The sequence below is a fragment of the Shewanella sp. BJSY2023SW001 genome (genome assembly GCF_047314685.1).
In the GTDB taxonomy this organism is placed as follows: domain Bacteria; phylum Pseudomonadota; class Gammaproteobacteria; order Enterobacterales; family Shewanellaceae; genus Shewanella; species Shewanella indica.
This window is the reverse complement of sequence record NZ_JBKORF010000018.1, coordinates 1-57,671: the sequence shown is the minus strand read 5'-3', so window position 1 is coordinate 57,671 and position 57,671 is coordinate 1. Positions and strand designations below refer to the sequence as shown.

Genomic DNA, 57,671 nt, shown 5'->3' with positions numbered 1-57,671 from the left:
CTTGGCTTTTTTCAGCATTGAGAAACCAAAGTCGATAAAGACCTGGTGCATGAAATCACTGTCCGGGGTTGCAAACTCGGTAAATTCGATACCGAGCAGTCCCAGTGGATTCTTTTCGCTTGCCATTTCTATGTCCTCTTCAATGATGTTGCTTGCGGCCATTCTCTGATGGCCTTGCTGGATATTCGGGTCCGGGCTCAGCGTTCGAGCCAGGAGCGGTTGTAATCAGTACTCATGCAGCTCTGCACATGGGTGGTTAACTGCAGCGGGGCAAAGGTATCCACCATAACGGCGTATTCATAGGTGTCTTTCTTGCCGATGGAGGCTTCGGTGCGCCCGGGCTGCGGCCCATGAGGCACGCCTTTTTGATGCAGAGTCAGGTAACCGGCTTCTATGCCGGTGCGGCTCATAAAGTCGCCATCCACATAGTAGAGCACCTCGTCGCTGTCGATATTGTTGTGGTAGTAAGGTGCCGGGATAGCCTTGGGATGGAAGTCGTAAGGTCTGGGAACAAAGTTGCAGATAACAAAGTTGTGGGCGGTAAACACCAGATGATCCGAGGGGGGCAGGTGAATCTTGCCTACCTTGGGCGCGTACTCTGTGATATTGAAGGCCCAGGGGTAGACAAAACCGTCCCAACCCACCAGATCAAAAGGATGCCATTCCAGCTGAGTCAGCTGATACTTGTCGCCAAACTTGCTGACCAGTGGGAATTCCCCTTGCTCGACCTTGGCCTCTGTCAGTTCGGGTACCCGGATATCCCGCTCGCAATAGGGGGCTGACTCCAGCAACTGGCCATAGTCATTGCGAAAGTGTTTGGGGATCTCCACCATGGAGAAGGACTCGATCACCAACAGGCGCACATTAGTGTAGTCCTTGAATTTCAACTGATAGGTGGTGCCGCGGGGGATCACCAGATAGTCCCATTTTTGCACCTTGAGCTTGCCGTATTCACTTAAGAGCTCGCCTTCACCCTCGTGGACAAATACCACCTCGTCGGCGTAGGCATTGCGGTAAAACAGCTCGGTATCCTCGGTGACTCTGGCGGTATAAATCGCCAGATCCTGATTGAAGAAAATCTTGTTGCGGGCACAGAAGAAGTGCCCCTGCCTGTCGGCCTGTTTGCTGTCCAGTTTATAGTTCTGTACCAGGGAGTCCTGCCACACTTCTCCATGACTGAGCTTAAAAGGCTCAACAGTTAACGCCTTGGTAGGCATATTGTGGTGGTACTTGTTGGAATAGATATTGGAAAAGCCATGGGTTGAAAACAGCTCTTCACGGTAGAGTTCACCGGATGGCTTCTCAAATGCGATATGGCGCTTGTTGGGAACCTGCCCCTGTTTTACATAAAATGGCATTTGACTCTTCCTTGGTGGCGCTTGCTGTTAACCTTCTTTGGGAACCTTCGGCGGCCACTGTTGTTATTCTTGTTCTCTTTGCGCTCTTGTCTGTCGGAATTGCCGGTCGCTGGCAGCGCAAATGAGCCGTTTTTGTGATCTATCTTTCAATTTAGTTGCGTGCTTGTACAAAAAAAAGAATAATTATTCGGCATACTCAATCTAAAAATTTGATTGTCTTGTTGGATTTACGGGAGTGTAAACCTTGCGTATCGATATCGACGCCTTCAATGTGCTTAAGGTGGTGGTGGAAGAGGGCAGTTTTGCCAAGGCGGCAGAGCGTCTGCACAAGGCGCAGTCGGCGGTGAGCTATCAGATAAAGAAACTGGAACAATATCTTGGCGTTAATCTGCTGGACCGTAATCAATACCGGGCCGAGCTGACTCACGAAGGGCGGGTTATTCTGGCCGAGGGACAACGCTTACTGGCGCATCTTGGCAACATAGAACATCTGGCCAGCCGTTTCAGTGAGGGTTGGGAGCCCAGGTTGGAGCTGGTGATAGACGGCGCCTTGCCGATGGAGCCTATCATGACTGCCCTCAAGCGCATGACAGAGCATAAGATCCCGACCAAAATCCAGCTTAATATGGAGTTTCTCGGTGGGGTACAACACAGGTTTGAGCGCGACAGCGCTGATCTTATGTTGGTGAAAGACTATCGCAGCGGCCCCAGTTACCACCCCAAGCCCCTGCCTGCCATCACCAGCGTGTTGGTGGCAGGTAAAGGCCACCCCTTGACTTCGCGCCGCGGCATAACCCTGTCTGAATTGCAGCAACATGTGGAGCTTACCATCGAAGACTCATCACCGGTCAAGAGCCAGCGCGATGAGCTGCAGTTTGGCGGCGACAAGGTCTTTTATCTTTCCGGTTTTATTATGAAAAAGAACGCCTTGCTCAAGGGGCTGGGTTTTGGTTGGATGCCGGATTTTCTGATAACCGAAGAGCTGGCTTATGGTGATTTAAGTGAGCTGGACTTTGTCGGCGGCAGCCGTTTTCGTTTTATTCCTCAGTTGGTGTCGACGCTGGAACGCCCCCTTGGCCGCGCAGGAAGGCTGTTTACCGAGCTTATTCTGGAGGAGTTTGAGCGCTTTCAAGGGGATAACGCCTGCGGTTTGGGTTGAAGCATTCTGTTACTTTTTACTCAAATTACATCCACCTCCTCACTTGCTGTTTTGACATTTTATGTCATAGACTGAGTGCCAGGTCATTCAGACCCTAAACCATTGAGGGGGAGTTTCAATGAGCAAGAACAGCCATGAAGTGGATTATGAGATCAAGGGCGAGAGCATGCAGCTGGTTGAGGTGGAGCTGGATCCAGGCGAAACCGTGATAGCCGAGGCCGGCGCCATGACTTACATGGAGGAAGGGATCAGTTTTGAAGCCCGGATGGGCGATGGCTCAGAGCCGGATTCGGGCTTTTTCGGCAAGTTGATGGGGGCCGGTAAACGTATGCTGACAGGTGAAAGCCTGTTTATGACCCATTTCAGCAATCAGGGCCAGGGCAAACGCCGGGTGTCGTTCGCCGCACCTTATCCAGGCACTATTCTGGCAATCGATCTCGATGAGGTCGGCGGTGAACTCATTTTGCAGAAAGACAGTTTCCTGGCCGCGGCTATGGGGACCCAGGTGACCATGAGATTCAATAAGCGCCTGGGAACCGGTTTCTTCGGCGGTGAAGGCTTTATTTTGCAGAGCCTCAAGGGTGATGGCATGGCCTTTATTCACGCAGGTGGCACCTTGATCCGTAAAGAGCTCAAGGGCGAAACCCTGAGAGTGGATACCGGCTGTCTGGTGGGCTTTACCAATGGCATCGATTACGACATAGAGAGAGCCGGCTCTCTCAAGTCCATGGTGTTTGGTGGTGAAGGTTTATTTTTGGCGACACTTTCAGGCCATGGCACAGTGTGGCTGCAGAGCTTGCCGTTTTCCCGTATGGCCGACAGGATCATTGCCCATGCGCCTTCTGCCGGTGGCAGTGACAGGGGCGAGGGCTCAGTGCTTGGCGGAATTGGCCGTATGCTGGATGGGCGCTGAGAAGCGCTATTGGCGAAACTACCGGCAAAGATAGCAGTAAAGATTAAGGTAAAGATAGCAGCGAAGAAAGGCAGTCAAGCGCTTAACCTATTTTGCCGACAAACAAAAAAGCCATGGTTTCCACCATGGCTTTTTGCTTTGGAACTCAGGGCTTTGATAACGGCATCAGTGTTCCAGGATCTCAATGATCCTGCGGGTCTTGTCGTGCAGCTTGAACAGCGTGCCTTCTATGTCGACCGTTATCAGGCCATCATTGCCCAGGGGCACAACCACTCGGCCGCGGGCATAGATATCATTATCAAGGATATCGCCCCTGTGATAGCGCTTTTGCCAACCCGGAGGCAAAGGTTCACCCCGGGCGGCTTTCTTTTGCAGTCCCGGGGGTAAATCTTTATGGTCTTTATCCTGCTTGGCCAAAACGGCCGGACTGGCCAGCAGGGCACCCAGGCTGATTGCTACCAAGGTTTTGGATAGTTTGTTTGTCATAGTTTCTCTCCTGCGAGTAGAAGAATACGTTGCCATTCCTGCTCTGTAACCGGTTGCACGCTCAGTCTGGCCCCTTTTTGTACCAGATACATATGTTCGAGCTGCGAGTCTGCCTTGATCTCTTTCAGGCTGACTGTTTTGGCAAACTGCCGTTCAAAGCCGATATCCAGCTGGAACCAGCGCGGTGACTCTGGACTGGACTTGGGATCAAAGTAGGGTGATTCTGGATCCCAGGCCGTGGTATCGGCTTTGGCCTTTCCGACGACTCTGGCTGTGCCCACCACGCCCGGCGTTTTGCAACTGGAATGATAGAACAAAATGGCGTCGCCGATTTGCAGTTCATCGCGAATAAAGTTGCGAGCCTGATAATTGCGGATCCCGCACCAGGGTTCCACCTTGACCCGCTGTAGATCGTCGATGCTGAATTCATCGGGTTCGGATTTCATCAACCAGTACTTCATGCTGGCACTCCTTGAGTGTTTTTACCAGAAAAGCTTACCAGCCTGTTAAGCACTTATTCAGCAAGGCAGGGGCAGACTGACCTCATTAGATTGGTAGATTATGCATTATTGTGATAATCGATGTAAAAGATTAGGAGTCGCCTATGGCCACACTTAGCCTGACAGCTTCAACTGCTGATTATCAAACTTATCGCCATGATTTTGCCCGCGGGGAACAGGATTACGACCCCGCGACAGTCCATAAATTTGTTGCCGAAATGAAGCGCCAAGGCATGTTGCTCAACGAGTTCAGTTGGGATGATTGGTATCAAAACAGCCATATGGTCGACAGGCCTGAATATATCGCCGATGCTTCCTTGTATGAATGCCGCTTGCTGCTCAGTGCCATGGCGCGCTTAGAGCGTTTCAGCCCGGGTGTCCTGCAGAACATGCGCCGCCAGGGGGTCATGTTGGCCTTACTGGAAAGAATGCAGCAATTGCAAAAGGCGGCCTGAGGATATTCGGTCGCTGTTACCGTGCATTTTGCGGCCATGATCCGTCATCGGCAGGCTTTTTATTCAGGGCTCCTTTGGGGGCCCTGATGGTTTTTGAGCCATTATTCTTTAGTCTAAAAGCCGGTTTCCTTGCTTGTTATTCCAATACGCCATTCGTTAGAGTCGTTATGAACCCTGCGCCCAGGCCGCAGTGAAAGCCGATCATTGCCGCTGTTTTTGATGCTTTTCAGACGCTGCCAATATGGCTTCACACTGTGAGGGGAGGGCCGCCGGCTCAGGGTGACAGACTCTTCCTATAACGATAAAACAACGCACGGAGGCTTAGATGTCTGCCAACAAGACAAGCAAGCAACTCAATGATTTACCTCTGTCACAGAGCCGTTATCTGGGGCACAGTAATACTCCCTTGATAGACAAGACCATAGGTCAGTATTTGCAGGATATCTGCAACCGCTATCCGGACAATACAGCTGTGGTGATGCATCATCAGCAACTGCGCTGGAGTTATGCGCGCTATCTTGAAGAGATAGATAAGTTGGCCACAGGCCTGTTGGCACTGGGTATCGGCCCCGGGGACAGGGTCGGGATCTGGTCGCCCAATAATATCGAGTGGTGTCTGACTCAGTTTGCCACCGCCAGAATTGGCGCCATCATGGTGTGCATCAACCCGGCTTATCGCCCGGAAGAGCTGGAATATGCACTTACTAATGTGGGCTGTAAGGCTCTGATCACTCACGATAAGTTCAAGTCCAGCGATTACCTGGCGATGCTGAATGAGTTGGCGCCGGAGCTCAGTGATGCCGAGCCCGGTAAGCTGGTGTCCAGTCGTCTGCCGGAACTGCGCTGCGTTATTCGCACCGGCAGTGACAAGACGCCGGGCATGCTGAATTTCCCCGAGGTATGTGCCATGGGCTCTGAGGCGGAATATGCCGATCTCAAAGGCATAGGTGAGCGTCTATCGGCCAATGATGCCATCAACATCCAGTTCACTTCAGGCACCACGGGTAACCCCAAAGGCGCCACGCTGACTCACCATAATATTCTCAACAACGGCATGCTGGTGGCCGATGCCATGGGCTTTGGCCCGGATGATAAGCTTTGTATTCCAGTGCCCCTGTACCACTGTTTTGGCATGGTGCTGGGGAATCTGGTGTGTCTGGCCAAAGGCGCCACGGCCGTATTCCCATCCGATGCCTTTGACCCTACGACTACCCTCAAGGTGGTCGAGCAGGAGCGCTGCACTGGACTGCACGGGGTACCAACCATGTTTATCGCCGAATTGGAGCTGGCCAATTTCCAGGATTATGACCTCAGCAGTTTGCGCACCGGGGTGATGGCCGGCGCCACCTGTCCTGAGGAGTTGATGAAACGGGTGCATAAGCTGATGCATATGACAGAAGTCGTTATCGCTTACGGCCAAACTGAATGCAGCCCGATCAATAATATGACAGAGGTGGAATCTTCATTTGAGAAACAAGTCACTACCGTTGGCCGGGCACTGCCCCATACCGAGGTGAAGATCATTGATGAATTCGGTGAGATTGTACCTATAGGGCAGCCGGGGGAAGTATGTAGCCGAGGTTATTGTGTGATGCAGGGTTACTGGAACGATCCGGCCAAAACCCAAGCCACCATAGATAAAGAAGGCTGGCTGCATTCGGGCGATCTCGGAGTGATGGACAGCGAAGGATATGTACAGATAGTCGGTCGCATCAAAGATATGATTATCCGGGGCGGTGAGAACATCTATCCACGGGAGATTGAAGAGAAACTCTACACCCATAGTGAAATTCAAGATGCTGCAGTATTCGGGGTACAGAGTGAAAAATACGGTGAAGAGGTGTGCGCCTGGATCAAGATACGTCCCGGCAGTACCGTCACTGAAGATGAAATCCGCCACTTCCTGACCGAGAAGGTGGCTTATTTCAAGGTGCCGCGTTATATCAAGTTTGTTGAACAATACCCTATGACGGTCACCGGCAAAATCCAGAAGTTCCGCATGCGTGAGCTGATGTATGAAGAGCTGCACCGGGATATCAACGCTTGAGTCATTTAAACCGCAACAGTAAAAGAGAAGCGCCGCATTGCGGCGCTTCTTTATGATCATGAATTACTTGCCGAATGGAATCGGTCTAGGGGTGTCTTTGTTGGATGGCGGCAGAATGGGCATTTCTACCTTGGGCTGTTCGCCGGTCAGCGACTTGAGGAAGGCCACCATCTCTTGGGTTTCTTTCTCGGTCAGTTTCTGACCCAACTGGATATCCGACATGGTGTTGACCGCCTCTTCCAGCTCCCAAACACTGCCGTCATGGAAGTAGGGGTAGGTGAGTTCAATGTTACGCAGTGTCGGCACCTTGAACACCATCTTGTCGGCTTCCTTACCCGTTACCGCCTTGCGGCCTTCGGCAGGGTTATCCGTGTGGAAAGGTTTGATAAGTCCCATCTTCATATACATGGTGCCACCGACCGCCGGACCATTATGGCAAGCGACACAGCCTTTGTCCTTGAACAGTTGATAACCGGCTTTGGCTTCGGCGCTGATGGCATTTTTGTCGCCTTCCAGATACTTGTCAAAGGGACTGTTGGGGGTCACCAGTGTCTTTTCAAAGGCGGCAATTGCATCTGTGATCCTGTCGATGTTGACCTCTTCAGAGCCGTAAACCTGCTTGAAGCGGGCGCGGTAAGCCGGCATGGAGGCAACGGTTTCGGACGCCAGTTCATGAGTAAATCCCATCTCCTTGGGGTTGGCTATTGGACCTGCGGCCTGTTCCTTGAGATCTTTGGCGCGGCCATCCCAGAACTGTGCCAGCATATAATCGGCGTTCAATACGGTAGGCGAGTTGATAGGGCCTTCTTGCCAGGCATGACCGATAGAGGTTGGCAGGGCATCTACCCCTCCCATGGAAAGATTGTGACATGAATTACAGGAGATAAACCCGGACTTTGATAATCTGGGTTCGAAGTAAAGCATTTTTCCGAGTTCGACTTTTTCCGGCTCGGTGATTTTCACCGGCTTGATAATTTCGATAGGCTCAGCCGCCTGAGCCGCAGTCATCCCGAGGGCTGCCGTTACAGCCATGACCAGTGCTTGATATCTCATTGCTATCACCTCTAATAGGCTTACTTTGTGTGTGGTTATTTGCCCATCATAGTGATAGAAGGAGAGCTTTGACAGCTGTTAATATCGATTGGCTCTATCGTTGATTTAGATAGGTTTTTTGTGATGATTACCGCGGTTTTAGCCTCCAATTTTAGCTATCTTACCCAAATCGAACTTTTTCACATTTTCATCTCTCGTCACACTTTGGTTTAAAGTGTGCGGTAAGCTGTATTTTTTGTGTCCGGCGCTGATTGAGACTGGTAGCTGCCAGACATCGACAAGCTATACTCTGTTAACTTCCGGAATGCTTATGGGGTTGGCCTTGGCATATGGAGTGGCATTATGGCAAAAACAGCTATTACCTTTTTCGGCCGTTCTGCGCTGCACGTCCTCTTGTTGTTGCTACTTTATAGTGGCAGCTCTTCTGTGCGCGCCGATACCCTGCAATTGAGCTCGCTTAATTGGCCCCCCTACACAGGTCAGATGTTGCAACAACAGGGAGCCTGTGTTGCCGTGGTCAAGGCGGCACTGGCCGCCATGGGCCATGACCTCAAAGTCAATTTCTACCCCTGGAGCCGGGCAGTGAAGTTGGCAGGCATGCCCGGATCTCCCTATCTTGGTTACTTTCCAGAGTATTATCACCAAAGTGATAAGTTTATCTTTTCCAAGCCATTAGGCTTTAGTCAATTGGCCTTGGTGGAGCAATCCCAGCGGCCAGTGAGCTGGCAACAGTTGCAGGACTTGCAGCGTTACAATCTCGGGGTGGTCAAGGATTATGTTAATACCGAAAGTCTGGATCGGGCCATGGACTCAGGCCGGCAACCCTTCGAGCTGGCCAATTCCGATGAACAAAACCTTCGCAAATTGGCGGCCGCCAGAATTGATGCCGTGGTGATCGATGCCAATGTCTATCGTTACCTGCTGCGGCAAAAGGGGATGGAAGATATGGAAGGCAAACTTAAACTGAATCGGCAATTGCTGGCCAGCAAGGGCTTGCTGGTAGCTTTTCGAAATTCCGAAGAGGGACAACGCTGGCGGGATATTTTCGACCAGGGGCTGGCCCGTATCGATGCCAAGAGCATATTGGAGCAACACCTAAAGTATCATTGAGTTGTCATCCAAAGCGGCTAAATTGAGCACTTTACCCCAGATGGACGTGTCTGTGACAGAAAGTGCCTATGAACTTGAACTGCTTGCCGAGCTGGAGCATAAATACCAGCAACACTTGAATGCCAGGTCTTTGGCCCAAGTCGGCTTTGCCGGGAAGACGCACGATGTGCGGGCGCTGGAGCTGGGGAACCCAAACGCCAGGGTGCCCACAGTGCTGTTCGTCGGCGGCGTTCACGGGATAGAGCGCATCGGCAGCCAGGTGATACTGGCGCTTCTTGGCAGCCTGTTGACCCGCTGCGGTTGGGATAAACATCTGCAGTTGATGTTAACTCAGATACGGCTGGCGTTTGTACCTGTGTTGAATCCCATCGGCCTTATCCGGGGAACTCGCGCCAATGGCAATGGGGTCGATTTGATGCGCAATGCTCCCATAGATGCCCGCGGCTCAGTGACTTTTATGGTCGGCGGTCAACGGCTTTCCCGCCATCTTCCCTGGTATCGGGGCCGCAGCAATCAGCTGGAAGCCGAGACCCGGGCGATTATTGACTACAGTAATGATCTTATGGCCCGCGGCAGCAGCTTGATTGTGCTCGATGCTCACTCAGGTTTTGGCCTGGTGGATCATATCTGGTTTCCCTTTGCCTGTAAGGACACGCCTTTTGCCCGCTTGGGGGAGGTGTATCATCTAAAGCAGTTGTTCGAAATGAGCTACCCCCATCATTGTCATTATCATATTGCGCCTCAAAGCCGCTTCTATCGCACCCACGGCGATATTTGGGATTATTTGGTCAGTTGTAACCCCCAAGTGCCTTTCCTTCCTTTAACGCTGGAAATGGGCTCCTGGGCCTGGGTTAAAAAGAATCCCAGGCAATTGCTGCGCTTCTCCGGTTATTTCAACCCTCAAAAGCAGCACAGGCTGCAGCGTATTTTACGGCGTCACTTTACCCTGATGCAGTTCTTGCTCGATGTGGGGTATGCTCAGGTACTGGAACAACTGCCTGAACTTCATCGACATCACCTGGACTATCAGGCACGAAACTTTTGGTATCCACAAGCGGCGGAGAAACCAAGTCATGACTGAGCAGCAAACCTGGGTGCTGATCCGTGGCCTGATGCGCGATAAACGTCATTGGCAAGCCTTTGCCGATAATCTGCTGGCGGCGGGGTTTCGGGTGGAGCTCATCGATCTGCCTGGAAATGGCGATAGGGTGGCGGATATCAGCCCCTGGGATATTCAGGATTATGCAGACTTTGTTGCAGATGAACTGCTGCGGCGCAAGGTGGCTAAATGCCGAATATTGGCTATTTCCATGGGCGCCATGGTGGCCATGGAAATAGCCGGGAAAAATGACGCTGAAGATGGCCGCCAAAAGGAGTTTCAGATTGAGGGGCTTTTATTGCTCAACAGCAGCGCCGCCGATCTTTCGCCTTGGTATCAGAGATTTCGGCTGCAAGCCCTGCTGCGAGCCTTGTGCTCCAGAGTCAAAGGTGAGGGCATTCAATGGCGCGAGGCGACGATTCTTGCGCTTACCAGTCTTGCCCATGCCAAAGATAAGTCTCTGTGCCGTCACTGGAGCCAACTGGCGCTTGAGGCCAAAACCACACTCGCCAATGGCCTGCGACAAATTGTTGCCTCGGCACGCTTTCGCTCCCCGGCTAACTTGCGGGTGCCGGCAGTCATTGTTTATGGCTGTGATGATCGCCTGGTTTCGCCCAAGTGCAGCGTTCGCCTGGCGGCCAAATATCGACAAAAGCCGATTCCTTTTTGCCGCTGCGGTCATGATGTGGCGTTGGATAGGCCTGAGTTATTGCTGGAGTTGGTGCAGCGTTTGAGTCGACAAACGCCTTAGACTTGCTTGGGGAAGTTTGAGCCCAGGTCAAAATCGAAGCAGATATCCGACCTGGGCTTTGTGGTTAATGGGAGGCGACCACTGTCTTGCCTATGGGCGTTAAAGAGAGCAAGGCCAGCTTCAGATGCTGAATGCCAAAAGGTATGCCTATGATAGTGACAAAGCAGGCCAGGGCGTGGGTCAGGTGGCCTATCGCCAGCCAAATTCCGAACAGCAGGAACCAGATGATGTTGCCGACCATACCCAGGGCGCCGGTGCCCAAGTCTTCGCGGCCAGAGAGCCTGTCGCGGCTGATATGCTCCTGACCGAAGGGCCAGAATGCCAGTTCACCTATGACAAAGCAGGCGCGGCCGAATGGGATACCTATGATACTGATAAAACAGAGTAAGCCGACAAACCACCAGGCCAGTCCCATGACAAAGCCGCCAAGAATAAACCAGGCAATATTAAAAATAAGACGCAAAATAGCCATTGAGTGCTCCTTTAAATGGCGGATCAAGCCACACAGTTTTGCTGTAAAGCTTGGGGATATTTCGATTATTAGCCAGAAGCATGCCATAATTATAACCTCTTGAATAATATTGGATATTTCCATTTGTGAGCCTGGGCGGATGGCGACGATTGGTGGTTTATACCAATAAGTGGCGATAATCATCATAGAGTGAAGTTGCAATGGATTAGCCACCAAGCCATCACTTAGTCGGCATAAAGCCAACTGGTGCCTGTGAGGATTTGTGGCCTGAACCCTGTCCTCCTTGGCGGCAAACACATACAATAGCTATCCCTTGCACACCTTAGCCTTGAAATATATCGCCAGTGCCATGTCTTTAGCCGATTTCAAACTGGATAAAACCCCGGTTCAAGCCTTTGAGTTTCGGGGACATCAGCTGTTTATCAAGCGCGATGATCTACTTCATCCCAGTTTCAGTGGGAATAAGGCGCGCAAGTTCCGTTATTTCCTCGACCATGACTTTCCCGGTATCAAGCGCCTGATAGGTTATGGTTCGGCCCAGGCCAACTCACTCTACTCTATGGCGGCGCTGGCCAAACTCAAAGGTTGGCAGCTGGACTTTTATGTGGATCACCTGCCGGACTGGTTGCAGCAGCGCCCCCTGGGTAACTATCGCGCCGCGTTGGAATTGGGCGCACGGGTGATTGCCGTAAAGAATACGCCCAAGGCCGAGTTGATGACCGGCATGACCCTGGAGAACTTTGTCAGGCAGCATATTGTACCTGAGTGCGAGCACAGCCTGTTCGTTCCCGAAGGGGGCCGCTGTAGTTATGCCGAATACGGCGTAGCTCAGTTGGGCGCCGAGATTTTACAGTGGCAGCAGCAACAGGCTGCCCATAACCCCAAGCTGTTTCTGCCATCGGGGACAGGTACAACGGCGCTGTTTCTACAGAAGTATTTTTGTGAGCAACAGGCTGATATTGAAGTGCTGACCTGCGCCGTGGTCGGCGGAGACAGTTACCTCAAGACCCAGTTGCTTGAGTTATCGCCCGATGAGGCATTGCATCCAACTATTGTTACACCTGAGCGTAAGTATCATTTTGGCAAGTGTTACCCCGAGTTTTACCAACTTTGGCAAGAGCTGGAGCAAAGCGGTATCCGCTTTGAGCTTTTGTACGATCCGCTCGGCTGGCAAGTGTTGCTCGACTTCTTGCAACGTGAGGGCGACTGCCAGGTACTGTATCTGCATCAGGGGGGGCTCCTTGGTAATGAGTCCATGCTTCCCAGATACAGGCGTAAATTCGGTTGAGTGGGAACCTTGACTTCAGATCAGCTGGTTGCGCTTGAGGATCTTATGAGTACGCTCTGCCAAACGTTGCAAGGATTTGAGATCGGCAAGCCCAGGCACCTCGTCATCGAGACGGGACTCCCAAAAGCATACCTCAGTGTCCAACATCTCCAACATTTTCTTGGAGCAACCCAGGCATTTCCCACCGCATAGGCTGGCTTCCGGCAAATTTAATGGAATACAACGCCGGATCTCGCCCAGCAATGAACGCATCGCTTCCGTGGTATTCGGTTTAATGGATCCGGGTTTAGTCGCGCTGCTTTTAGCGGCTGTGATGGATTGATTCAAGACAACACCGACAGATGAGTTTATTAAGCATCAGCTTAATTCAAGTGGAAGGCTTGGATAATGATCTGGCGCTTGATTTACTGTTTATCGCCATTTGGTCAGGCTGCTTCCCGGGATCACGGGAAAAGGCCTTGACCAAATGTGATGTTTACCCGATTGCTGCTGGATAACAGTCCAATCTGCCTGAGCGCTCGATACAGTGAGAGGATAGGGGTATCGAGTGGGTATTTCGACAGTCTTACTTATTGGCGCTCAGCAACCACTTCATAAACTTGAGGGTTTCTGTACGCTTTGAGAAGGTTTGCTTCTTCTTGCCTTTGCTGTCGGTAAAGGCGATTGAGTTTTTGTTGATGGAAATTGAATCTACAGGAAAACTTACTGCGATTTCATGTCCGTTTACTTTGTATGACATAGGCCACACTCCTTATTTCTGTTAGCGCCGGTATTGGCGTATATAATCTTAACTATAGAAAATCCTTAGCATTTATTGCGAAAGATGCGTTGGTTGACTATTGAATGTACCCAGTTTGTCACCCTTTATCAAGCCCCCCGATAGACTGAAGTGCATAAAGGCACTTCGGGTGTCAGTAGAACATCAGACCATCGCCGCAGCACAGAGTTCACCACAGCTGTGTGACATTTCAATTAAACTCAAGAATTATTAACTGAACGGACTTACTTAAGAGGCCTGGAGCGAGATGGGACGAGCTGAGGATACCTTAATAATTCAGCTTATTGTATAGATAATTTACTACAAGTCAAGCAGTATAAATATTGGGCCGACATATCCGGAACTACATGTTTCTGCTACTCTTTTTTCTGATGGTGCCAATGGTTCCCTGACGCACTTTGGCTTGAACACAACTTGAAGTGATTACACCGGATGGATTGGTACCTTACCTTATAGTGGCAAGGAGTGCGTTAATGAATAGAGTGTTGATTGGCATAGGATTATTTATTCTTTTGCTCTGGCCAGGGTTGTGCCCGGCGGTCGAACCTGAGCCGGAAACGTCAAGCGAGCAAAGTGCTGCTGGGGCTTATGAGTACCGCGATCCCTTGCTCCGGGATACCCCCAGAGGTGCCCTGCAGGGCTTTATGCATTATGCCCGAGAAGGGGATTATCAAACCGCGGCCGAGTATCTGGATCTGCGTTTTCTTCCCGCCGGTATGACTGCGGAGCAGGGGCCACTCTATGCCAAGCAGTTGCTGGCGATTATCGAGCGTAATCTCTGGCTCAATCCTCAGGAGCTTGATGATACCCCAGAGGGTAAAACCGACGACAAGCTGCCCGCTTACCGGGAGGGGTTTGCCCGTTTGGAAGCCGAAAACAAGGCCTATCAGCTTCTGTTGCAGCGGGTGCCGAGCTCTGAATACGGCAGTCTGTGGAAGGTTTCCAATGCCACGGTTGCCAAGCTCCCAAAACTTTACCAGGCCTTGGGCTATGGCCCTGTGGTGGAGTGGTTTATCGAGCACATTCCTGAAGGACGCCTGTTTACCCTGAATCTTTGGGAATGGGCCATGATGCTGGCCTATCTGGCGCTGGCATTCTTATTCGTGGTGCCTTTGACCTGGTTGCTGCAATGGCCACTTTCACGTTCATCACACCCGCTCAAGGCTGAATTGGGCGCCTTTATTCGCGGCCCACTCAGGTTCTTTGCCGCTGTGGCACTCGATAGGGCCATGCTTGCCAACAGTACCTTGAGCGCTGCGATGCAGGAGATAGTCAACACAGGCTTTTTCTTTATTCTGGCCACGGTTTGGTTGATATGGGCGCTGGTGGGGCTGGCACAGAGCAGTCTTAGGGAGCGCTGGATAGCCAAAGGCAACAAACAGGCGGCCTCCTTGTTGCGTCCTCTTGGGAATTTTTTGCGGGTGGCCCTGCTCAGCCTGGCGACCTTATTATGGCTCGAGCACCTGGGGTTTAATGCCGGCACTATACTGGCCGGGATGGGCATTGGCGGGCTGGCAATCGCCTTGGCCTCGAAGCAGTCGATAGAAAACCTTATTGGCACCATTACTCTCTATTCGGCGGCGCCTATCAAGGTTGGCAATATTGGCAATTTCGGCGGCGTTCGCGGCACAGTGGAGGAGATAGGCCTACGCTGTACCCGCATTAGAACTCTGGATCGCTCTGTCATTCATATGCCCAACGCCAAGTTGGCCGAAATGGAGATAGAGAATATTTCAGAGCGGGAGAAAATCCGTTTTAAGACAGATATCCGTCTCGATTACAGCACTGATGCCAAACAGTTGCAGGCGATCATCAATGATATCAAAGCCTTGCTAAAGCAGCATGAGAAGGTGGATGAGTCACCGATGCGGGTCACCTTCAAGGGCTTCGGCAACGCCGGACTCGAGTTGAATGTACTGGCCTATGTCGGCACCACCAGTTTACCTGTTTATCAGGAAGTCGCCGAGGAGTTGCAGCTGGGGATCATGGCGATTGTCGCCGAGCACGGCAGTAAGATGGTACCTGTATGGCCGGTTTCACCTTAATGCTACTCAGATTCCGTATTGATTCGGTTTGAAAATACCGCTCACGGTAAAGTGAACGGTATCAGCAGGGTCTTCAGTCCCGGATTCAAGCTCGCATCGCTTTTTCACCCCTGGCAAGGCCTACCACGCCGGAGCGGGACACTTCCACTACCTTGGTGACCTCGGTCAGCGCGGCAATAAAGGCGTCCAGTTTATCGCTGGTGCCCGCCATCTGTACTGTATAGAGATTGGCGGTTACATCGACAATTTGGCCGCGGAAGATATCGGCGGTGCGTTTTACCTCTGCCCGCAATGCGCCGCTGGCCTTGACCTTGACCAAGGCAAGCTCCCGTTCCACATGGGTGGACTCTGTGATGTTGGATACTTTGAGCACATCGATAAGCTTGTGCAGCTGCTTCTCTATCTGCTCCAGTATGCTCTCATCGGCCTCTACTGCGACTGTGAGCCGGGAAAGTGTCGGATCATCGGTGGGAGCCACCGTGAGGGTTTCAATGTTGTAGCCACGTTGGGAAAAGAGACCGACAACTCTTGACAGGGCGCCGGGCTGGTTTTCCATCAATACAGATATGATTCGACGTCTCATCAGCTTTTCTCCGTCTTGCTCAGCCACATTTCATTCATAGCGCCACCACGAATTTGCATCGGGTAGACGTGTTCGGTTTCATCGACACTGATATCCACAAACACCAGCCTGTCTTTCATGGTCAGGGCTTGTGCCAGTTTGCTCTCCAGCTCATCCACATGGTCGATATTGATCCCAACGTGGCCGTAGGCTTCGGCTATTTTGGCAAAATCAGGCACTGAGTCCATATAGGAATGGGAGTGGCGGCCGGAGTAGATCATGTCCTGCCACTGTTTCACCATCCCGAGGAAACGGTTGTTGAGATTGATGATTTTCACCGGCACATCATATTGCAGTGCGGTGGAAAGCTCTTGAATATTCATCTGAATCGAGCCGTCGCCGGTGACGCACACGACGGTTTCATCCGGCATCGCCATCTTGACCCCCATGGCGGCCGGCAAGCCGAATCCCATGGTGCCCAGGCCGCCTGAGTTGATCCAGCGCCGCGGCTTGTCGAAAGGATAATAGAGGGCGGCAAACATCTGGTGCTGGCCAACATCGGAGGCCACATAGGCATCACCGTTTGTCAGGCGATAGAGGGTTTCTATCACTTGCTGGGGCTTGATCCGTTCAGCATTGCGCTGATAGTCGAGGCAGTTGCGGCTGCGCCAGGAGGCAATTTGCTGCCACCAGTGTTGCAGCGCCTCGTCATCCTGAGGCGTTACCTTGTCTTCATCCAGTAATTGCAGCATCTCGTTCAGCACCTTATCGGCCGAGCCCACAATCGGAATATCCACCTTGATGGTCTTGGAGATGGATGAAGGGTCGATATCTATGTGCAGTATGGTGGCATCCGGGCAATATTTGGCGACATTATTGGTGGTTCTGTCATCGAACCTCACCCCAATACCGAAGATTAAATCTGAATTGTGCATGGCCATATTGGCTTCATACAGGCCGTGCATCCCCAGCATGCCCAGGTTGTTGTGATGAGATCCGGGAAAGGCGCCCAGCCCCATAAGCGTATTGACCACAGGCAGTTTCAGTCGTTCGGCCAGAGTCAACAGCTGCCGGTGGCAGCCGGAGATAATGGCGCCGCCGCCCACATACAGCACTGGTTTTTTGGCGGCCATCAAGGCCTGCAAACCCCGGCGGATCTGGCCCTTGTGACCCGAAAGCGTCGGGTTGTAGGAGCGCATCTTAATCTCTTCCGGGTATTGATACTCGTGCAGTATCGCCGGGTTGAGACTGTCTTTGGGGAGATCCACTACCACAGGGCCGGGGCGGCCGCTGGCCGCAATATAGAAGGCTTTCTTGATAATGGTGGGAATTTCGGTGGGGTCTGTCACCAAAAAGCTGTGTTTCACCACAGGGCGGGAGATCCCTATCATGTCGCACTCCTGAAAGGCGTCATTGCCGATCAGGTTACTGGGCACCTGGCCCGAAAGCACCACCAGAGGGACTGAATCCATATAGGCGGTGGCGATGCCGGTAATGGCATTGGTCGCTCCCGGGCCGGATGTCACCAATACCACGCCGACCTGGCCTGTGGCTCTGGCGTAACCATCGGCCATGTGCACGGCCGCCTGTTCATGGCGGACAAGAATATGTTCTATATCGGATTTTTGATGCAGGGCATCATAGATGTCGAGAACTGAGCCACCTGGGTAGCCGAATATATGTTTTACGCCTTCGTCAATTAACGAACGCACTATCATGCTGGCGCCTGAAAGCATCTCCATTTGGTACTCCTTGATAAGATACCGTTACGGTAAACAGTAACTTTTACAGCGACGGTTATCGCTCTAATCCAAGCCGGAAGGGTAGTTCCGGCCAGCTGTCGACCCGGCCCTGGGGGCTCACCTCCCTGTAGGGAAGGGGTCTCTGTCACCAATGGACAGAATTTCATCATATTGGAAAGAGAGAAGTTTTCAAGCCCCTGGAAGCGGCTTTTTTATGAGCATGAATAAATTTCATTTTTGCCGCCGAAAAGCGGCCTTGATTGCGGTAGGTTATTGCGAAAGTATAATTTGTTATATATTGAATTAATTATATTTTATTATTAATTGAGGATATTTTTAGACTTTAGTCTAAAGCGCTGCCGATTCTATGTGTATGACCCCAATCTTTGAAAAATTGTGGTTCTTGGGGGTGCGGAAAATCGACAAACGGCGTTTTGCGCTCAAGCGGTTTCAAACGCTTGAGCGTGATTTACCGCCAGCTTTATTTTAGGAGCCGGTACTGCGGCATTCGGGCAAAGGGCGGCGACTGACGGCGAACTGGCACAGACCCACCAGTAGCACAGAGGCCAGCATCAGCGCGGCAAAGGGCACGGCAGTCCCCGTGTAAAACAGCGCCAGCAGCGGTCCTGCCAGAGCACCAAAGCCAAACCTCAGGGTGCCGATAACCGCGGTGGCTGTGCCGGTTTCCTGCTGAAACTTCATCAGTACTATGGCGTCGGCGTTAACCGACATTACCCCCAGGCATCCCATCAGGGGGATCAGCATGGCCACAGTAAAGTGGTAACTCAAGTCGAGCAGGTTCACCAGTAACAGCCCGGCAGCAGCAATACTGCCGAGCATAGTGGCGGCAACCAACATGCGTCTTGAACCATAGCGACCAACAATGCGTGAGTTGATAATATTGGCCAGCATCAAAGCGCCTACGTTGGTACTGAATAGTATGGCAAACAGAGACTTATCCAAGTTAAATACCGACATATAGACAAACGGCGAGGCTGTCAGGTAGCAGAAAAAGGCGAATGAAGTCAGCACGCCGCTGCCAATATGCAGCTTGACCCCGGGCCGGGTAAAGACGGTGGCATAGGCGCCAAAGAATGACTTGCGGCTGCGCTCGGCGCCTTGCGTATCCGATGGCAAACGCAGTTTCAGCAATACCAGCATGAGCAGCAGCAGGGCATAGCAGGCTAGGATAAAGAAAATCAAATGCCATTCACCCAGCTCCAGAATTAAGCTGCCTATGGATGGAGCCAGCAGCGGCGCCAGCATCATTATTAGGCTGACATAGGACATGCCCTTGGCCGTATTGTCACCATAGACCTCCTTGATATAGCCGGGGATCACCACGGTAGCGGCGGCGCCGATAAACGCCTGGAAAAATCTGAGGCTTAAAAACATTTCTATCGTTTGCGACAGCGCCAACCCCAGGCTGACCAACATAAATCCCGATAGGCCAATGATCACCAAAGGACGACGGCCGAAGCGATCGGCCAAAGGCCCAAAGGTAAGCATACCCAGAGAATACCCGGCCAGATACAGGCTCAGAGACTGCTGTACTGTCGTGATATCGGAATGGAAACTCTCGGCTATGGTAGCCATGGCCGGCAGATACATGTCGATGGCCAAAGGCGTTATCGCCACGATGGCCGACAGCATGGGAATAAGCAAGGCCAGATGCAGCCCTTGGGGCGTGCGCCTGGTTATCTGGGGTTGGGTATCCAATTTAACCTCATTATATTGGCCAAAAAGCATTGGATGCTTGGTCAGGAATGTGACTCGTGCCACGAAAAGGGGCTGGGGGTTTATGTTAAGTCGTGGCGGCCAATAAGGGAAGGTGCAAATAAGTCCTCGTGGCACTCTGGCTTGCACAGCAATTGGCGTTCAAGGCATCTGACTGAAGGCATGCCGGGGCCTGTCGAAGTCGGATAACACAGAAAGCCGGTTGCTGTGAAAGCCCCGAAGGGCGTGGCTTACAGGTCTGCCTGCTGTGTTGTGCTTCTTGCAAAGGACTAGGGCCATTTGCTGCGAACCACGCCTTGCATCCAGGCCTGTAAGCCGACGCAGAGCACACATGGGACTTGTTCGCGCCTTCCTTAGCCAATCCCCCAGAGTCGTTTCTTTACATTACTGACAAAGGAAGATGGAAAAGTGAATAGTGAGAATATTTTATTTCGCCCTGGATGACTTCCTGGCATAAGCTCACTACATTATCCACTCAGGACAGAATGCGCTTAAATTGACGGAGTTGAGTGCTGAATATGCGAGTTAATTTTCCACAATGGAACACCAGGGAGTCGCTGACTCAATTACTTCCCGGGCTGGCAGGATTACTGCATTACCAAAAAGAATGGTTGCGGGATGATCTGCGCGCCGCCTTGTCGGTAACCGCGGTGGCCTTGCCTGTAGCTATCGCCTATGCCCAGCTTACCGGGGTCAGCGCCGTTGCCGGGCTATACTCCTGTATTTTACCTATGATGATTTATGCTTTGTTTGGTACATCGAGGCAACTGATAGTGGGGCCGGATGCCGCAACCTGCGCCGTGATAGCCGCTGTGGTGACGCCACTGGCCGCCGGCGATGCCAAGGTGCACTGGCAGTTGGTGATGACCATGACCCTGATGACGGGCGCCTGGTGCCTGCTGGCCAGTCGCTTTCGGCTCGGGGTGCTTGCCGAGTTTCTCTCGCGGCCGATTTTGATGGGGCTGCTCAACGGGGTGGCGATAACCATTATCGTCGGCCAGTTCTCGAAGATTTTTGGCTTTAGCTTCGACTCCCGCTATTTGCTGGAACGCCTGGCAGGCGGCGCCGAGTATCTGTCGCGCACTCACTGGCCAACATTGGGCATGAGTCTGGCCACCTTGCTGGTGTTCCTGCTGGTCAAGCGTCTGCGGCCGCAACTGCCTGCCTCCATGGTGGCGATTGCGGTGGCAGGATTATTGGTATGGCTGTTTGATTTGCAGCAGTATCAACTGGCGGTGGTCGGCACTATCGAAGGCGGTCTGCCGGAGTTTCAGGCGCCGGTATTTGATTTAGGGCTCAGCCGTGAGCTGGTGATGCCGGCGCTGAACCTTGCCATGGTGAGCTTCGTTTCCATGATGCTGACGGCACGCAGCTTTGCCGCCAAAAACGGCTACGATATAGATCCCGATAAAGAGTTTCGCGCGCTTGGGGTAGCCAATATCGCCTCGGCGCTGTCTCAGGGGTTTGCCATCAGCGGCGCTGATTCGCGCACCGCGGTCAATGATGCCAATGGCGGCAAGTCGCAGTTGGTTTCTGTGATAGCGGCGCTGCTGATAGCCCTGGTGGCCCTGTTCCTGACTGCGCCGCTGCAATATATCCCTTCGGCGGCGCTCGGGGTGGTTCTCGTTATCGCATCGCTCTCTTTGATTGATATCAAGGGGATCTGGAAGCTGAGAAAGCGTGACAACGGCGCCTTTACCCTGGCGTTGATCACCCTGTTGGCCGTGCTCTTTATCGGGGTGATCCCGGGGATCACCCTGGCGGTGCTGCTGGGCTTGTTCCAATTTATCCGGGTAGTGATGAAACCCTCTGAGCAGCTGCTTGGTGTCGATCGCAAAGGGGTGCTGCGCAGTATCGACCGCAGTGACAAGGCTACGGCGATCCCGGGGATCATGATCTACCGTTTCAACTCACCCTTGACCTATTTCAACGCCGGTTATTTCAAACGCCAGCTGCTGCTCAGGTTAAAAGAGCAGCCCGAGCCGGTGGACTGTGTGATAGTCGATGCTGTGGCTTGTTTCAGTCATCTGGATATCAGTGTGATGGCCATGATTGCCGATTTGGCGCACCTGTTGAAGCGCCGCGGCGTCAGTTTGGTACTGGCGGGCCGTAAACGTCAACTACTCAGCTGGTGTGAAGCCAGCGGTATAGATGTGGCGGAGGATGGTTTGATCATCAGGCCTGATTTGGCCTTGGCGGTGCGTATGCATCAAAACTATAAACAAGCGGTCGCTGAAGGCCAGGCACCCGAAGTGCGGCGTTTGGCCGGCGATGATACCAGCGCTCCCAGACCGTCACACCTGTAAAACCTGGCGGGATCCCGACAGCACGCAAACGCCTGCCCGGATTACTCGGCAGGCGCTAAAGCGGCTGTTGCTCGCCGCTTTCCAGCCACAATGGTTTGGGTTTCATGGCGCGGATAAACCAAGGGTGCTCGAGCCAGGCCTGCAGCCATTGATTAAGACAGGGCAGGGGGGCTGCATTGAACCTGGCTCTATCCACATGGGCAAATTGGCGCACAAAAGGGAAGATGGCGAGATCCGCTGCGCTCATACGCCCGAGCAACATGACCTGCTGTTGTTGCTCTTTTTGCCCCTGTAGCTTTTGCTGCCCGAGATGTTCTTGAGCCTCAGCCAGTCTCTGCTCCAGTGGCAGCAAGTACAGGAGCGCTTGCTCGAAATAGCTTTGCTGGCTGAACTCAGGGTAACGGTCAAAGTATTTGTATCTGTCCAGCAAGGGCTTGAATGCCCTGTCATTGGTCGCTATCAGGGTTGAGATAAGGTTTTCTTCCTCAGGATTTTGCGGCAGCAATGAGTGGGGATCGGCTTGTGCCAGTGCCCAGAAAAGGATATCCAGGCTCTCGTCCAGTACCCTTCCATCAGCGAGTTGCATCACAGGCACAGTGCCTTTGGGCGATAGTTCCAGCATCTGCTGCGGCTTATTTTTCAGCAGAATTTCCCGCACTACAACAGAGTAGTCGGCGGCAATTAAGCCCAGTCTGGCGCGCATGGCATAGGGGCAGCGGCGAAAGCTGTACAGAATAGTTTGACTGCTTACTTGAGTCACAAGAGTCCCTTGGAATTCAATGAAAACAGCCATTGTAGGAATCACTCGGGTGGCAGGCAAGGTTGCTGTTCATAACCGCATGTAAAGGATTAAACCGCTACTATATGGCGGCCTGCTGTAGGAATCGCCGAATAACCCTACTTTTGCTGTCTATTTGCGCCACTGTGATTGGGATAGAATGGCGCCCCCATTTTGGGAGGCAAATCACTTAAGAAAAGTTTCAGAAGGTGACGCCGTTATGCACTGGAAATTAGGTTCCAGCCAGCAGAAGTTGAGGTAATGATGTCCAAAATAGTTGTATGTGCTTTATATAAGTTTGTTTCCCTGCCGGATTATGAGGCTTTGCGTCAGCCGTTGCTCGAGACCATGGAAGACAATGGTATTCGCGGCACCTTGCTGCTGGCTGCCGAAGGCATTAATGGCACTGTGGCCGGCTCGGAAAACGGTATCAATACTCTGATGGCCTGGTTGGATGCCCAGAATGGCCTGGATAATATCGTCTCTAAGCGCTCATTTGATGATGAGATGCCGTTCTATCGCACCAAGGTCAAACTCAAGAAAGAGATAGTCACCATGGGGGTGGAAGGCATAGATCCCAGAGAAGTGGTCGGCACCTATGTCAAACCTCAAGACTGGAATGCGCTGATCTCCGATCCCGATGTGCTGCTGGTTGATACCCGCAATGACTATGAAGTGCAAATTGGTACCTTCAAGAATGCCGTCAATCCCGAGACCGAGACTTTCCGCGAGTTTCCCGAATATGTGAAGCAGCAGTTGGATCCGGCCAAGCACAAGAAAGTAGCCATGTTTTGCACCGGCGGGATCCGTTGTGAAAAGTCCACTGCCTACCTTAAGCAACAAGGCTTTGATGAGGTATATCACCTCGAAGGCGGGATCCTCAAATATCTGGAAGATGTGCCCGAAGAGCAGAGTCTGTGGCAGGGAGAGTGCTTTGTTTTCGATAACCGGGTTTCAGTGGATCACCAGCTGCAAAAAGGTCAGTACGATCAGTGTAATGCCTGCCGGATGCCGATAACCGAGGCCGATAAGCAGAGCCCGGCCTACGAGCAGGGGGTCAGCTGTCCCCATTGCATAGATAAGCTGGATGAAAAGCAGCGCCGGCGCTTTATCGAGCGTGAGCGACAGATGCAACTGGCCAAGCATCGCGGTGAGGCCCACATAGGCGCCGATGTCAAAGAAGTGATCCATAAGCGCCGCGAGCAAAAACAGCGTCAGAAAGAGCAGGCCAAGCAAACGTCCTGATAGCGCTAAGAAATCTAATCATCGAAGGAGCCCATTGGCTCCTTTTTTGATATGCAGATGATTTAGGTGCCTCCAGTCATTATGGTTTTTCGATACCGGAACAAACAGCAGCCTTTCCCCACTCAATACCCATTCAGGTTTCTTGGCCAAAAAAAACAGCTTTTTCTTTAATTTGTGCCGTCCAGACAAAGACCTTCACATAACTGCAATCTTGATTAACCAAATCTGTCATCTGGATCTTAGACAATCAGGCCGCTCTACCTTTACTTGCGACCAATTTACTTCAACCCAATACGGATGATGAAAGTGATGAAAAATAGATTAGCTGCGTTGATCTCTTGCAGCCTGGTAAGCATGGCGGCCAACAGCGCCGTGTTACCCAGTGTTCAAACTGACAGCCATTGGTATAAGGAAAGCGCTCAGCGCGTGTCAGACAAGGCTACATTAGAATCAAAAGCAAAAGCCAAAAATGTGATTTTGTTTGTCGGTGACGGCATGGGGATCTCCACTTTGACTGCCGCGCGTATCTTCCAAGGACAGCAGATAGCAGGTAACCAGGGCGGTGAAGAGAACTTCCTGAGTTTTGAGAAGTTTGATCATACCGCATTGATCAAGACCTATAACACCAACCAGCAAACACCGGACAGTGCCGGCACCATGACGGCCATTGCGACCGGGGTAAAGTCCAAAGCGGGGGTGATTTCGGTATCCGAACAGAGCCTTCGTGGCAACTGCCTGTCATCCAAAGGTAATGAGCTGGTGACTCTGGTGGATCTGGCCAATGCCAAAGGCTTATCTACCGGTGTGGTGAGCACTGCACGTATCACCCACGCCACCCCGGCAGCAACCTATGCCCATAGCCCGGAGCGCGACTGGGAATCTGACGCCAAGCTGCCTGCCGAAGCGGTAGCCAACGAGTGTAAAGATATCGCCTACCAGATGGTGATGCGCGATAAAGACAATGCCCTGTCAGTCGCCCTGGGCGGCGGTCGCCGCGCCTTTATTCCTGAAACCGTGACTGATGGCGAGAACAAGAAAGGGCAACGTAAGGATGGCCTGGACTTGACCAAGGCTTGGGTCGACAACCTGGACAACGCCGCCTATGTGTGGAACAGCACGGAGTTTGACGCCATAGATGCCGGCACCACAGATCACCTGCTGGGCTTGTTCAACTCCTCCCACATGGAATATGAAGCGGACCGCGCCGATGATGTGGGCGGTGAACCTTCATTGACCCAGATGACAGCGAAATCCATCGAGATTTTGCAGAAGAACGACAAGGGCTATCTGCTGATTGTCGAGTCGGGTCGTATCGACCATGGTCACCACGCCGGTAACGCCAAGCGCGCCCTGGCCGATGCGGTGGAACTCTCCAACGCCGTTAAGGCGGCGGTAGAAAACACCAACCCGGAAGAGACGCTCATTCTGGTCACCGCCGACCACAGCCACGTGTTCACCATCGCAGGTTATCCGAAGCGGGGTAACCCCATTCTTGGTCTGGTACACGGCGTAGACGGAAACCTTTCTACTGCCCTTGACGGTAAGCCATACACTACCTTGGGTTACACCAATGGCCCGGGCGCCGTTGTGGGGAACCGTGACGACCTAACCTCAGTGGACACTCAAGACAAAGACTTTATCCAACAAGCTCTTATTCCTATGGGAAGTGAAACCCACGCCGGTGAAGACATCAGTCTGCACGCCACAGGCCCCGGCGCCAATCTGGTGCAGGGTGTAATGGAGCAGAACGTGATTTTCCACATTATCAATCAAGCCCAAGAGCTTGGCGGTACTAAGTATTAATTGGGAGCAAGGAAATGAATAAGAAATTACTGGTACTGTCTTTGGCCGCGATTCTCGGCTTGGCGGCCTGTGGAAGTGACGGTGACAACGGCAAGGACGGCAACGCAGGCACTCCGGGCACAGATGGAAGCAACGGCAGTGACGGAAAAGACTGGACCGCCGTTAATCAATGGTATGTCGATGGTCAAAACCGCGTCACCAAGGCGTCCAATATGAGCAATAACACCCAGGCGGGTGCGGCGAAAAACATCATCTTGTTTGTCGGTGATGGCATGGGCGTTTCAACTGTGACAGCGGCGCGGATCCTCGATGGTCAGCTCAAGGGGCAAACCGGAGAGGAAAACTCACTTTCCTTTGAGACTCTGCCTTATCTTGGCCTGGCCAAGACTTATAATGTCGATGGTCAAACCCCGGATTCGGCCGGCACCATGACGGCCATGGTCACCGGGGTGAAGACGGACGTTGGCGTGATCTCACAGGCTGAAGGTGTTGAGCGCGGCGTTTGTTCTTCCACCAGGGGTCAAAACCTGGTGACTTCGCTGGAACTGGCCGCCATGGCGGGTATGGCTACAGGTGTGGTTTCGACCGCACGTATCACTCATGCTACCCCGGCTGCCACTTATGCCCATGTGCCGGATCGCGACTGGGAAGCGGACAGCAACTTGCCGGCCGAAGCCGTCAGCAACGGCTGTAAAGACATTGCCGCCCAGATGCTGGACTTCAATAACGGCAAAGGGATCAATGTGGTTATGGGCGGTGGTCGCCGCGCCTTTATTCCCAAAACCACTATCGATCCAGAAGGCAAAGCGGGTAAGCGTAACGATGGTCGCGATCTGACCGCCGAGTGGTTGTCTCAGTACTCCAATGCCAGTTACGTTACCGACCGCGACAGTTTCCTGGCGATGGATACCGGCACCACAGAGCATGCGCTGGGGCTGTTTAACTCCTCTCACATGGAATATGACTACGACAGAGTCGAGGCTGGCGTTACCGGCGAGCCTTCTCTGGCAGAGATGACGGCCAAGAGTATCGATATTCTGAAAAAGAACGACAAAGGCTTTGTCCTGATCGTTGAAGCCGGTCGTATCGACCATGCTCACCATGCCGGTAATGCGGCCCGCGCTCTGTACGACACCATAGCCTTGTCTGAGGCGGTACGTATCGCCATGGAGAAGACCTCGGCCAATGACACCTTGCTGATGGTTACTGCTGACCACAGCCATGTGTTCACCATCGCCGGCTATCCGACCCGAGGTAATCCTATCCTGGGTCTGGTGAAGAGTAACGACGCCAACGGTCAGCCGTCGGTCACCAACTCTACCGATGCCAACGGCATGCCTTATACCACTGTTGGTTATGCCAATGGTCTGGGCTTTGGCTCGCTGGCGACCGGTGGCGATGAGCGATACAACTATGCCGCCGAGCCTGGACGCGTGGATCTGAACTACATAGACACCCAGAGTGTGGGGTTCCATCAGGAAGCATTGGTGCCGCTGGCAAGTGAAACCCATGCCGGTGAAGATGTGGCCATCTTCGCTCGCGGCCCGGGTGCCAGTCTGGTTCAGGGTACGGTTGAGCAGAACCACATCTTCCATGTGATGAACTTTGCCGGTGATTTGGTTAAAAAGGCCGAGGCCGCCGCGGCGCAATAAAGTTTAGCGTTTCGCAGCCTGATGCCCCTGCTTATCCTTAGTTTCAGGCAGGGTGCCAGGCTGCTTCTTTGGTTTTAGTCTTTTGTTTTAGAGTCATATCAGTAGGTTTATTATGTCCCGTGTAACATTCAAGCCAGCGTTTCCCTTTTTTTCCCGCGTAGCGCTTCATATCGCTCCTCGCACAGCTCATTGCACAGCCCCTCGCGTTCTTTGTCGCCCACTCACGTTTTCACTCGCTTTGGGGCTCACAGCTTCGCTGGGGCAGTTTGCCATGGCCAATACCCAGTCTGCCAGCAACCAGCCAGGCAGCCAGGAGCACGCCCATGTCAAAGCGGGCGGCTCAATTGGCAATGATGCTAATGTTTGTGCCGCCAAACCCGGCCGTTTTCAAGCCAGCTATCAGATCACTGTTGGCAGTGGTGAGCAGGCCAGGCAGCAGCAACTGATCCTGACGCGCTTTGACGATACCATCATCTATCAACGCAGCCCTGTCAGCTATGAGGCTTGGCATAAAAATGGCGAGTATGTGCGTTATTTCCCCCAGGAGAAACGCTCTATCAGCTATCGCCGCGGCGATCTCTTGGCGCTGAACATTCGCACCGATCTCGATAGGCAGTTTCATCTGATATCGCCTGCAGCCTTGAGTCAATTTGAAAAGGGCCAAAGCCTGCAAGATAGCTGCTTCACCCGTCAGAGCTATTCCTTTAAGAGCAAGGGTCATGAAGAAAACCATAGTCACGCGAACAAAAGCGCCACCGAGCAGCAGTCTATGCAACTGAGCTGGATAAGCGAGTTGGAACTGCCGGCCGAGATGACCATCACTCAAGGTGAGCAGCGTATTGTTTATCGGCTCAGCAAACTGACGCCTGTGAGCCAGGAGAGTTTCAAGCGGCTTACCTCAGGTTTCCAGGATCTCGACTTTGCCGATGTGGGCGACAGTGAGTCTGACCCTTTTATTGCCAAGATGATCACCCAGGGCTTTATTCAACATGGCAGTTCAGGCTTCTACTCGGCAGATGGGCAGCAGCTTGAAGGTGGGCATCACAGCCACAGTCATTGATTAACCCCAGCCATTAATTAACCACAGTTACGGATATAAGAAGAGCCTAGTCACACATCGACATAACTTATCTGCAGCTCAAAGCCCAACTGGGCGAGCTGCTTTTGCTCCCGCTGCAAGTCTTTGGCAAACAGGCTGATACGTTGACGCGGTTCGGGCAGGCTTATCTGCATCCCTGTTGCCGTGGGTTTTACCCGGGTGATTTTCAAGCTGCGGGCGATACGGCCGAGATTCAGCAGTACGGCGAGCCGCAGCAGCGCCATTAGGCGGATGAGGCGTAATTTCTGAGCGGGCTCCAGTTGTGCCAGCGCCTCCAGGTTGGGTTTCTTGCGCTGGTTGCCAATCAGCAGTGCCAACAGCTGTTGCTGCTCTTGGCTGAAACCGGGCAGATCGCTATTGGCTATGATGTAGGCACCGTGTTTGTGGTGAGCGCGGGAGTTGATATGGATCCCTATCTCATGCAGTTTCACCGCATGTTCCAGCAGGGCGCGCCAGGACTCGAGTTGCCAACCGTCGGCCACGGCATCAAACAGCTGTTTGGCCGAAGTGGCCACCTTGGCGGCATGGTTCAAGTCCACATGATAGAGTTTGGCCATGCTTTGGACGGTGCGGCCGCTGACATCACCGAATTGGCTGATCCCGGCAAGTTCGTAAAGTACGCCTTCGCGCAGTGCCCCTTGCGCAAACTGCAACTCGGTGACCGGCAGCCTCTTGAAGAAACTGATCAAGATAGCCAGCCCAGCCGGTAGCAAAGGTGCACGTTTGCTGTCCACCTGCGGCAGTTCAATCTGATCCACATGACCCCAGCTGAGCAACTGCTGTTTTAACTGCTTGAGCCTGGGCAGAGTGATGGTTTCATCGTTGAAGAAGTGCTGCATCGCTTCGCAGATGGCCTTGACACTGCCTGAGCTGCCGAGAGTGAGGTCCCAATGGCCGCTGAAATATTCCTTGGCCAGCGAGGCAAACTGTTTATCGGCCGCTGCCTGGGCGGCGCGAAAGTTCTCCAACGTCAGCTTACCGTCGACAAAGTATTTCTGGTTATAACTGACGCAACCACAGCGCAGGCTGGAGAGTATCTGTGCCTGAGTCTTTTGGCCAAGCACCACTTCGGTGGAGCCTCCACCGATATCTATGATGAGGTTGCGCTGTGCCAGCTCCTGGCTGTGGGCTATGCCCTTGTAGATAAGGCGCGCCTCTTCATGGCCGGATACCACTTCGACCGGGTAGGGCATTATGGCCCTGGCGGCCTCGATAAAGGCCTCACGGTTACGGGCAACTCTCAGAGTGTGGGTGGCCACCAGTCTGACTCTGGCCTGATCCAGAGTAGAAAACCTGAGGTTGAAATCCTTGAGGCAGGCGAGACCGCGCGCTATGGCGTCATTATCCAGCCTGTTGTCCCGATCTAGCCCCTCGGCCAACTGTACCAGACGTTTCTCTTTATGCAGGATCTGAATGCTGCCATCCTGCTCGCGGGCTATCACCAGATGAAAGCTATTGGAGCCCATATCCACGGCGACAAAATGCTTGGGTGTTGCAGTCAAGGTGGTCCTCATTTTGCTATTACTTCGGTTCCTGGGGTTGGGTCAGATCCAGTTGCCGCTGTTTTTCGTAGTTGCCCAGATACTGATGTATGGCTATCTGGGATCTTACCTTACGCTTGTTACCCCGCTTACGGTAGGGGTTGGATTGATCTTTGTTGATCACCCGCGCCTTGATGTTGTCGGCAAATTGCAGCGCCAGGGTATCGAGGATCATCTGTTTGAGAGCGGGATCATAAACCGGAGTGCTGACTTCAATACGGTTATCGATATTACGTCCCATCCAGTCGGCAGAGCAGAGAAAGAGTTTGTTTTCGCCGCCTGAGTGAAACAGCATTACCCGCGAGTGCTCGAGGAATCTGTCCACTATGCTGAAGACCTCAATATTGTTGCTGATCCCGGGAATATTGGGAATAAGCGCGCACATGCCGCGAATAAGCAGACGGATTTTGACGCCGGCGCTGGAAGCCTCGTACAGCTTTTGGATCATCGCCTCATCCACCAGATTATTGAGCTTGAGGGTGATGGCGGCCTTGATGCCGCTTTGGGCATTGATGATCTCCTGTTCGATAAGGCCGGTCAGCTTCTGGCGCGCATCATAGGGAGAGACTATCAGGTGCTGGAAATTATCTCGTCTGTAGGGGTGCTCAATCAACTCAAATACCTGTTCTATCTCGGCGGTAATTTCCTGATTGGCGGTAAACAGCGAAAGGTCGGTATACACCCTGGCCGTGCCCTCGTTGAAGTTGCCTGAGCCAATATGGCCATAGAGTCGAATGGCGCCGGCTTCTTCGCGGCCGATAAGGCACATCTTGGCATGAACCTTCAAACTTGGGATCCCATGGTGTACCTTGACACCAGCCTCGGCCAGCACCCGACTCCACTCGATATTGGCCTGCTCATCGAAACGGGCCCTGAGCTCAATCACAGTGGTGACCTGTTTGCCGTTCTTCACCGCATCTATCAGCGACTGGATGATATGGGACTTTCTTGCGACCCGATAGAGGCTGATTTTGATGAACTTGACGGCAGGATCATAGGCCGCCTGGCGCACCAGCTCGGTAAAGTGGGAAAACTTGTGATAGGGGTAATAAAGCATGATATCGCCGCGGCGAATGGCGTCAAACTTGTTGGCATAGACGCTGAATCCGGCCGAGTCCAGTGCCGGAAGCTTGTCGTTTTCCAGGTATTTGCGCCCTGGATTGGGAAAGCCGATAAAGTCCTTGAAGCTGTGGTAACGGCCACCGGGGATCAGGCACTCGGTATTGGAGATATTCAGCTGCGCCGTAAGCATGCTCAGCATATGCTCCGGCATCTCTTTGTCATACACCAGACGCACAGGCTCGGCAGTGAGGCGCTTTTTCAGGCCCTTGGTGAGCTTTTCCAGTTGGCTCTGTTCCAGCTCATCGGTGAGATCGAAGTCGGCGTCGCGGGTCAGCTTCATGGAGAAGACTTCGATCTCTTCATATTCGAAGAAAGGGGCGAATAGCTCATCGACACAGTGCCTTATTATGTTATCGAGCAAGATCAAATGCTTGCGTCGCTTTGAGGTTTCTGCCGGCAGTTGGATGAAACGTGGCACATTCTTGGTGGGCACTTCCACAAGGGCGTACTGACGTTTTTCCCGGCTGTAGAGGCACACCGCCAGATAAGTGGTGTCATCGTTGAGTTGTTTGAACAGTTCGGAACGGTTACTGAGGATAAGCGGAGTGATGTGGCGCTTGAGCTGATCCTTGAAGTGCTTTTTCAGCCATTGGCTATGAAAGTCGCTCAGTTGTTTCTCATTGATGAGAAAGATGCTGTGTCTTGCCAGTTCCCGCATTAACTCGCCGTAAATGGCATCGAAACGCTCTTGCAGTATCAAGACCTTGGTCTGGATCTTGGCCATCAAATGGCGACTGGAGTTGCGACCTTCCTGCAGGCTGGATAACAGAATCGAGCGGCGCACCGCAGCAACCCTAACCCGGAAGAACTCATCCATGTTGTTGGAAAATATGCCCAGAAAGCGAACCCGTTCCACCAGAGGAACCAGAGGATCGGCCGCTTCCTGCAAGACTCTTTCATTGAAAGACAGCCAGGAAAGCTCCTTATCCAGAGAAAATTTTTCGACGGACGGTGACACGGCAAAGACTCCTCGTGAGCAGACGCCGGGCATAGATAAAGCCCGGCAGATATACAATAACACTCCGATATCCGCTTGTAATCAGAGAATAAAGGCGGGGCGCAGTTTCAGGGTTTTACGCTATTTGGGCCCGGCTCAGGTTTGAATTCGGGGTTGCGCCGGCGCTAAGGAAGGTGCGAACAATTCCCATCTGTGCTCCGCGTCGGCTTACAGACCTGGATGCAAGGCGTGGTTCCAGCAAATGGTTTTAGTCCTTTGTCCTTTGCCAGAACGCAAGAAGCGTTCCCTAAGGGTAGAGCGAATTTATGTCGAAAGAATGACAATCCCCCACTTTGGTCAAAGAGAGCGATATTGACGATTGGGTTTTCTGCCCTGCTTATGCTATGTTGCGCTCTTTTTTCTCGGCCGGTTTCCTGGCCGGGAGCGGGCGCTGAGGCTTTGTCTTCAAAGCAAAAAGCGGCGCCCTGGCCACTTCGAGCCAGCGAAAGCAGGAGGACGGAATGTTTGCAGGTTTTGACTATGGCAGTGCCAACTGCGCTATTGGCGTGATGGAGGAGGGCCAGACCCGGCTTTTGCCTCTGGCCGAGGATGGCAACTATATGCCGTCGACCATTTATGCCATGGAGCGGGAACTCATTTCCGAATCTGTGCTGCAGCGCTTGCCTTTGGCGGCCCAGGCTGATTTCAAACCCAAACGCGCCGCCGAGTTGAGTCGCGCCAGAATCGCGCGCTTGGAGCTGGATTTACTTGCCAATGAGCAAGCGGTATTCATCGGCAATCAGGCGATTGAAACCTATATGGAGATGCCGGAAGAGGGCTTCTATGTTCGCTCACCCAAGTCATTCCTTGGCGCTTCGGGCCTGCTCAGCAATCAGATGGCGTTGTTTGAAGATATCGTCACCTTGATGATGCAGGAAATTCATACCCGGGCGCAGCAGAGCCTGAAACAGGCGATTTCCCAGGTGGTGATAGGGCGCCCGGTTAACTTTCAGGGCATTGGCGGCGAGCAAAGCAACAAGCAAGCCGAGGCTATTTTGACCCAAGGGGCCCGGCGCGCCGGGTTCACCGATGTGGCCTTTCTGTATGAGCCTATGGCAGCTGCCCTTGAGTTTGAGTCGACACTCACCCGGGAGCAGCGGGTGCTGGTGGTGGATATTGGCGGCGGCACCAGCGACTGCTCGTTTGTGCGCATGGGGCCTGAGCTTAAAGACAAGAAAGATCGCAGTGACGACTGCCTGGGCCACAGTGGTCAAAGGGTAGGGGGTAACGATCTGGATATCGCCCTGGCGATGGCCGGTTTTATGCCGCACTTGGGGCTCGGCAGTGCGCTGATCACAGGCAAGCCTATGCCAAGGCAGCCTTTCTGGAATGCGGTCGCCGTCAACGATGTCAGTGCCCAGCGGGAATTCTCTGCCTTGAGTAGTCGCAAGTTGATTGAGGAGCTGCAACGGGATGCCAAAGAGCAGGCGAAACTTGCGCGCTTATTAAAGGTGCAAAAAGATCAGCTGGGTTATCGTTTGGTGCGCAGTGCCGAGCAGCTTAAAATCGCCCTGAGTGACAGTAAGCAAGCCGCTATGGATATAGGTTTTGTCGAAGCGCCCAAACCGCAGCCTTTGATGGTGAATGTTGATGCCGCCACCTTTGTGGCCGCCATTGATGAATCGCTTGAAACTGTGCACAAGCTCATCACCCAGGCTTTGGCGGAAGGGGGATGTCAGCCGGATGTCATTTATCTCACAGGTGGCAGCGCCAAGAGCCCGTATATTACCGAGCAGATCCGCGCGCGTTTCCCGGATGTGACTTTGGTCAGTGGCGACCACTTCGGCTCTGTGGTGGCCGGTTTGACCCGTTGGGCTGAGCGCCTGTACCGTTAAATTGCACTTTAATTGAAAGAGGATTCTTCATGGCACTGAAAAAAACGCCACTCTTGGCCGCCTTGGTTGCTACTGTGGCGACAAGCCTGCTCGCCGGGTGTGGCGATGATGTCGGTAAGGTCAGCCTGGGCGTATTCACTACCAAAGATGTGATCATAGATGCCAAGACAGATCCCAAACTGCCCGGTGTTACTTGTCATATCAGCCGCATAGAGGCCAATTTGGATTTTGCCGATCCATCTGATATGAGTATCAGCTGTCGCCAGACCGGGCCGATAACCAAGGCGCAACTGGCCGGTATCGAACTGGGTAAGAAGGGCGAGATAGTGTTTACCGAGTCCTTGAGCATCTTGTTCAAAAGCCTCAAGGTGAGGCGTATCTATGACAGTGAACACCAGACACTCCTGTATCTGTCTTATTCCACCAAGGAAACCAACGGCAGTCACAAGCACGCCCTGTCCACTGTGCCGCTGTGGGGAACCGACGCTTACGAGCCAAGGTCACAGGCGCTAAACTGATAATTCCGGGGGCAGATAAGAATCACCTGGGAATAGGCTTTTTCTTCTTTTTCATTGCATTGTCATACACAGAGGCGGTGATGGTTAGAAGGAGACTTAGTCTGTTCCTTTTTCAGCTAGTCTGAATTAATTAGAGTCAAGGATATCAGCCCTTTGATTCTGCTTTATGCCTCGCCATAGCAGCTGACCACCGAGTATCAGCACCAACATAATCACGGGCCCACCGACAGCATAATCGTTCAAGGCGATCATCGGCGGTAACTGGACCGTGTCTTGGTATGATGCATCGGAAACTATGATCAGAAGCGCCAAACCTGCTGCCGCCAACAAGGCGATACCGCTTGAGCGGCGCCAGTTACGGCGGCGGTTGAGAAAACCGGCGAGGGTGAGACTAACAGCCGCCAGCAAGGCACCAAAGATAACCATAAAGTATTTTGCCGGTTGTTGCTCCGGCAGGCTCTGGAAGGCACCAAAAATACAGACATAAGCCGAAAATGCGCCAACCAGCAGTAATAGGTGAGCAAACAGTAAACGTAGCAGTGACATACGGGTCCTTGTTGTCTTTGGAAAAGTTGATTTCAGAGCTAGGTGCCGTATCCGCGGTGTGGCTCAGCAAAGCGCGTAGGGCTTATAAGGTTTTGCAAATCAAACCTTCAAAAAGAGATTAAAACATAAAAAAAAGCCCGCTTGAAACAAGCGGGCCGCAAAAAATAAAATCATTGCAATCAACAAATTGAAGGAAGGAAGTCAAGCATAAGAACCAGGGAAAACTGCCATGAAAGCTACACAACAGTTTTGAAGTTCTTGGTTTTCATATTTACCGGGGTAAATACTTCCTGAAAACGAGGCATATTTTAGTGACAGAATGTGTCAGCAACAAGCGAGAAAAACTACGTCATGAGATAAGTAAAACTAATGTCACAAAGGTGATGTAAATCACGTAAATGCAGTTATAGCCCGTGTTTCGCTTCTTTACTCAATGTGGTTGCATAAATCTGCAATTTATATAATTAATCCTTGTTGCCGTTTTATTAACATTTGTCATTGTTCAATCCTTGCACAGATTGCAATTTGACGATTGTGTCGGTTTTTTTTGCTTGTATAGTACTTTGCAAGTCGCTGCGTTTGCATTTTTTTGCTAAAACGCCGCTGTACGCCTCTTTATTTAGTCGGACAGGAAGTTTCCATGACAATAACTACAAAATTGGCTCGCCCTATGCTGTTGGCTGTAGGCTTGAGCCTGGCGCTCGGCGCCTGCCAGAGCACAGATACCCCAAATGGCCAGAGTTCGCTGGCTGCTGTTAAATCCCAGTATCCGGCGACCCGCGCCGAAGTGCTGGTTGAAAACATTCACGGTGTTCAGGTTGCCGATCCTTATCGCCACCTGGAAGAAAGCACCCCGGAAACAGAAGCCTGGGTTAAGGCTCAGCAAGCTTTTGGACAGGAGTATCTGTCGGCTATCCCCAACAAACAGGCGGTAGTCGACAGGATCACCACCCTGTGGAACTACGAAAAAATCTCTGCCCCTTTTGAAAAGGGTGACAACACCTTCTACTACCGCAATGACGGCCTGCAGGCCCAGTCAGTGCTCTATGTTAAAGACAAACAGGGTAATGAGAAGGTGTTGCTGGATCCCAACGCTTTCTCCGACAAGGGCACAGTTGCCCTGTCAGGTGTGTCAGTGAGTGACGATGGCAAGGTGCTGGCCTATGGTGTCTCCGAGTCCGGCTCCGACTGGCAACAGTGGCAGTTTATGGATATTGCCAGCGGCAAGCTGCTCAGCGACAAACTGGAGTGGATCAAATTCTCCTCTGCCGTGTGGGATCACGCCAATGAAGGCGTATTCTATGCCCGTTATGATGCCCCGGCCGGCGGAGACAAGATGGCCGATGTCAACTTCAATCAGAAGGTTTACTACCATAAGCTGGGCACAGATCAGAGCCAGGACAAGCTGGTTTATGAAAGACCGCAAAACAAGGACTGGGGCTTTGGTATTGGAGTCTCTGAAGACGGTGACTATCTGTTGCTGTCCATCTCCCAGGGAACTGACAGCCGCAACCGCTTCTTCTATAAGTCACTCAAAGATCCAAAAGCGGAAGTGGTTGAGCTGATTTCCGAGTTGGAAGCCGAGTACAGCTTTATCGGTAACGACAAGTCAGTGTTCTACTTCAAGACAGATCTCGATGCCCCCAACGGCAAAGTGATTGCCATAGATTTGCGCCACCCGGCCAAAAAAGACTGGAAGACAGTGATCCCTGAGACAAAGGACCCTATCGCCAGTGTTGGTATCATTAATGATCACCTGGTGGTGAGCTCACTGCATGACGTGCTGGGGCAGCTGTCCATCTACTCCATGGGCGGCGTCAAGCGCCAGGACGTGACTCTGCCGGGTAAAGGCAAGATTGCCGGCCCATACGGCAAACGCAGTAAAGACTACTTCTATTACACCTTCAACAGCTATGTGCAGCCGCAGACCACCTATAAGTTTGACTTCAAGACAGGTGAGTCCGAGCTGTACCAGAGCCCTAAAATCGCCTTTAATCCGGATGATTACGTATCCGAGCAGGTGTTCTACACCAGCAAGGACGGTACCAAGGTGCCCATGATGCTGTCCTACAAGAAAGGGCTGAAGAAAGACGGCACCAACCCGACACTCCTGTACGCCTATGGTGGTTTTGCCATCTCCATGACCCCAAGGTTCAGCCCGGCCAATATCGCCTGGTTGGATATGGGCGGCATCTATGCTGTGCCCAGCCTGCGTGGCGGCGCCGAATATGGTGAGAGCTGGCACCAGGCAGGTATGTTCGACAAGAAGCAAAATGTGTTTGATGACTATTTTGCCGCTGCCGAATACCTGCTGGATCAGGGCTATACCAACAAGAGCAAACTTGGCGCTTATGGCCGCAGTAACGGTGGCCTGTTGATGGGGGCCGCCGTAACCCAAAGACCGGATCTGTTTGCTGCCGTACTGCCCGCCGTAGGGGTACTGGATATGCTCAGATTCCACAAGTTCACCATAGGCTGGGCCTGGACCAGTGAATATGGCAGTGCCGACAATGCCGAGCAGTTCCCGGCGCTGCTGGCTTACTCGCCATATCACAACGTCAAGTCTCAGGCTTATCCTGCGACTATGGTGATGACAGCCGATCATGATGACAGGGTGGTGCCGCTGCACAGCTTCAAGTTTGCCGCCATGATGCAGGCCAAGCAGCAGGGGGATCAGCCGGTTATCATGCGTATCGAGTCCAATGCCGGTCACGGCGCAGGTAAACCCACGGCGATGAAGATAGATGAAGCGGCGGATATCTTCACCTTCCTGTGGCACAACTTTGGCTTGACCCTGCCGAGTAAAATCGACGGTTAAGCTTAAGTTAAGCCTTGAAAAAATAAACTGGGGCCTGCGGGCCCCTTTGCTTTTTCCGCCATTCACAAGCGGATTGTGGATAAGGTATAGTAGGCCTCACTTTTGGCGCATTAAAAGCAAGTGAAAGCATGTTTCGTTGGCCTATCACTGTCTATTATGAAGACACAGACGCGGGTGGGGTGGTTTACCATTCCAACTATTTGAAATTTTTTGAAAGAGCCCGAAGTGAGTGGCTCAGATCTATGTCGGTGAGCCAAACCGCTCTGTTGCAGCAGGATATCGCCTTTGTGGTACGCCGCGCCGAGCTGGATTTCTGCAAGGCGGCGCGATTTGAGCAGAACCTTTGGGTGGAAACCCGTGTCTCAGAAGTGAAGCGGGCATCTTTGGTGTTTGAACAGCGCCTGGTAGATGCCGAGGGTGAGTGTTATTGCGCGGCCAGCATTCTGGTTGCCTGTATTTCACTCGAGCGCATGCGGCCACTGGCCATTCCCCAACACATATTGCAGGAGTTTAAAAAAGGTGGAAGCTGAGATTTCGTTTATTGGATTGTTCATGCAGGCCAGTTTGTTGGTAAAACTGGTGATGCTCACCTTATTGTCTCTGTCTATCGCGTCCTGGGCTGTGATTATCCAGAGGCGCAAACTCCTGAAAGCGGCCAGGCAAAATGCCGAACGCTTCGAAGAGAAGTTTTGGTCCGGTGTGGATCTCAATCGTTTGTACCAGGAGCTGTCGGCCCGCCAGGAAAGCAACTCAGGGCTTGAGTCCATGTTTGTATCCGGCTTCAAGGAATACGCCCGCCTGTCGAAACTGAACGGCCGGGTGCCAGAAGCCATTATGGATGGCAGCTACCGCGCCATGCGGATCTCTCTCTCCAAAGAGTTGGATAAGCTGGAAACTCATCTGCCACTCTTGGCAACCATAGGCTCTACCAGTCCCTATATCGGCCTGTTTGGTACAGTTTGGGGGATCATGAACTCCTTTATCGCCTTGGGCGCGGTGGAAAATGCCACTCTGGCCATGGTGGCACCGGGTATTGCCGAAGCGCTTATTGCTACCGCCATGGGCCTGTTCGCCGCCATTCCTGCGGTTATCGCCTACAACAGATTCTCTACTCAGGTGGAAAAGGTCGAGTCTTCCTACGCCAACTTTATGGAAGAGTTCTCCGGCATATTGCACCGTCAGGCATACAGCGATAAGGAAGCCGTATGATGCAGGGATATCAGCGCAAGCGGCGTCGCCCCGTCGCTGAAATCAATGTGGTGCCCTATATCGACGTGATGTTGGTGCTGTTGATCATCTTTATGGTGACGGCGCCGATTGTGACTCAAGGGGTGAAGGTGGACTTGCCTCAGGGTGAGGCCGAACCGCTGCCCGCCGACAGCAAGCCGCCAGTGGTGGCCTCTATCAATGCCGAGGGTGAGTATTTTCTCGACTTGGGTGGCTCACCCAATAATGAGGTGCTGGATCTGGAAGAGATCAGCACCCGGGTCAGCGCCATCATTAAGATGGAGCCGGATCGCCCCGTGGTGGTCAAGGGCGATCGCGCTATTCCCTACGAACGGGTAATCCAACTGATGGTGTCGCTGCAACATGCCGGCGTGCCTTCGGTCGGTTTGATGACAGATTCGCCAGAGGAGAAGTAAGTGGCTGGGAAATCTGATTTTACTGTCCCCTTTATCATCTCAGCTGTGCTGCATATTGGGGTTATTGCGATTCTGGCCATGGGCGTGGACTTTCAGGACAAACCCAAATTGCCGACACCACAGGCCCAGTCTGCGCCTGTGCAGGCCGTGGTGGTCGATCAGCAGAAAGTGGATGACTATGTCCAGAAGCTGAAACAGGACAAGGCCGACGCCGAGCGCCGCGAGCGCGAACGGCAGCAGGAACTGGATCGCCAGGCCAATGAGGCCAAAAAGGCCCGCGAGCAGGAGCAGGAACGGATCCGCAAACTGGAAGCCGAGCGCAAGCAAAAAGAACTGGAGACCCAGAAAGCTGCCGACGCTGCCAAAGTTGCCAAGCTGAAAGAGCAGCAGGAGAAAGAAAAGGCCCAGAAAGCCGAGGCCGAGCGTAAGGCCAAGGAGCAGCAGCGTAAGGAAGCCGAAGAGGCCGCTCTTAAGGCAGAGCAGAAACGCAAGGCTGAAGAAGCAGCCGCCAAAAAAGCGGAAGAGGAGCGCAAACGCAAAGAAGCTGAACGTAAGGCCAAAGAAGAAGCCGAGCGTAAACGCAAGGCCGAGGAAGAGGCCCGTCGCCGTCAGGAGCAGGAGTTGGCCGATGCGCTGGCCGCCGAGCAAGCCGCCTTGTCGGCGACTCGCAATCGTCAGGTTATGAGTGAAGTCGACCGTTATCGAGCGATGATCACCGCCACTATTCAGCGCAATCTGGTAGTGGACGAGTCGATGCGCGGCAGAGTCTGTAAGGTCAAGGTGCGTCTGGCCAAAGATGGCTTTGTTACCAACAGCCAGATCATCGAAGGGGATCCTGTGGTATGTCGCGCCGCCAAGGCCGCCATCAATAAAGCCGGGCGTTTGCCGGTTTCCCAGGAGCCCGATGTGTATCAGCTGATGAAAGAGATTAATTTAGAAGTTAGACCGGAATTCAACTAAGGGAGCCCCATGAAACGAATTGCCAAGAGTCTTATCTGTTTGCTGGCCGTGCTGGTGCTGCCGGCCAAGGCGGCACTGGATATAGTGATCACCGAAGGGGTGGACGCCGCGCGTCCCATTGCCGTGGTGCCATTTGTTTGGCAGGGCGCCGGGCCGGCCCCAGAGTCGATTTCGGATGTAGTGATGTCCGATTTGACCCGCAGCGGTACTTTCAAGCCATTGGATGAATTGTCACTGGGTCAGCGTGCCATCAGCAAGATGGACGAGTTCAATGCCGCCGCCTGGAAGAATGTTTCTGCCGAAGCCGTGGTGATGGGCTATGTGAAACCCTATGGCGCCGGTAAGTATCTGGTGAGCTTTGACCTGGTGGACTTGGTCAAGGCACAGATGCAGTCCGGTGGCCCTCAGTCCCGCAGCGAACTCTTGCTGGATAGCCGCGAAACCGTTATCAGCGAAGCGCAATTTCGCCAGTATGCTCACAGGATCAGTGACATAGTTTATGAGAAACTGACCGGGATCCGCGGTGCCTTCCTGACTCGTATCGCCTATGTGGTGGTCAATCACCAGGAGAAAAACCCTTACCGCCTGATGATTGCCGACTACGATGGCTACAACGAACAGATGCTGCTGCGCTCGCCTGAGCCTTTGATGTCTCCGGCCTGGTCTCCGGACGGGCGTAAGCTGGCCTATGTCAGTTTCGAAAACAAAAAGGCCGAAGTGTTTGTCCAGGATATCTACAGTCAGAGCCGCACCAAGGTTACCAGTTTTCCCGGTATCAACGGCTCGCCAAGCTTTTCGCCCGATGGGACTAAGCTGGCGCTGACTCTGTCCCGCGACGGTCAACCTGAGGTCTATGTAGTAGAGATTGCCACAGGCGCGCTCAAGCGGATCACCAACCACTATGCCATTGATACTGAAGCCACTTGGTTCCCCGATGGTAAGTCGCTGCTGTTCACTTCCGAGCGGGGTGGCAGGCCCCAGCTATATCAGGTAGAGTTGGCCTCAGGCAAGGTGACCCGCCTGACATTCGAAGGCGAGTGGAACCTGGGGGGAACTGTGACCCCTGATGGCCGCAGTATGATTTTCGTCAACAGAACCAACGGCAAATACAATATTGCCCGTATGGATCTGCAGACGCGTTTTATGCAGGTGTTGACCTCAACCCGGCTCGATGAATCACCCAGTGTTGCCCCTAACGGCACCATGGTGATTTATGGCACCACCTATAACGGCAAGCAGGTGCTGGCAGCGGTATCTGTCGATGGCCGCTTCAAGGCGCGGTTGCCTGTGGGGCAGGGTGAGGTGAAATCACCCGCTTGGTCACCGTTTCTATAACTTATATTTCAGAAGGATAACATGATGGATCTCAACAAGTTGTTTAAGGCAATCGCAATCGCTGTGCCATTACTGGCTCTGGGTGCCTGTAGCTCAACTTCAGAATCAGAAACGGACGCCAGCGGTTCGACAACTTCCGGCAGTGAGTACGGTAGTGGTGCCGGCGGTGTGGAAATCGGGGGTGCCAATCCGGTGCTGAGCCCTGAAGAACAGCAGCGCCTCAAGTTCCAGGAACTGCGTAAAGAACACGTCATCTACTTTGATTTTGACCGCAGTGAAGTGCAGACAGAATTTGCTGAAATTCTGGAAGCCCACGGCACTTATCTGGTTGAACACCCTAACGTACGCGTGTTGATCGAAGGCCACGCCGACGAGCGCGGTACGCCTGAGTACAACATAGCTCTGGGTGAGCGCCGCGCTAAGGCGGTAGCCAAGTACCTGCAGGGTATGGGCGTACTGCCAAGCCAGATGAGCATTGTCAGCTATGGTGAAGAGAAGCCGTTGGATATGAGCCACACAGACGAAGGGTTTGCCAAGAACCGTCGCGCTGTGCTGGTGTACTGATCCCGGCATTAGAGGGATATTGAAGAATGAAGAAAGCCGTTATTATCACGGCCATGCTTCTGGGAACTGGGGTCGCTTATGCGGCCCCAGCGCCCGTTGAAGACATTGGTGGCGGTTCCAGTGAGGATCGCATCGCCCGCCTTGAGCGGATCATCAAAGCCCGTCAGCAAGCCGAGTTTGAGACCATGCGCAGAATGGATACCCTGCAGCAAGAGGTGCTGGAACTCAGAGGCCTGACCGAACAACAGAACTATCAGATCAACCAGATGCTGCAGCGTCAGCGCCAGCTCTATGACGAAATCGCCAACCTGCAGAGCAAGCCGGCGGCGCCCGCCGTCAGTCAAACCTCATCCAATCTGGTGGCCAGTTCGTCTTTGTCCGAGACCGACAGTTATCAAAGGGCGGTCGACCTGGTACTGAAAGAGCGTCAGTACGACGCTGCAATTCCGGCATTTCGTGACTTTATCAAGCAGTATCCCAATTCGGGCTTTGCCGATAACGCCAACTATTGGCTCGGGCAACTGCTCTATAATAAGAATGAATTTGCCGAAGCCAAAACTGCGTTTGCCAATGTGGTCGATAACTTCAAAGAATCGGGTAAGCGGGCCGACAGTCTGGTTAAACTTGGGCTGATTGCCGAAAAAACCGGTGATAAAACGGCGGCGAAGAACTACTATCAGCAAGTGGTGAAACAGTACGCAAACAGCGCTGCAGCAAGGATTGCACAGCAGCAATTGGCGGCAATTAAACCATGATTTAACTAAAAAACATCCGCCCAGTTTGTTTTTCATGCAAACAACAAAAAATCGGGAATTTACACTTGCATGAGAATCACAAAGCGGTATTATAGGCGCCCTCAGCACGGCATGGCCTGCTGAGGCGAAACTTGAATGGGTCGTTAGCTCAGTCGGTAGAGCAGTTGGCTTTTAACCAATTGGTCGAAGGTTCGAATCCTTCACGACCCACCAAATTCATGTTTCGTAAACCTTTTTAGTGGGTCGTTAGCTCAGTCGGTAGAGCAGTTGGCTTTTAACCAATTGGTCGAAGGTTCGAATCCTTCACGACCCACCACTGATTTATTGCGGTCTGCCTCGGCAGTTATGTCGGGTCGTTAGCTCAGTCGGTAGAGCAGTTGGCTTTTAACCAATTGGTCGAAGGTTCGAATCCTTCACGACCCACCATCGCAATTTAAATCAACAATCTGGCAGTATATCCGTGGGTCGTTAGCTCAGTCGGTAGAGCAGTTGGCTTTTAACCAATTGGTCGAAGGTTCGAATCCTTCACGACCCACCATTTGCCTGAGAATAGGGTGACACCCAGATGGGTCGTTAGCTCAGTCGGTAGAGCAGTTGGCTTTTAACCAATTGGTCGAAGGTTCGAATCCTTCACGACCCACCATTTCTCAGCGTACTGCAAAAGGTAGATCTTCCTGCGGGTCGTTAGCTCAGTCGGTAGAGCAGTTGGCTTTTAACCAATTGGTCGAAGGTTCGAATCCTTCACGACCCACCATCAGGAAAGATAGACCACAACATTCAGTGGGTCGTTAGCTCAGTCGGTAGAGCAGTTGGCTTTTAACCAATTGGTCGAAGGTTCGAATCCTTCACGACCCACCACTGAATGCTCCATCTGTATGGGTCGTTAGCTCAGTCGGTAGAGCAGTTGGCTTTTAACCAATTGGTCGAAGGTTCGAATCCTTCACGACCCACCATTCAGAATTCCTTCTGCAAAATATTAAGTCTGTTATTCCCAAACCACAAAAATAATCAAGCTAATTTAGCTAACACTTTTCTACTTTTGTCTTATAGACCTATTGCCAATGTTTCAATTCTGTTAAACATCGGATAGTGCTTCTTGCTAGCTCAATCTGTCTCGGCTGTTGTGCGTTTTGCCGGGTGGATTGGCATAACAACAAGGAGACAATCCAAGATGAAACAAGCAAGACTCACCGGGGTGTGTGCAGCAACCCTTTTGGTACTGGGCGGTTTGGGGACGGCTCAGGCATCGGTATTGGACAAGACTGATATGCAGTTTGGCGGTTATCTCAAGGCCGATATCATGTTCAGCGATTACAGTAATGGCGCGCCCGACTCCAACAACGTCTCACGCCAGTTTTACGTGCCAGGCGCCATCTATGGGGTAGATGGCAACGGCAAGCAGGTGACCGACTTCCAGGCACGGGAAACCCGTTTTAACTTCAAGACGGTAACAGATCTTGACGGCCATACGCTCACCGGCTTTATTGAGCTGGACTTTATGACTCATACCGATGGTGATGAGCGGGTATCCAACAGCTATTCACCGCGGATTCGTCATGCCTTTATCAGCTATGACAACTGGACCATAGGCCAGACCTGGACCACCTTTATGAACCCGGGGGCACTGCCGGAAAACCTCGACTTTGTCGGCGCCACCGAAGGTACGCCCTTTGCCCGTCAGGCGCAGCTGAGATACAGCAATGGTGGCTTTCAAATCGCCATTGAAAACCCGGAAACCACTATTACTCCCTATGGCGGTGGCAGCCGGATCACCAGTGGCAATGGGGTAATGCCGGATCTTATCGCCCGTTATAACTTTAAGACCTCAGGTGGCGCCAGTTTCTCTGTAATGGGGATGCTGAGGCAACTTGAGCTTGAGACCCGTATCGCTAATCAGGACATAGACAGCACTGAGCTCGGCTATGGCGCCAGCGTGGCCGGGATCATTCCTGTGGGCCGTGATGATATCCGTTTCACCGCCACCTATGGCGAAGGCCTGGGTCGCTATGTGGCGCTCAACTTTGCCAATGGCGCGGTACTGGACAACAACAACGATCTGCAGGCGATAGAATCCTACTCAGGTTTTGTGTCTTATCGTCACTGGTGGAACGAGCAGTGGCGCTCAAGCTTTACCTTGTCCGCTTTCAGCGCCGATAATGATGTGTCTCTGACCGGAGGCAGCGCCAACAAAGAATCCTATTCAGGTTATATCAACCTGCTTTACTCGCCGGTGAAGGCTCTGACCTTTGGGGTAGAGTATATGTATGCCAAGAACGAGCGGGAAAACGGCACAGATGGTGAGCTTAACCGGGTCACCTTCTCAGCCAAATACGTGCTCTAACCTTTGTTGCGACCGGGAGCTGTGACGCCCTATTTATAACTCCCTATTTATACTCTTAGCCAAGCCACCTCAGGGTGGCTTGCTTTTTAACTCTGGCCCTAAATATCCCGGCAATGGCGAAATCTGCCTCAAAGGTTTAGGAGCTGTAATAAATGACATGGTTTTCCTTTATTGCCAAATCCCGTCCTCGGGGGCCATCAACGGCATAAACGGGCTATGACCGGTTTCGTTGCTGATTGTTGCGTCTGGCTTGCCAAACACTAATTCGCTATTCATGCCATTGATAACATGTGAAAAGTTATTCTTCACGTGTTAGCGCTTTGAGGGAACTGGAGAGATAATTGAAATGTATGAGCGGCTTACATAGCTGAACCGTTTAAGCCGCCCTTGGGGGATCCAAGCTGAAAGTAAAAAAATGCCCCTCAAGGAGGGGCAATGAGGAGGAAGTACGCTTTTACTCTGTACGGTTGAGCCGCGACTCAATCAGAGTATCAATCACGGCTGGGTCGGCCAGAGTTGATGCATCTCCAAGGTTGGTAATCTCGTTGGCGGCAATCTTACGCAGAAAGCGGCGCATGATCTTGCCGGAGCGGGTCTTGGGCAGGCCGCCGGCAAACTGGATAAGATCCGGGGTCGCCAGGGCGCCAATCTCTTTGCGTACCCATTGTCTCAGTTGCTGTCTCAGCTCTTCAGTAGCTTCTATGCCCTTGGTCAGTGTGACATAGGCGTAGATCCCCTGGCCCTTGATGTCATGGGGATAACCCACAACGGCGGCCTCGGCCACCAGATCGTGCGCCACCAGTGCGCTTTCAATCTCGGCGGTACCCAGACGGTGACCGGAGACGTTAATCACATCATCGACCCGGCCGGTGATCCAGTAGTAGCCATCTTCATCACGGCGGGCACCGTCACCGGTAAAATACATGCCGCGGAAGGTTTTGAAGTAGGTCAGGGCAAAGCGTTCATGGTCACCGTAAATTGTGCGCATCTGCCCCGGCCAGGAATCCAGCATCACCAGGTTGCCCTCGGTAGCGCCTTCCAGAATATTGCCCATGTTGTCTACCAGTGCTGGCTGTACCCCAAAGAAGGGGCGGGTGGCCGAGCCAGGTTTGGTATCAGTGGCGCCGGGCAGCGGGCTGATAAGAATGCCACCGGTTTCGGTTTGCCACCAGGTATCAACAATCGGACACTGCTCATGACCTATGACCTCGTGGTACCAGCGCCAGGCCTCAGGGTTGATGGGTTCGCCTACAGAGCCCATGATCCGCAGCGAGCTGCCGTTAAACTGGTCAAACTGCTCCTTGCCTTCGGCCATCAGGGCGCGAATAAGCGTAGGAGCCGTGTAGAGTATGTTGACCTGGTGGCGGTCAATCATCTCGCCCAGGCGGGCTGGGCTTGGGTAGTTGGGCACACCTTCGTGAATAAGCACTGTGGCGCCATTGGCCAGCGGGCCGTAAATCATATAGCTGTGGCCGGTGATCCAGCCCACATCTGCGGTGCACCAGTAGACTTCGCCTTGCTTGTAGTCGAACACATATTCGTGGGTCATGGAGGCGTACACCATGTAGCCGCCTGTGGTGTGCAGCACACCCTTGGGGTTACCGGTGGAGCCTGAGGTGTAGAGCAGGAATAGGGGATCCTCGGCGCCCATCTCTTCCACTTCGCAATGTTCGGAAGCGGTTTCGGTCAGTGATTCCCACCAGACATCACGGCCTTCGACCCAGTTGATATCATTGCCGGTGCGTTTAAGCACTATCACCTTCTCAACCGTGGTGACATCCGCATGGGAGAGCGCCTCGTCGATATTGCGCTTGAGCGGAATAGCCCTGCCGCCGCGCAGGCCTTCGTCTGCGGTCAAAATGACTTTGGAGCGGCCATCTATGATGCGTGAGGCGATGGAATCCGGGGAAAAACCACCGAATACCACGGAATGTACGGCGCCGATGCGGGCACAGGCCAGCATGGCGATGGCGGCTTCCGGCACCATGGGCATATACATGGTCACCACGTCGCCGCGGCGCACGCCCTGGCTCTTGAGGGCGTTGGCAAATTTGCACACTTCTGTGTGCAGCTGGCTGTAGCTCAGGGTGCGTTGATCTTTGGCATCATCGCCTTCCCAGATGATGGCGGTCTGATCGCCCAGTTTCTCCAGATGGCGGTCGAGGCAGTTGGCCGAGGCATTCAGCGTGCCGTCGTAGAACCAGTTGATCGACAAATTGTGATCGTCAAATGAGGTTTTCTTGACCTTGGTATAGGGCTTGATCCAGTCAATACGCTTGCCATGTTCTCGCCAGAAACCTTCGGGGTTAACCACGGACTCCTGGTACATTTTCTTATATTTTTCATCATTTACCAGTGCATTGGCCGCAATCGCTGCGGGCACTTTATAAAGAGACTGAGTACTCATTGGGCTTCCCCTTGTTTTTATCATACGTGAGCCAAAGTATGGGTTGCTTGGCTGTGCTGTCTCTATTAGACATTGGTCTAGTGATGAAAAAATGTTATTTATTAATCGGTTATTGCGTTTAAAACGCACAGCTTGAAGTGCTTGAGCCAGCGTGGTTTTTTAAGGTTTGCGCGGGTTTAGATTGGCATCCAATAAAGGTTTTTTGCCCCCAATGGGCGCCCAATAAGATGCAGAACGCCGCAGAGGTTCATCAAACCCCTTGGCTGGTGTAATCTAGCCGGGATAACAACAGTCGCCGAAGGATACGGCGACAATAAAGAGAACCCTATGAATTTGACCCTTTTTGTGGCGGTGATCGCCGTCTGTTATGTCTGCTTGCTGTTCCTGCTTGCCTGGGGCGCGGAGCGCTGGTTCAGTGGTGTCACCCGCAGGTTACAGAAATGGATCTACGCCCTCAGTCTGGCAGTGTATTGCTCTTCCTGGAGCTTTCTCGGCACGGTTGGCCAGTCGGCCAATGACTTTTGGTCCTATTTGCATATCTTTATTGGCCCCATCATCATCTTTACCCTGGGCTTTGGCATGTTGCGCAAAATGGTGGTGGTGTCCAAGGCGCAAAATATCACCTCGGTGGCTGACTTTATCGCCGCCCGCTACGGCAAGTCGCAGCCGCTGGCGGTGATCATCACGCTCATCGCCCTGTTCGGCATCATGCCCTATATCGCGCTGCAGCTGAAAGCCATGGTGTTCAGTCTAAGCCTGTTCCAAAGCCCGGATGATCCGCTCGATGGTGCCAAAGTCGCGCTTATCATTGCTGTGCTGCTGGCCATCTTCGCCATCCTTTTCGGCACCCGCAAACTGGATGCCACCGAGCATAATCCGGGGATGATGCTGGCCATCGCCTTTGAATCTTTGGTTAAACTGGCCGCCTTTGTATTAGTGGGCGGTATAGTGGTCTTCGGGGTATTCGGCGGCTTTGGCGACCTCTGGAGCCAGGCCAGCGCCAAGGGCGTAATAGTCAATCCCAATCTAAGGCTCGAAGCGCTGATGCCCGAGCTGATAGTCGGCATGGCGGCTTTTCTCTGTATGCCGCGGCAGTTCCACGTCATGGTGGTAGAGGCCGAAGGCGAGCAGACTCTGTCCAAGGCGCGCTGGTTGTTCCCGCTTTATATTGGCCTGTTCGGTTTGTTTGTCGGGCCGCTGGCACTGGCGGGCAAGGTGCTGCTCGGCGACAGTGTCTCTGCCGATACTTATGTGATCAATCTGCCGCTGGCGCTGGACGCACCTTGGCTGGCGATAGTGGCGCTGCTGGGAACCCTCTCGGCCGCCACTGGCATGGTGATAGTGGCAGTGGTGACCATCAGCGTGATGATTAGTAACGAGTGGCTGGTGCCAGTACTCTTGCGTACCGGGCAGATCCGTCGTAAGAACTTCAGCCAGTTTTCCCAGCAACTGCTCTATGCCAGACGTCTCTCCATCGCGCTGATCCTGGCTTTCGGGTATTTCAGTTACCTGAGTTTTGACAGCAGTGATTCTCTGTCCAACCTGGGCATGCTGTCTTTCGGCGCCTTTGCCCAGTTGGCACCGGCCTTGGTGGGCGGCCTCTACTGGAAACACGGCAATCGCGCCGGGGTGTTTCTCGGTATGGCGGCGGGCTTTGGTCTGTGGGGCTTTTTGCTGCTCAAGGGCTCTGGCGCCTGGGAAGGCGTGCTGGCAGGTCAGTTTGAACTGTTAAAGGCGCTTAAGCCCAATGTCAACGATACCCTGCTTGCACTCGGTGCCAACCTGATTGGCTATATCGGCGGCTCTATCTGGCTGCGCGCCGGCTTGGTGGAGCGTATTCAGGCCAGCGCCTTTGTCACCCCGGGTGAACTCAAAAACACAGGTAATCGCAAGACGGGCCCCATTAGTCAGCAGGACTTGCTGATCCTGGCCAGTCGCTTTGTCAGCCCGACCCGGGCCTATGAGAGTTTCTCGCGCTTTTCTGCCGATGCGGTGCGCAGCGATAGCTGGCACAAGACGGCACCGGCCGAGCTTATTGCCCATACCGAGCACATGCTGGCCGGGGTACTGGGGGCTTCCAGCGCTTCTTTGGTGATGGACTCAGTGTTGCAGGGGCGGGATCTGGCCCTCGATGAAGTCTTCAGCCTGGTGGATGAGGCCTCGTCGAAGATTATTCTCAGTCAGGACATGCTGCGCGCCGCCATAGAACACGCCTACGAGGGCATGAGTGTGGTCGACAAAGATCTCAACCTGGTGGCTTGGAACTACCGCTATGTAGAGCTTTACGACTATCCGGAGGATTTCCTGCAACCGGGCATGCCCATCAGCGAGGTGATACGTTTCAATGCCGCCCGCGGCTACTGCGGCCCGGGGGATGTGGACGAGCATGTCGAGCGCCGGGTACAGCATATGCGCAACGGCACCGCCCATAGCTCAGAGCGGCGCAGGCGCGATGGCAAGGTGATCAAGATTCAGGGCAATCCCATGCCGGACGGCGGCTTTGTGATGACCTTTACCGACATTACCCAATATCGCGAGCAGCAACAGGTGTTGGAGCAAGTCAACGAAACCCTGGAGGCCAGAGTCAAGGAGCGCACCTATGAGCTGGCGCTGCTCAACAGCAAGCTGCTCGAAGCCAAGGCTCAGGAGGAGATGGCCAACGCTTCCAAGAGTCGTTTCCTGGCGGCGGTGGGGCATGACTTAATGCAGCCCCTCAACGCGGCCAGGTTGTTTACCGCCTCTTTGAGTCAGTATCCCGGGCTTGACAGGGAAGGGCGGCTGACCCTCTCCCATGTCAACAGCTCACTGAAAACCGCCGGTGAACTGCTGACCGATCTGTTGGATATCTCCAAGCTGGATTCCGGCATGGTGGAGGTAAAACGGCGCGACTTTGCCATCTCCGAAGTACTCAACACCCTGGCGGTGGAGTTTGAGGCCATGGCCAAAGACTGCCAGATCCATTTTGCCATGATGCCCTGCAGCCTGACGGTCAATTCAGACCCTTCACTGCTGCGGCGGGTGCTGCAAAACTTTCTCACCAACGCCTATCGCTATGCCAAGGGCGGGCGGGTGCTGATGGGCTGTCGCCGCCGCGGTAGTGAGCTTGAGGTGCAGGTGCTGGATACCGGCTGCGGCATTGAAGCCGGGCAGCTTAGGGAGATATTTCACGAATTTAAACGCCTTGATAACCCCCATTCCAACAGCGTCAACGGCCTGGGGCTTGGGCTGGCGATAGCCGACAGAATAAGCAAGGTGCTGGAGCATGATATCCGTGTATCTTCGGTGCAGGGCAAGGGCTCTGTATTTGCCATTCGGGTGCCGCTGGGTGCCACTGTCAGCGTGCCGCAGCCCAAGGCCATCTCTTCTGTGTTGCAGCCGCTCGCCGGGGTCAAGGTGCTGTGTATCGACAACGAAGAGGCTATCCTCGCCGGGCTCGAAAGCCTGTTGAGCCGCTGGCAGTGCGAGGTGATCTGCGCCCGGGATCTGAGTGATGCCAGGATCAAGCTGGGGCTCAAAGGGGTGGCGCCGGACATCATGCTGGCTGATTATCATCTGGATAAGGGCCAAAACGGCGTCGATGCCATGGATGAGCTCAGGGCGCTGTATGGGCAACATCTGCCCGGCATTTTGATCACCGCCAACACCCGCAAGGATCTGGTGGAGGATGTCGAGCGCCGCGGTTACCACTATATGGCCAAGATGATTAAACCGGCGGCGCTCAGAGCCTTGATCTCCAGCCTGGTGAAGAAGGCGTAATTCAAAAGCTCAGTGAAATAGCCTTTGGAAACGGGACCAGATTTATCGGCAATAAATCAGGCCCGGTATTTTAGTGGGTGACTTCTGTTTGTGTCTGTATCTGTATCAGTGCCTGCGTCTGCGTCTGCGCCGGAACCCCTGAGTATCCATCAGCTCGCCAGGGGCGGTAAGCCAGACCGTAGCTCAAGGTCGCCATGGTCCAACCGATAAGGGCGCTGGCGATATCGTGCGATAAAAAGTGGGCGCCGCGAAACTCCTGACACAGACTGAACACGGCGCCTATCAGCAATACTGCGCCGAGTAACTTAAAGCGCCATTTTGGCTTCAAGACCAATGCCAGATAATAAAGTCCCACCCAGGCAAAGGCGCCGCTCGAGTGGCCGCCGGGGAAACACTGGCCCAACTCAGTGTCAACGCTCAGGCTCATGGGGAAGGGCAGATAAGGCTTTTGGCCTCCAAATAGACTGAGATCCCAGGGGCAGGCAACATTGGTTATGCTCTTGCCGATACGTACCAGAAGTACGGTTGCCAGGGCGCTTGTAAACAACATCAGCAAGGGCCGGCGCCAGCGTTTCATTGAGGCTTTGAAACTGCTCAATACCAAGCTCGACAGCAACACAACTGCCGCCAGCACCACCAGATCCCGTCCTCCTGTGTGCAGCAGTTTGTCTGCGACAAAGGCATGGCGCCAGGGCCAGGCCGTGTCGGTGCCCTCAAATGCCAACATCCACTGTGCCAGCAGCAGGTCGGCATTAGTGATGTGCAGCAAGATAAGCAGGCCAAGCCCTACCGATAACGGCAACAATAGATGATGTTTGAACCAGTGTTGAAAACTCAGCGGGTGGCTTGCAATGGGCATTGTGATTCCTGTGACATAGCGCGAGTTTAAACCGAGTCGCAGCTGAGATCTGTAAAATAAAAAGCCTGAAAAGCGGGTGTTGAACTCATGGCGTTGAACTCACGGCCCGGCTGGTGGATAGGAATTATTCTGGCCGGCTCAGATTAAGGTCTGCTTAAGGCCGGGGATTTTTGTCTCAATTGCCCGGAATGGCGTATTGCAATGAGTTGAAACAAAACCTTTTTTGCGTATTTTTTTGCCACTGGTTATGTTACAGGGGTAGCTCTGCTATGGCGCTGGTTAAGTTGCGGTTTTGGCGGGGGATCCCCACTGGTTTGCTGGTATTCAAATACAAGGAACAGGAATGAAGCTCAATAAACTCTTTTGGCTGACGGCCCTTGCGCTCGGCAGCCCCAATTTGCTGGCTGCCGAGGTCAAACTCCTGCGGGAGCCGGATCTTCGCGGTGATACTCTGGTGTTTTCCTACGCCAAGGATATCTGGAAAGTGTCGCTCAAGGGCGGCGAGGCGGTGCGCCTCACCAGCTTCCAGGGCCAGGAGATGCAACCCAAGCTGTCGCCCGACGGCAAGTGGGTGGCTTTTACCGGCGACTATGAGGGTAATCAGGATATCTACCTGCTGCCGATTGCCGGTGGCGAGCCCAAACGCCTGACCTTCCACCCGGATGTGGATCAACTGGTGGGCTGGAGCCCGGACAGCAAATCGGTATTGTTGCGATCCGGCAGGGCCAATGCCCCAAGAGGCTGGCAGCAGCTGTTTACCCTGTCCATCGAGGGCGGCAATCCCAAGCCTTTACCCATGAACCGCGCCTTTGACGGCAGTTTCTCTGCCGATGGCAAGCAGTTGGTTTACCGCCGCGCCGGTCTTTGGGATCCGGGCTGGCGTAACTACCGCGGCGGCCAGAATCAGCCGCTCAGGTTGATTTCGCTCGATAGCCTGGAGGAAAAAGATCTACCCTGGGACAACACCCAGGATCTCGAGCCCCAGTGGCACGGCGACTATATCTATTTCCTCTCCAACCGCTCTCAGGTCACTAATATCTTTCGGGTAGCGGCCAAAGGCGGCGAGCCGGAGCAGGTGACCCATTACCAGGATGCCGATGTCAAAGGTTTTACCCTGGATAACGACACTCTGGTATACGAATACCGCGGCGAGCTGGTGAAAAAATCGCTGGCTAATACCAATGCCAACGACAAGGGAGAGGCACTGGCCATCAGCCTGCATGCCGATTTCCCCTGGGTGCGGCCACGCTTTGAAGAGGTTGAAAAGCAGATAGAGTCGGCGGCCATTTCGCCTACCGGTAAGCGCGCCCTGTTTGTGGCCCGCGGCGATGTATTTACTGTGCCCGTGGAGCACGGTGATGCCCGTAATCTTACTGAAAGTTCAGACAGCCGCGAAGTGGGCGCCGCCTGGTCCAACGGCGGCAAACAGCTGGCCTGGTTCTCCGACAAGAGCGGCGAATATCGCCTGGTGATAGCGGATCAACTCGGCAAGCCGCAGCAAGAGATCAAACTGGCTGAGAAGGGCTTCTATAGCGGACTTATCTGGTCGCCCGATGATAAACAGCTGGTGTTCAGCGATCAGCGCCAGCAACTCTGGCTGGCGGACTTGTCCAAGGGCAAGGCGCAGGTTATCGACAGCCAGCCGGTAGTGAATCCCGACTGGGAAATGGCCCCCAGTTGGTCGCCTGACAGCCGTTATCTGGCCTACAGCAAGCAGGATGACAGCTTCTTCCGCAGTCTCTACCTGTTCGATAGCCGCAATAATCAGAGTAACAGAATTACCCAGGGCATGGCCGATGTGCGTTACCCAGTGTGGGACCGCGCCGGCGACAAGCTCTATTTTGCCGCCAGTACCGATTATGGCCCTCATGCTGCCTGGTTGGATATGACCTCGGTTGCCTTCACCCCGACTTACGGCCTCTACACCATGCTGCTCAATACCCGCACCGAGGCGCCCATGCTGCCAAGAAGCGACGAGGAAGAGGGCAGCACTGAAGAGGAAGCCAAAGGCTCAGATGCGCCACCTGCGGTGCGAATCGATCTCAACGGTATAGCGCAGCGGGTGCTGCCTCTGGGTGAGAGCGGTAAAATCCACAGCCTGAGCGCCGGTAAGCCAGGTGAGCTGTTCTATATGCAAGACTTGGATGAAACCACAGAGCTTCGCAAGTACAGCACTGAGGAACGTAAGGCCGATACCCTGGCCGGTGATGTCGATGAGTATCACCTGAGCCACGACGGCGAGAGCCTGCTGGTGAAAATCGGCGACAACTGGAAGCAATTTGCCGGCGCCGCGCCCTTGGGGGACGATGCCAAGACGCTTAACGTCAAGCTGACGGCCCGTATCGATCCCAAGGCCGAATGGCAGCAAATCTTCCGCGAAGCCTGGCGCTTCCAGCGCGATTACTTCTATGTCAGTAATCTGCACGGTGCCGATTGGGACGCGGTATACAAGGAGTTCCAGCCACTGGTTGCCCATGTGCGCCACGGTGCTGACATGACCTATCTGCTCGATAACATGGGCGCCGAAACCTCTGTGGGCCACTCCTTTACCAATGATGGCGATCTGCCGGAAATTGCCGACAACCGCACCGGCCTGCTCGGCGCCGATGTTGAGGCGACCGACAAGGGCTACCGCTTCAGCCGCATCTATCGTGGCGAAAACTGGTATCCGGCGGACCAAGGAAGTGCGCCGCTGGCTCTCTATCCCCAGGTCAAGGCGGGCCAGTATCTGCTGGCAGTCAACGGCAAGCCGCTGGATAACAAGGCCAACTTCTATCAGGCCTTCCAGGGGACTCTCGGTAAACAGACCCGTCTCAGCATCAGTCCGGATGGCAGCGACAAAAAAGCCTTCGAAGTGACTGTGGTGCCAACGGCCAGCGAACAGGCATTGAGACGTAACGCCTGGGTTGAGGATAACCGCAAACGGGTGGATGAAGCTTCCGGCGGCAAATTGGCTTATGTCTGGGTTCCGGATACAGGCGAGAACGGCTTCAGCTATTTCAACCGTTACTTCTTCGCCCAGAATCAGCGCCAGGGAGTGATCATAGATGAGCGCTTCAACCACGGCGGTTACATTGCCGAGTACATCATAGATGTGCTACGCCGCGAGCGTAACGGCTACTTCAATAACCAGATGGCCGGCGATCACCCCATGACCAGTCCGGGCAGCGGTATCTGGGGGCCCAAGGTGATGCTGATCAACGAAGTCTCCGGCTCGGGCGGCGACATGCTCCCTTATATGTTCCGCTATTACCAAGTGGGCAAGCTGGTGGGTAAACGCACCTGGGGTGGCTTGGTCGGTATCTGGGGCGTGCCTTCCCTGATGGATGGCGGCCATATCACGGCGCCGCGCAGCGGTTTCTTCAGTATCGACGGCCAGTGGCGGGTCGAGAACGAAGGGGTGGGCCCGGATGTGGAAGTCGAGCAGTGGACCAAAGACACAGCCAAAGGCATAGATCCTCAGCTGGAAAAGGCCATCGCCATTGCCTTGGATGAGCTGAAATCTGCCGCGCCTGTGAAGCTGCCACAGCCCGCCGATCCAGTGCGGGTGCCTCAGATGAAATAGCTTTGATGATATGGCTCTGATGAAATAGCTCAGGGGAAACTAGCCCAATAACTTGCGCCGCTTGCCTTAGTCTTACAGGCAAGCGGCGCTTTTTGTTGGAAAACTATCAAAACTCAGCCAATTATTTTGTAAAAAATAACCAAGACAGGCTTTTATGGCTTTTGTCGAAAACTTGACCTATGACTAATTGTTTTAACAAACAGTACTGAGTATTGTGTAACTAATTCAGGTGCTTATCTTTAGCCTTTACTTAAACTCAAGGTCGGAAGCTGTTGCATTTTTCTGTTTTCAGCGGAATTCAGGGACGAACAACATTCGCGCCCGTGCGGTAGCTATGAGGGTTACTCAGCTTTTGTAGAACGCTTGCTCATCGAATTAAGATAGTACCCAGAAGTTTGGAGATGATTTTGCGCGTTATTTCTGCAACATCACAAAAAATAACTTAAAATTCATAAAGATATAAAACCATTTTGGTAGATAATAGGTTTGGAAACCGCGCATGCGCGTTTTGCTGCAAGGGATATTCGGGCTAAACTCTATTATATTTAACTAATACAAAGAGATAGCGATGCGCGTTTACACTCATCCGATGACTAAAACGCGCATGCGCACTATACAGCTGTTAAGCTTCAATGAGAACAATGTGGACTACGAAGAAATAAAACGACAGGGTATCGCTGATTTTGTCGAAGATGAAGAACAAACTAGACCAGATCGTATTGTTAGATTTGTCGAACTAAATGAACTGTTTGCGCTACAGGGAGATATGCTGTTAACCGGAGGTTTACAGTCTCACTTAGCTTTTCATGAATTGGCTAATAGTTACGTTAATGGTAATTACATGGCAGTCGTATTACTGTGCCAAGCGTTTATTGAGCACTCATTGTCCGGTGAGTTCATCATGAGAGGGCAGAGTACGATAGCTGAATCCTCATTTAAGATAATCCTCGAATCTGCAAAAGCCGCTGAAATTATCAATGGAACGCTTTTTGAACAATTAGAAGTATTACGGAAAATCCGCAACCCCTATGTTCATGCGAAAGCGGGGCTTAAAAATGGCTCATTGGCTAAAAAAATGATCGATGGTCGATTTGAATCTGCTGAAGAACTAGCTAAATCAGATGCATTAAAATCACTTGGTATACTAAAGTCTTTTGTTCATCAAAATGTATTCATGTGGGTGCCTGAGCCTGAAGCTTAACAGTTCAAGAGGGATTCACAACGCTTGGCATTTTTGCTTCTACTTCAAATTTAGTGTTTATGGCACAATACGTTAGGTTGGGTGGAGGCGTTGTTCACCCCTTAATTGGGCGTTATATGCCATTCGGAGAAAATAGGAAGTTAAGTATGTTTGGTGAGTTGAAGAAAGTGCCGTTACGAAATATCTGGGCACATGAAGCGCAAGATTTTACTCCTTGGCTAGCGGAAAACATCGAAGAGCTGGGAAACGCTGTTGGTTTGGAGCTTGAGCTAGTTCAAGAAGAAGCAAGTGTCGGGAATTTTTCTCTTGATATCTTAGCTAAGGATCTTGGGTCAGCTGAAAACGTCATTATAGAAAACCAGTTTTCTCAAACTGAGGTAGTGTTCATAAATCTGTGTCATTTGAGTAATATACACCCAAAAGGATATTCAAATGACCAAACCTACATTCGACATGGAAGCCGCCATTGA

General features: G+C 53.0%; 47 protein-coding genes and 8 tRNA genes (1 of these 55 running past the window's edge). 38 read left to right on the top strand and 17 right to left on the bottom strand.

The features are described 5' to 3' along the window. Together hppD and ACMHXH_RS04075 are read right to left on the bottom strand one after the other, a co-directional pair. Positions 1-126 carry the start of a 4-hydroxyphenylpyruvate dioxygenase gene (gene hppD, locus ACMHXH_RS04080; RefSeq protein ID WP_039033461.1) on the bottom strand. 915 nt of this gene lie to the left of the window's left edge, so 126 of the gene's 1,041 nt are visible here — the first part of the coding sequence; its start codon is at positions 124-126; the stop codon falls past the left edge of the window. A 71-nt stretch (positions 127-197) separates the two neighbouring features. Continuing rightward, positions 198-1,358 (bottom strand): homogentisate 1,2-dioxygenase, encoded by a 1,161-nt coding sequence (locus ACMHXH_RS04075; protein ID WP_039033376.1) that lies wholly within the window; start codon positions 1,356-1,358, stop codon positions 198-200. A gap of 244 nt (positions 1,359-1,602) precedes the next feature. On the opposite strand from ACMHXH_RS04075, the gene ACMHXH_RS04070 reads away from it, so the two are divergent. Together ACMHXH_RS04070 and ACMHXH_RS04065 are read left to right on the top strand one after the other, a co-directional pair. Next, the gene (locus ACMHXH_RS04070) at positions 1,603-2,517 is read left to right on the top strand and encodes a LysR family transcriptional regulator (protein WP_039033375.1); all 915 of its coding nucleotides are present in this window, start codon (positions 1,603-1,605) and stop codon (positions 2,515-2,517) included. A 118-nt stretch (positions 2,518-2,635) separates the two neighbouring features. Then, complete coding sequence (locus ACMHXH_RS04065; protein ID WP_039033374.1) at positions 2,636-3,430, top strand: TIGR00266 family protein; 795 nt, start codon at positions 2,636-2,638, stop codon at positions 3,428-3,430. Between the two features lie 165 nt (positions 3,431-3,595). Here ACMHXH_RS04065 and ACMHXH_RS04060 read toward each other — a convergent pair whose 3' ends face one another. Both ACMHXH_RS04060 and ACMHXH_RS04055 read right to left on the bottom strand, forming a co-directional pair. Further along, positions 3,596-3,916, bottom strand: a complete 321-nt coding sequence (locus tag ACMHXH_RS04060) for a hypothetical protein (RefSeq protein WP_039033373.1) — start codon at positions 3,914-3,916, stop codon at positions 3,596-3,598. Further along, positions 3,913-4,377: an EVE domain-containing protein gene (locus tag ACMHXH_RS04055; RefSeq protein ID WP_039033372.1), complete on the bottom strand. Its 465-nt coding sequence runs from the start codon at positions 4,375-4,377 to the stop codon at positions 3,913-3,915. Before ACMHXH_RS04055 ends, ACMHXH_RS04060 begins: the two co-directional genes overlap by 4 nt. A gap of 143 nt (positions 4,378-4,520) precedes the next feature. Here ACMHXH_RS04055 and ACMHXH_RS04050 point away from each other — a divergent pair, with 143 nt between their 5' ends. Together ACMHXH_RS04050 and ACMHXH_RS04045 are read left to right on the top strand one after the other, a co-directional pair. Continuing rightward, complete coding sequence (locus ACMHXH_RS04050) at positions 4,521-4,871, top strand: DUF6508 domain-containing protein (RefSeq protein WP_039033371.1); 351 nt, start codon at positions 4,521-4,523, stop codon at positions 4,869-4,871. A gap of 325 nt (positions 4,872-5,196) precedes the next feature. Beyond that, entirely contained in the window at positions 5,197-6,918 is a 1,722-nt protein-coding gene (locus tag ACMHXH_RS04045; protein WP_039033370.1) for an AMP-binding protein, read from the top strand. Between the two features lie 63 nt (positions 6,919-6,981). On the opposite strand, the gene ACMHXH_RS04040 is transcribed toward ACMHXH_RS04045, so the two are convergent. After that, complete coding sequence (locus ACMHXH_RS04040) at positions 6,982-7,971, bottom strand: cytochrome-c peroxidase (protein WP_052247979.1); 990 nt, start codon at positions 7,969-7,971, stop codon at positions 6,982-6,984. Positions 7,972-8,313: 342 nt separating this feature from the next. Between ACMHXH_RS04040 and ACMHXH_RS04035 the strand changes: the two genes are divergently transcribed. From ACMHXH_RS04035 to ACMHXH_RS04025, 3 genes are read left to right on the top strand one after another with little or no spacing between them, the layout of a single operon-like run. Next, positions 8,314-9,081 carry a transporter substrate-binding domain-containing protein gene (locus ACMHXH_RS04035; RefSeq protein ID WP_335912707.1) on the top strand — a complete coding sequence of 256 codons (768 nt, stop codon included), beginning with the start codon at positions 8,314-8,316 and terminating at the stop codon, positions 9,079-9,081. A 52-nt stretch (positions 9,082-9,133) separates the two neighbouring features. Beyond that, on the top strand, positions 9,134-10,162 hold the full coding sequence (locus ACMHXH_RS04030; RefSeq protein ID WP_412499004.1) for a M14 family zinc carboxypeptidase: 1,029 nt from the start codon (positions 9,134-9,136) through the stop codon (positions 10,160-10,162). After that, positions 10,155-10,931, top strand: coding sequence for an alpha/beta fold hydrolase (locus ACMHXH_RS04025; RefSeq protein WP_071475848.1), 777 nt, complete (start codon positions 10,155-10,157; stop codon positions 10,929-10,931). The genes ACMHXH_RS04030 and ACMHXH_RS04025 overlap by 8 nt, the downstream gene beginning before the upstream one ends. Positions 10,932-10,995: 64 nt before the next feature. On the opposite strand, the gene ACMHXH_RS04020 is transcribed toward ACMHXH_RS04025, so the two are convergent. Beyond that, entirely contained in the window at positions 10,996-11,403 is a 408-nt protein-coding gene (locus ACMHXH_RS04020; RefSeq protein WP_025011114.1) for a YccF domain-containing protein, read from the bottom strand. A gap of 313 nt (positions 11,404-11,716) precedes the next feature. Between ACMHXH_RS04020 and ACMHXH_RS04015 the strand changes: the two genes are divergently transcribed. Beyond that, a complete protein-coding gene (locus ACMHXH_RS04015) occupies positions 11,717-12,691 on the top strand; it encodes a pyridoxal-phosphate dependent enzyme (protein WP_233962413.1) in 975 nt (324 codons plus the stop codon). Positions 12,692-12,706: 15 nt separating this feature from the next. On the opposite strand, the gene ACMHXH_RS04010 is transcribed toward ACMHXH_RS04015, so the two are convergent. Continuing rightward, complete coding sequence (locus tag ACMHXH_RS04010; RefSeq protein WP_039033367.1) at positions 12,707-12,943, bottom strand: hypothetical protein; 237 nt, start codon at positions 12,941-12,943, stop codon at positions 12,707-12,709. 89 nt (positions 12,944-13,032) lie between these two features. On the opposite strand from ACMHXH_RS04010, the gene ACMHXH_RS04005 reads away from it, so the two are divergent. After that, positions 13,033-13,188, top strand: coding sequence for a hypothetical protein (locus tag ACMHXH_RS04005; RefSeq protein WP_335912705.1), 156 nt, complete (start codon positions 13,033-13,035; stop codon positions 13,186-13,188). A 68-nt stretch (positions 13,189-13,256) separates the two neighbouring features. Here ACMHXH_RS04005 and ACMHXH_RS04000 read toward each other — a convergent pair whose 3' ends face one another. Continuing rightward, the gene (locus ACMHXH_RS04000; protein WP_100145745.1) at positions 13,257-13,430 is read right to left on the bottom strand and encodes a hypothetical protein; all 174 of its coding nucleotides are present in this window, start codon (positions 13,428-13,430) and stop codon (positions 13,257-13,259) included. Positions 13,431-13,942: 512 nt separating this feature from the next. Between ACMHXH_RS04000 and ACMHXH_RS03995 the strand changes: the two genes are divergently transcribed. After that, positions 13,943-15,514 carry a mechanosensitive ion channel family protein gene (locus tag ACMHXH_RS03995; RefSeq protein WP_162206208.1) on the top strand — a complete coding sequence of 524 codons (1,572 nt, stop codon included), beginning with the start codon at positions 13,943-13,945 and terminating at the stop codon, positions 15,512-15,514. 85 nt (positions 15,515-15,599) lie between these two features. On the opposite strand, the gene ilvN is transcribed toward ACMHXH_RS03995, so the two are convergent. The 3 genes from ilvN to ACMHXH_RS03980 form a co-directional block, all read right to left on the bottom strand. Next, positions 15,600-16,097: an acetolactate synthase small subunit gene (ilvN, locus tag ACMHXH_RS03990; protein ID WP_039033365.1), complete on the bottom strand. Its 498-nt coding sequence runs from the start codon at positions 16,095-16,097 to the stop codon at positions 15,600-15,602. Beyond that, on the bottom strand, positions 16,097-17,818 hold the full coding sequence (locus ACMHXH_RS03985; RefSeq protein ID WP_071475846.1) for an acetolactate synthase 3 large subunit: 1,722 nt from the start codon (positions 17,816-17,818) through the stop codon (positions 16,097-16,099). Before ACMHXH_RS03985 ends, ilvN begins: the two co-directional genes overlap by 1 nt. A gap of 486 nt (positions 17,819-18,304) precedes the next feature. After that, entirely contained in the window at positions 18,305-19,471 is a 1,167-nt protein-coding gene (locus ACMHXH_RS03980) for a multidrug effflux MFS transporter (RefSeq protein WP_335912709.1), read from the bottom strand. A 602-nt stretch (positions 19,472-20,073) separates the two neighbouring features. On the opposite strand from ACMHXH_RS03980, the gene ACMHXH_RS03975 reads away from it, so the two are divergent. Continuing rightward, positions 20,074-21,861: a SulP family inorganic anion transporter gene (locus tag ACMHXH_RS03975; RefSeq protein ID WP_162206206.1), complete on the top strand. Its 1,788-nt coding sequence runs from the start codon at positions 20,074-20,076 to the stop codon at positions 21,859-21,861. Between the two features lie 55 nt (positions 21,862-21,916). On the opposite strand, the gene ACMHXH_RS03970 is transcribed toward ACMHXH_RS03975, so the two are convergent. Continuing rightward, the gene (locus ACMHXH_RS03970) at positions 21,917-22,621 is read right to left on the bottom strand and encodes a glutathione S-transferase (protein WP_226683985.1); all 705 of its coding nucleotides are present in this window, start codon (positions 22,619-22,621) and stop codon (positions 21,917-21,919) included. 282 nt (positions 22,622-22,903) lie between these two features. Here ACMHXH_RS03970 and ACMHXH_RS03965 point away from each other — a divergent pair, with 282 nt between their 5' ends. The 4 genes from ACMHXH_RS03965 (at position 22,904) to ACMHXH_RS03950 (ending at position 28,399) form a co-directional block, all read left to right on the top strand. Continuing rightward, positions 22,904-23,884 (top strand): rhodanese-related sulfurtransferase, encoded by a 981-nt coding sequence (locus tag ACMHXH_RS03965; protein WP_144360866.1) that lies wholly within the window; start codon positions 22,904-22,906, stop codon positions 23,882-23,884. A 300-nt stretch (positions 23,885-24,184) separates the two neighbouring features. Further along, positions 24,185-25,687: an alkaline phosphatase gene (locus ACMHXH_RS03960; protein ID WP_071475843.1), complete on the top strand. Its 1,503-nt coding sequence runs from the start codon at positions 24,185-24,187 to the stop codon at positions 25,685-25,687. Positions 25,688-25,701: 14 nt separating this feature from the next. Continuing rightward, the gene (locus ACMHXH_RS03955) at positions 25,702-27,339 is read left to right on the top strand and encodes an alkaline phosphatase (RefSeq protein WP_071475842.1); all 1,638 of its coding nucleotides are present in this window, start codon (positions 25,702-25,704) and stop codon (positions 27,337-27,339) included. Positions 27,340-27,610: 271 nt separating this feature from the next. Then, entirely contained in the window at positions 27,611-28,399 is a 789-nt protein-coding gene (locus tag ACMHXH_RS03950) for a hypothetical protein (RefSeq protein WP_335912704.1), read from the top strand. 50 nt (positions 28,400-28,449) lie between these two features. Here the strand turns inward: ACMHXH_RS03950 and ppx are convergent, their stop codons facing one another. Both ppx and ppk1 read right to left on the bottom strand, forming a co-directional pair. Then, positions 28,450-29,940, bottom strand: coding sequence for an exopolyphosphatase (gene ppx, locus ACMHXH_RS03945; RefSeq protein WP_039033451.1), 1,491 nt, complete (start codon positions 29,938-29,940; stop codon positions 28,450-28,452). A gap of 19 nt (positions 29,941-29,959) precedes the next feature. Then, positions 29,960-32,092, bottom strand: coding sequence for a polyphosphate kinase 1 (ppk1, locus tag ACMHXH_RS03940; protein WP_409928935.1), 2,133 nt, complete (start codon positions 32,090-32,092; stop codon positions 29,960-29,962). Positions 32,093-32,559: 467 nt separating this feature from the next. On the opposite strand from ppk1, the gene yegD reads away from it, so the two are divergent. Next, positions 32,560-33,933: a molecular chaperone gene (yegD, locus tag ACMHXH_RS03935; protein WP_039033360.1), complete on the top strand. Its 1,374-nt coding sequence runs from the start codon at positions 32,560-32,562 to the stop codon at positions 33,931-33,933. A gap of 29 nt (positions 33,934-33,962) precedes the next feature. Further along, on the top strand, positions 33,963-34,451 hold the full coding sequence (locus tag ACMHXH_RS03930; protein WP_039033359.1) for a CreA family protein: 489 nt from the start codon (positions 33,963-33,965) through the stop codon (positions 34,449-34,451). 126 nt (positions 34,452-34,577) lie between these two features. Here ACMHXH_RS03930 and ACMHXH_RS03925 read toward each other — a convergent pair whose 3' ends face one another. Next, complete coding sequence (locus ACMHXH_RS03925; RefSeq protein ID WP_039033358.1) at positions 34,578-34,997, bottom strand: hypothetical protein; 420 nt, start codon at positions 34,995-34,997, stop codon at positions 34,578-34,580. 640 nt (positions 34,998-35,637) lie between these two features. Here ACMHXH_RS03925 and ACMHXH_RS03920 point away from each other — a divergent pair. The 17 genes from ACMHXH_RS03920 (at position 35,638) to ACMHXH_RS03840 (ending at position 45,413) form a co-directional block, all read left to right on the top strand. Continuing rightward, a complete protein-coding gene (locus ACMHXH_RS03920) occupies positions 35,638-37,815 on the top strand; it encodes a prolyl oligopeptidase family serine peptidase (protein ID WP_039033357.1) in 2,178 nt (725 codons plus the stop codon). 128 nt (positions 37,816-37,943) lie between these two features. Then, the gene (gene ybgC, locus ACMHXH_RS03915; protein WP_071475837.1) at positions 37,944-38,345 is read left to right on the top strand and encodes a tol-pal system-associated acyl-CoA thioesterase; all 402 of its coding nucleotides are present in this window, start codon (positions 37,944-37,946) and stop codon (positions 38,343-38,345) included. Beyond that, complete coding sequence (gene tolQ, locus ACMHXH_RS03910; RefSeq protein WP_025011953.1) at positions 38,335-39,024, top strand: protein TolQ; 690 nt, start codon at positions 38,335-38,337, stop codon at positions 39,022-39,024. The genes ybgC and tolQ overlap by 11 nt, the downstream gene beginning before the upstream one ends. Next, the gene (tolR, locus tag ACMHXH_RS03905; RefSeq protein WP_071475836.1) at positions 39,021-39,458 is read left to right on the top strand and encodes a protein TolR; all 438 of its coding nucleotides are present in this window, start codon (positions 39,021-39,023) and stop codon (positions 39,456-39,458) included. The genes tolQ and tolR overlap by 4 nt, the downstream gene beginning before the upstream one ends. Next, complete coding sequence (tolA, locus tag ACMHXH_RS03900) at positions 39,459-40,418, top strand: cell envelope integrity protein TolA (RefSeq protein ID WP_039033354.1); 960 nt, start codon at positions 39,459-39,461, stop codon at positions 40,416-40,418. It abuts the gene before it with no gap. Between the two features lie 9 nt (positions 40,419-40,427). Next, positions 40,428-41,753, top strand: coding sequence for a Tol-Pal system beta propeller repeat protein TolB (tolB, locus tag ACMHXH_RS03895; protein ID WP_039033353.1), 1,326 nt, complete (start codon positions 40,428-40,430; stop codon positions 41,751-41,753). Between the two features lie 24 nt (positions 41,754-41,777). Further along, a complete protein-coding gene (gene pal, locus ACMHXH_RS03890; protein WP_039033352.1) occupies positions 41,778-42,317 on the top strand; it encodes a peptidoglycan-associated lipoprotein Pal in 540 nt (179 codons plus the stop codon). Between the two features lie 26 nt (positions 42,318-42,343). Beyond that, positions 42,344-43,072, top strand: coding sequence for a tol-pal system protein YbgF (gene ybgF, locus ACMHXH_RS03885; RefSeq protein WP_039033351.1), 729 nt, complete (start codon positions 42,344-42,346; stop codon positions 43,070-43,072). Positions 43,073-43,209: 137 nt separating this feature from the next. Continuing rightward, positions 43,210-43,285 (top strand) — tRNA-Lys (locus tag ACMHXH_RS03880). Positions 43,286-43,312: 27 nt separating this feature from the next. Further along, positions 43,313-43,388 (top strand) — tRNA-Lys (locus ACMHXH_RS03875). A gap of 34 nt (positions 43,389-43,422) precedes the next feature. Next, positions 43,423-43,498, top strand: a tRNA-Lys gene (locus tag ACMHXH_RS03870). Between the two features lie 36 nt (positions 43,499-43,534). Beyond that, positions 43,535-43,610, top strand: a tRNA-Lys gene (locus tag ACMHXH_RS03865). A gap of 29 nt (positions 43,611-43,639) precedes the next feature. After that, positions 43,640-43,715 (top strand) — tRNA-Lys (locus ACMHXH_RS03860). A 35-nt stretch (positions 43,716-43,750) separates the two neighbouring features. Then, positions 43,751-43,826 (top strand) — tRNA-Lys (locus tag ACMHXH_RS03855). A gap of 28 nt (positions 43,827-43,854) precedes the next feature. Next, positions 43,855-43,930, top strand: a tRNA-Lys gene (locus ACMHXH_RS03850). Between the two features lie 19 nt (positions 43,931-43,949). After that, positions 43,950-44,025 (top strand) — tRNA-Lys (locus tag ACMHXH_RS03845). A 218-nt stretch (positions 44,026-44,243) separates the two neighbouring features. After that, the gene (locus tag ACMHXH_RS03840) at positions 44,244-45,413 is read left to right on the top strand and encodes a DcaP family trimeric outer membrane transporter (RefSeq protein ID WP_039033350.1); all 1,170 of its coding nucleotides are present in this window, start codon (positions 44,244-44,246) and stop codon (positions 45,411-45,413) included. 454 nt (positions 45,414-45,867) lie between these two features. On the opposite strand, the gene acs is transcribed toward ACMHXH_RS03840, so the two are convergent. Beyond that, entirely contained in the window at positions 45,868-47,820 is a 1,953-nt protein-coding gene (acs, locus tag ACMHXH_RS03835) for an acetate--CoA ligase (RefSeq protein ID WP_039033349.1), read from the bottom strand. A 327-nt stretch (positions 47,821-48,147) separates the two neighbouring features. On the opposite strand from acs, the gene ACMHXH_RS03830 reads away from it, so the two are divergent. After that, on the top strand, positions 48,148-51,576 hold the full coding sequence (locus ACMHXH_RS03830) for a PAS domain-containing hybrid sensor histidine kinase/response regulator (RefSeq protein ID WP_039033348.1): 3,429 nt from the start codon (positions 48,148-48,150) through the stop codon (positions 51,574-51,576). Positions 51,577-51,646: 70 nt separating this feature from the next. On the opposite strand, the gene ACMHXH_RS03825 is transcribed toward ACMHXH_RS03830, so the two are convergent. Beyond that, complete coding sequence (locus ACMHXH_RS03825) at positions 51,647-52,435, bottom strand: phosphatase PAP2 family protein (RefSeq protein ID WP_251767050.1); 789 nt, start codon at positions 52,433-52,435, stop codon at positions 51,647-51,649. A gap of 343 nt (positions 52,436-52,778) precedes the next feature. On the opposite strand from ACMHXH_RS03825, the gene ACMHXH_RS03820 reads away from it, so the two are divergent. The 3 genes from ACMHXH_RS03820 (at position 52,779) to ACMHXH_RS03810 (ending at position 57,671) form a co-directional block, all read left to right on the top strand. Beyond that, positions 52,779-56,000 (top strand): S41 family peptidase, encoded by a 3,222-nt coding sequence (locus ACMHXH_RS03820; RefSeq protein ID WP_162207256.1) that lies wholly within the window; start codon positions 52,779-52,781, stop codon positions 55,998-56,000. A gap of 643 nt (positions 56,001-56,643) precedes the next feature. Continuing rightward, entirely contained in the window at positions 56,644-57,201 is a 558-nt protein-coding gene (locus ACMHXH_RS03815) for a hypothetical protein (RefSeq protein WP_335912917.1), read from the top strand. 146 nt (positions 57,202-57,347) lie between these two features. Further along, positions 57,348-57,671 carry a hypothetical protein gene (locus tag ACMHXH_RS03810; RefSeq protein WP_413737637.1) on the top strand — a complete coding sequence of 108 codons (324 nt, stop codon included), beginning with the start codon at positions 57,348-57,350 and terminating at the stop codon, positions 57,669-57,671.

Excerpts from the sequence above, each read along its gene's own strand:
- ACMHXH_RS03980 (WP_335912709.1), bottom strand. The coding sequence starts at position 19,471 with ATGCTGTCGGCCATCGTGGCGATAACGCCTTTGGCCATCGACATGTAT.
- ACMHXH_RS03930 (WP_039033359.1), top strand. The coding sequence starts at position 33,963 with ATGGCACTGAAAAAAACGCCACTCTTGGCCGCCTTGGTTGCTACTGTG.
- ACMHXH_RS03985 (WP_071475846.1), bottom strand. The coding sequence starts at position 17,818 with ATGGAGATGCTTTCAGGCGCCAGCATGATAGTGCGTTCGTTAATTGAC.
- ACMHXH_RS04060 (WP_039033373.1), bottom strand. The coding sequence starts at position 3,916 with ATGACAAACAAACTATCCAAAACCTTGGTAGCAATCAGCCTGGGTGCC.
- ACMHXH_RS04040 (WP_052247979.1), bottom strand. The coding sequence starts at position 7,971 with ATGAGATATCAAGCACTGGTCATGGCTGTAACGGCAGCCCTCGGGATG.
- ACMHXH_RS04075 (WP_039033376.1), bottom strand. The coding sequence starts at position 1,358 with ATGCCATTTTATGTAAAACAGGGGCAGGTTCCCAACAAGCGCCATATC.
- tolR (WP_071475836.1), top strand. The coding sequence starts at position 39,021 with ATGATGCAGGGATATCAGCGCAAGCGGCGTCGCCCCGTCGCTGAAATC.
- ACMHXH_RS03810 (WP_413737637.1), top strand. The coding sequence starts at position 57,348 with ATGTTTGGTGAGTTGAAGAAAGTGCCGTTACGAAATATCTGGGCACAT.
- ACMHXH_RS03955 (WP_071475842.1), top strand. The coding sequence starts at position 25,702 with ATGAATAAGAAATTACTGGTACTGTCTTTGGCCGCGATTCTCGGCTTG.
- ACMHXH_RS04050 (WP_039033371.1), top strand. The coding sequence starts at position 4,521 with ATGGCCACACTTAGCCTGACAGCTTCAACTGCTGATTATCAAACTTAT.
- yegD (WP_039033360.1), top strand. The coding sequence starts at position 32,560 with ATGTTTGCAGGTTTTGACTATGGCAGTGCCAACTGCGCTATTGGCGTG.
- ybgC (WP_071475837.1), top strand. The coding sequence starts at position 37,944 with ATGTTTCGTTGGCCTATCACTGTCTATTATGAAGACACAGACGCGGGT.
- ACMHXH_RS03825 (WP_251767050.1), bottom strand. The coding sequence starts at position 52,435 with ATGCCCATTGCAAGCCACCCGCTGAGTTTTCAACACTGGTTCAAACAT.
- ACMHXH_RS04000 (WP_100145745.1), bottom strand. The coding sequence starts at position 13,430 with ATGTCATACAAAGTAAACGGACATGAAATCGCAGTAAGTTTTCCTGTA.
- ACMHXH_RS04010 (WP_039033367.1), bottom strand. The coding sequence starts at position 12,943 with ATGCGTTCATTGCTGGGCGAGATCCGGCGTTGTATTCCATTAAATTTG.
- ACMHXH_RS04045 (WP_039033370.1), top strand. The coding sequence starts at position 5,197 with ATGTCTGCCAACAAGACAAGCAAGCAACTCAATGATTTACCTCTGTCA.
- ppk1 (WP_409928935.1), bottom strand. The coding sequence starts at position 32,092 with ATGCCCGGCGTCTGCTCACGAGGAGTCTTTGCCGTGTCACCGTCCGTC.
- ACMHXH_RS03975 (WP_162206206.1), top strand. The coding sequence starts at position 20,074 with ATGCGAGTTAATTTTCCACAATGGAACACCAGGGAGTCGCTGACTCAA.
- ACMHXH_RS03995 (WP_162206208.1), top strand. The coding sequence starts at position 13,943 with ATGAATAGAGTGTTGATTGGCATAGGATTATTTATTCTTTTGCTCTGG.
- ACMHXH_RS03820 (WP_162207256.1), top strand. The coding sequence starts at position 52,779 with ATGAAGCTCAATAAACTCTTTTGGCTGACGGCCCTTGCGCTCGGCAGC.
- pal (WP_039033352.1), top strand. The coding sequence starts at position 41,778 with ATGGATCTCAACAAGTTGTTTAAGGCAATCGCAATCGCTGTGCCATTA.
- ybgF (WP_039033351.1), top strand. The coding sequence starts at position 42,344 with ATGAAGAAAGCCGTTATTATCACGGCCATGCTTCTGGGAACTGGGGTC.
- ACMHXH_RS03830 (WP_039033348.1), top strand. The coding sequence starts at position 48,148 with ATGAATTTGACCCTTTTTGTGGCGGTGATCGCCGTCTGTTATGTCTGC.
- ACMHXH_RS04065 (WP_039033374.1), top strand. The coding sequence starts at position 2,636 with ATGAGCAAGAACAGCCATGAAGTGGATTATGAGATCAAGGGCGAGAGC.
- ACMHXH_RS03950 (WP_335912704.1), top strand. The coding sequence starts at position 27,611 with ATGGCCAATACCCAGTCTGCCAGCAACCAGCCAGGCAGCCAGGAGCAC.
- ACMHXH_RS03840 (WP_039033350.1), top strand. The coding sequence starts at position 44,244 with ATGAAACAAGCAAGACTCACCGGGGTGTGTGCAGCAACCCTTTTGGTA.
- ACMHXH_RS04055 (WP_039033372.1), bottom strand. The coding sequence starts at position 4,377 with ATGAAGTACTGGTTGATGAAATCCGAACCCGATGAATTCAGCATCGAC.
- ACMHXH_RS04005 (WP_335912705.1), top strand. The coding sequence starts at position 13,033 with ATGAGTTTATTAAGCATCAGCTTAATTCAAGTGGAAGGCTTGGATAAT.
- ACMHXH_RS03965 (WP_144360866.1), top strand. The coding sequence starts at position 22,904 with ATGTCCAAAATAGTTGTATGTGCTTTATATAAGTTTGTTTCCCTGCCG.
- tolB (WP_039033353.1), top strand. The coding sequence starts at position 40,428 with ATGAAACGAATTGCCAAGAGTCTTATCTGTTTGCTGGCCGTGCTGGTG.
- ilvN (WP_039033365.1), bottom strand. The coding sequence starts at position 16,097 with ATGAGACGTCGAATCATATCTGTATTGATGGAAAACCAGCCCGGCGCC.
- ACMHXH_RS04035 (WP_335912707.1), top strand. The coding sequence starts at position 8,314 with ATGGCAAAAACAGCTATTACCTTTTTCGGCCGTTCTGCGCTGCACGTC.
- ACMHXH_RS03960 (WP_071475843.1), top strand. The coding sequence starts at position 24,185 with ATGAAAGTGATGAAAAATAGATTAGCTGCGTTGATCTCTTGCAGCCTG.
- ACMHXH_RS04025 (WP_071475848.1), top strand. The coding sequence starts at position 10,155 with ATGACTGAGCAGCAAACCTGGGTGCTGATCCGTGGCCTGATGCGCGAT.
- ACMHXH_RS03920 (WP_039033357.1), top strand. The coding sequence starts at position 35,638 with ATGACAATAACTACAAAATTGGCTCGCCCTATGCTGTTGGCTGTAGGC.
- ACMHXH_RS03925 (WP_039033358.1), bottom strand. The coding sequence starts at position 34,997 with ATGTCACTGCTACGTTTACTGTTTGCTCACCTATTACTGCTGGTTGGC.
- acs (WP_039033349.1), bottom strand. The coding sequence starts at position 47,820 with ATGAGTACTCAGTCTCTTTATAAAGTGCCCGCAGCGATTGCGGCCAAT.
- ACMHXH_RS04020 (WP_025011114.1), bottom strand. The coding sequence starts at position 11,403 with ATGGCTATTTTGCGTCTTATTTTTAATATTGCCTGGTTTATTCTTGGC.